This is a genomic window from Marinomonas sp. S3726 (assembly GCF_000967665.1).
Taxonomy (GTDB): domain Bacteria; phylum Pseudomonadota; class Gammaproteobacteria; order Pseudomonadales; family Marinomonadaceae; genus Marinomonas.
This window is the reverse complement of record NZ_JXYC01000047.1, coordinates 1-57,671: the sequence shown is the minus strand read 5'-3', so window position 1 is coordinate 57,671 and position 57,671 is coordinate 1. Positions and strand designations below refer to the sequence as shown.

Sequence of the window (57,671 nt, the reverse complement as noted above, 5' to 3'; positions counted from 1 at the left end):
TTCAAATTCAGCGGGCAATCGACTTTCATCAGTAAATGAAGCCAATTCACCACATAAAGAAGTTAGACTTTCATAAAGACGCTCAGGATGAAGGCTTCTCAAAAATGACAAGTGACGTAAATGAGGTTGCATGCGATTCAATGCTTGTAACAACATAAAATCAGATACATCAGCAACACCACCTTGGCCAGGTGCGCCGATACGTTGTGCAATATTTTTTGCTCGTTCACGCATTAAGCCTGACATTTCACCAATAAAGCGATGCAAGATTGGCACAGCACTGACATTAAGATGACAAGGAATAAAGTTGGCATCCAACATCACACTGCCGTCAGGCCGCTTTTCTAAGATACGAGCAATAGCAATAGAGGCATAAGCACTGCGATCTTCTTTTTCCAGCATTAAACGAATACGCACTGGGCTAACATCAATGGATGTCGTGTCCCCTTGCACCGTATGAATATCTCGAATCTCTTCTTTACTGGCTTGGTAACGCCCAGCGCCTGTGCTATCTGGCCAAGTAATCTCAGTAATAGAGTCACTTCTTAAAGGAATAGCGAGATAAATAACCTGGCCAGCTAAAGCACCATCTGCAATTTCCAATGCATCTGGTTGAACATCTTCTTGAGGGATTCTAAAGATGGTGCCATCAGGCATTACCCCGACCGCTCTTTCGATAGCAATACGGCCAAAACTCAAATACTCAGGATTTAATGCAATATCAGTCACACCATATAGGTAACGGCTCATTGACCCAACACGCTCGTCAACCATGTATTCGATATAGCGCAATTGCTGCTGGAAGTGTTGTGGCTTGATAAATAGCCCTTCATTCCACACCACTCTATTTCTGGATGACATCTTATTCCACCTTTTCCAAAATCACTTCATTTTCCTTAAAAAGTGTCAGTAGATGATAATCTCTACCTAACGGCTTAACCTTCACAACTTTCTTCCATTGACTTGTGTCTGGATCCGAGTAACTGACCATGATCCCGATATAATTTGTGTCTTCATCTACCTCAATTGCTTCAATAAACTTGAACTGGCTTGGTAAAAGCACATAGTCATAGTTATCGATATAGTTACTGCTTAACGCCTTCTTATAATCTTCGATTAACTGCTCATAATCGGCAGACATAAACATGGAGTCGTCTTCTAGTTCGAACACAGTAAACTCAATCGGTGTTGCCTCTCCGCTTGAATTAGGGTTTACCTTTTCATCCGCTAACATACTGATCGTCACGCGTGTCGGTTCCAACGTAGGATCATAAGTAACAGGACTAGATGAACACCCAACTAAAAAGGCCAGCATGAAAAACACCCACACTAGACGAGTATTCACGCTTAGTTCTCCCTTTGAATATCGCGTAGTTTTTTATCGTAAAATTGATCAAAAATTTCCCAGAAAAGCTTTTCAAACCCTTGCTGGCGATTTGAAGCTAACTCTTTGAAATAGCTTTCATACATGTTCCAAGCCCACTCTTCTTGAGATTCTTGGGTCAATTGACCTGGGCGTCTGTAATTCATAAAACGGCGCATCAGAACATCAGGAGAAAAAGCATTTAAGATATGAGTCAAAGCCTCAGAAATAGCTGTTTCAACGGCCGTATTATGGTGTTGCACAAGCTTTAGACTTTCATCAATAGCAGCAGGAGCAGACAAATGAACTGGACTACGATTAGAATCAAACATGGTTAATACCGTTTGTTCATAAGTCATACCAAGACGTAAAGGATTATCTTCTATTGGTTGAAGGTTTTTATTCATACCACCATAACGGCTTGTTTCTACTTGCTTATGGATATCAAGCACACCAGCGATAGCGGCTTTTAAAGAGGCGCCCATTTCTTCAGATAACAACTGCAAATCAGCCGCGTTATCATTACTGGCAGCATTGACACCTAGCCCACGAAAAATAGGCCCTGTAACCATGTGGTTAGCGTCTTGGGAAGGCACCTCTTGGCTAAAATCCATGCCCATTTCTTTTTCTAATAAATCCAGTACTTCTTCATCCATTTGACTTTCCTTAGTGACTACATTCCAATTCGTTGGCGTATTTTTAGTGAGATTAGTAAGCGTTTTTTGCGATTGTTTTTTTAAGGTTTCTGCCTTAGCTTTCGCCTTAGACAAGAATCCTCTCTCTACTTTTTTCAAACTATTCTGTGAACTCGCTACTTTTGTTGAAGCATGGGGTTTTAAAAAAATTGCAGAATCAAAGCCTCTTTCAGAATCCGCCTGAACTAATAACTCTTGACCCTGCCATATTTGATCTTTTGCTAATAAATAACCCGCTAGCTCCGCTTTTTTCACTTCCTCTTGGTCGGGTTTTACTTCTTCAATTAGGCTCTCAACAACGTCCTTTTGCTCTTCCTCTAACTCGTCTAGCGCTAATAACGGGTCGTAAGCAATTTCTTTATGTATTTCTAATGGGGTTTCAATTAAATCAAACCGATTCAAGTTCAATTCATCTTCATCAACACTAAAGAGTCTATCGATTGTCTGAGGGCCATCAGCCATCTCCTCAGCACTCATCTCAAATGACACACGAATTTTATAAGGGCCGATATGAAGCACATCTTTTTCATTAAGTCTGGCCAAGGTTTTTCTACCAATCGCCATGGATGAACCATTGATATAGGTCGAATTGCTCACATCAGATAAACAAAAGAATCCATCCACATAAGTAATACGACAGTGGCTTTCTCTTACTTTGCCGGCACCGTCTTTCAGGCACCAGTCATCCATTAGTCCTGACCCGATAGAGCCACCACTGGCAGTAAACACAGTTGAAGCAGTAAGCCCTGCTTCAAGCAGTTGTGCATTTGTCACAACAAACGAAATCACATCATGATCTGACATAAGTGTCCGCTTAGCCCCTTATTTGTATCCGTACTTTTCTGTTTTGATTCGTACTTCCCATAAAGGAAGTCCAACCCAGTGAAAATCCATTTTTGCCACCCAAACTTAACGAAGGGGCTTCTACATGCTTTAATTCAAGTTCTAAATCAAATGCCATTTGTTCGCGCAAGATAAACTCAATCAACTTACAAAAAGGCTGATACTCTTTGCCAGATGGCAAAAAGTCAGCAAAGCGCTCCTGCGTTAACCCCTTAACACAGATAATAAATTTGCCTGTACAGTCATTTACCTCATCCCCTATGATGGTATCTTCACCTAAGCTTGCATTAGCAAGCCCTAAGCACATGGCTTGCTCTACTGGAATCTGTACTTTTCTCACAACCCACTGCTCAATACTCACATCTTCAAGGTCAAAACAATGGGCCACAATCCCAGAGACAACTTGTGGAGAGCGGCTACGACCCGCCAACATGCCCGCATAAGAAAGCATCTTGCACCAGTTAATAGGGGTTTCGCCGCGCAAGTTCTCATCAGCCAAGCCAACAAGAGCAAAAAGTTGCGCAGAAAAAGCATCACTCGCATCCTCTTTAAACCTCACGTAATAGCGATATTTACGCCATACTCGATAAACAAGTGATATCAACCTGTGGTTGAAGAAGTCTAAAAAAGGCCGTCTTACTCCCCCCTCTTCCTCGGATGCGATTTGCTCCAAAAAGAAACCAGGTAAAGGTGATTGAGAACCAGACAACCCCATAAAAGTTGTCTGCAATTGCACCTGACCTGAGTCAGCAGCGTTTAAATCAGTCACATCACTGGCAGGAAACCCCATACTTGGGTTTGCAGTAAAAAGCATTCTGCAAGCAAGCTCCCACTCTTCACTTTCTGGATCCTCTTCTAACAAGCGATGAAGAAGCTCAACCAATTGGAAAAAGTTATAGTTTTCAGCGTCTTGGGGTAAATTTGAAATCATAATACAGTCACCTAAATTAGCGGTTGCACACCAATTTTTGCGCCCCAGGTATAACGCTCATTGTTGCTCGAATTAATCACCACCAATTCATGGAAAGAATTAATACTTGCGTATAGGGTAAAAAAGCGACTTAACACAGTGCCAAACAAATACAGGTCACCTTCTGAACCAAACGCAGACTGATCTAAGGTGATCTCAGATTGCAATCCACGAACAGGCAAACCTCGCATGATTTTTTCAATCGGCTTAGAGGTCACCTTAGTAATACCTTGCAAACGTTGTTGGGCAACAATCTCTGCCTGTCTATCAACTAAGGCTCTAAAGTCGTAAGCACGCAATACGGCACTTAATGCGTCTTTAGATAGTAATGATAAATAGTTCAAAGACAGATTAGAGATCAGAGTCCACAACAAGCTTCCATCCAAAACAGGTCTTAAAGCCTGGGTTGGTTCAGTAATGTTTTCAAAGGTCGCAAAGGTAGGCGAACTGGCTGTAGGTTGGCAGATATCACCACATCCCAACTCAAGCGGAAGTTGACGATTACTACAGGTAATACGTAACGAAATCGCCTCGCTCATGCCAACAGCGGTTGTCTCATCACTGCGTACAAATGACATAAAATGGTCAAAGCCGTCATTACGAATGCTGTCTTTTACACGAACACGATAATAAAGTGCTTTTCTATGACGAGTTCGCTCTATCTCATGCTGAAAACTTTCAAATGGCGTGTAAACTCTAGGCTTACCCCTTTCTCTTCCATTTTGTGTTTCTTGCCAACCTTCAACTTTATCAACACTGAAAATTTCATAATTTGCAGAGTGTCGGCTTGAAGGTGTTATTCGGTATTCGCTGCTTTTACCATTTAAATCAATCGGATCAGCATCATGTTCAAAAAGATTTATTGCAGGAGCACAATAAAGTTGAAAACACTCTTGGCGCACTCTCACATCAGCAGGAATCATTTTGGAAAAACTAAATCGAATGGTTAAATCACCGTTCATAGATGCATTAACAAATTCGCCTATCGATTTTAAGTCAAAGAATAAAAAAGCCTCTTGAAAGCTCAGATACTCTTGTAAAATACGGTAGCCTTCATAGACATTTTTGGGATAACTCAACAATGCATCTTGGCTTTCAAAACCCGCTAATTTAAAGCAAGATTTTGGAATGGATACCGTCTTACCATTGCTAACAATATCAATACGAGTCAGGTAATGGCTAAGCCATAGATAGAGCATTTGCGCACTATAGGACTGGCCACCGATATAAAAGCGTAGATCGGTTAAATCAATATCCACTAACCTTTGATCACCCAAAACTTTAAGGTCTAAATCAATTTCAGATGAGTCTCTAAAATTAGTAGTTTCTACAGATCGACACTCAAGAGGATATACATCCATATCGCGGCAAGTGCGAAACTGGCAAACCGTATCTAAAACAGGCTTACTATCTAGGTAAGTACCTTTTTTAATTTGCTGACGCGCGCTAATAGATTTTTCCGTCGGAAAAAACTTAACGATAGTCATGCTCGGAACAGGCCTTAAGTAGTTAGGCCATAACATACCTATGATGGAGTGAGTAAGTTCAGGAAATTCATCCTCAACCTTAGCGCGTAAGCGCCCAGTTAAAAATGCAAAACCTTCTAATAAACGCTCGACATCTGGATCAGTTGAGCCACCATTTAAGAAGCGTGACAACTGAGGATGTACTTGTGTAAATTCCGCACCTTGCTCTTTTAAAAAGGCAAGTTCTTCCCTGAAATATTTATCCTGCGACACAACTAAAATACTCTGTATTTTCTACTATTATCTAGCAACAACTGAATCTGAACGTTTTCATGTAAAGCTTTACTGCTAATTTTTGCCTCAATTTGAAACCTTAAATTCAAAGGACTATTGAGATCCGAAACTACCCGTATTTCCATACAATTTAAACGCGGCTCATATTTTTCAAGACAATGACGTATGGCAAACTTGATTTGGACAGCAAGATCATTGCTGCCCAAAGTCGCATCATTAAAATCAATCAAACCTAAGCCAGGAGCACTTTGTGCCTCTCCCAAGCGTGTGTTCAACAAATTACTAACATTACGTTTTATTGACTCAAGCACATCACTAGGATCTGGCCCCTTAGTTACAGACCTTAGTGATGATCCAGCTTCTAAGCGTTCAAAGAAGCTGACACCATACGCACTCTCTTCAAGTGCGATATACGACATAAATTACTGATCCAAACGTCCAACAAGCGATAGTTCGAAGTTTGCACCCATGTATTTAAAATGAGGACGGACAGAAAGTGACACTTGATACCAACCTGGATCACCCTCAACATCATGCACTTCAATTTTTGCAGCACGAAGAGGTCGACGACTACGAACATCAGCTGGCGGGTTTTCTTGGTCAGCAACGTACTGCTTGATCCAACCATTCAATTCGCGCTCTAGGTCTTGTCTTTCTTTCCAAGAACCAATTTGCTCACGCTGTAATACTTTAATGTAATGAGCTAAACGGTTAATAATCATCATGTAAGGTAACTGAGTACCTAACTTATAATTCGTTTCTGCTTCTTTACCTTCTTTAGTATTTGGGAAGATTTTTGGCTTTTGGATAGAGTTCGCAGCAAAGAATGCTGCATTATCACTGCCTTTACGCATTGTTAAGCCGATGAATCCTTCTTCAGACAACTCAAAGTCTTTACGGTCAGTGATTAGCACTTCTGTAGGGATTTTAGAGTGTAAAGCTCCCATAGACTCAAAGACATGCACAGGCAGATCTTCAACAGCACCACCGCTTTGTGGTCCAATCACATTTGGACACCAGCGATATTTTGCAAAGCTATCAGTCAGACGGGTGGCAAAAGCAAACGCAGTATTCCCCCACAAATAACTTTCATGCGAGTCACTTACACTTTCACTGTAGTTAAACTCTTTAATTGGGTTCTCAACAGGATCATAAGGTACACGAAGTAAGAAGCGAGGCGCTGTAAGGCCGATATAACGAGCATCTTCAGTTTCACGCAATGAACGCCACTTCGTATATTTAGGGCTTTCAAAGGTAGATTTTAGATCTTTGATGTTTGAAATTTCTTCGAAAGAATCAACACCGAAAAACTCTGGCGCTACACCAGAAATGAAAGGAGCATGTGCCATAGCACCAACACTACCCACATATTGTAATAACTTCATGTCAGGCGTTGAAGGCGTAAAAGCATAATGACCAATAATTGCACCAACTGGTTCACCACCAAACTGACCATAACCAGCAGAATAAACATGCTTATAAAGGCCTGATTGCGTTGTTTCTGGTGCAAATTCAAAATCTTCTAACAACTCATCCTTGGTTGCGTGAAGTAGCTCTATTTTAATATTTTCTTTAAAATCAGTACGATCGATCAACAATTTCAATCCACGCCAAGCAGACTCCATTTGTTGAACTGATTCATTGTGTAAAATCGCATCGACTTGAGTACCAATCTTTTTATCCAACTCAACAAGCATTTGATCTACCAAAGACTTATTGACGATATCGATTGCTTGGCCTGAGCCGAGTAGATTTTCAATAAAGGCAGTTACACCTTTCTTAGCAACACCATAACCTTCTTCATCTGGCGCCATCTTAGTTTGGGCCATGATTTCATCTAGCAAACCCACTTGAGCTTGGCTTTGCTGTTCTACTACCTGTTCTTGTTCAGACATAACGCTTTACCTTTAACAATCCTTATTAAAACCGCCCAAAATTACTCAGTAACTTCAGGTTCTTCCGCTTCATTTAACAGCTCAAGCTCTGCCAAAAGCTTTTCTCTAGACTCATCCGATGTTAACAAGTCTTGCATGCGTGAACGGAACGCAGGCACATTTCCAAGAGGTCCTTTAAGTGCAACCAAGGCTTCCCTTAGCTCAATTAACTTATTTAACTCAGGAACTTGTTTAACAATTGAATCAGGCGAGAAATCAGCAAGTGATTTAAATTCTAGGTTTACAGCAAGATCTTGCCCTTCTTCATCAACCAATTTATTTGGCACTGAAGCGCTTACAGACAATTCACTTTCACGCATAACAGATGTGAAATTATTTTTATCTATTGAGATTGCTTCCCTATCTTCAATAGGTGCATCTTCTGTATGACCTTTAAAATCGCCTATTACTAACGTCTTTAATGGCAGCTCGATTTCTGATTGAACATCACCAGTATTTGGAACATATTTAATATTAATACGTTCTTTTGGCGCAACACTTTGTTCCTTTGACATACCTTCCCTTTAACTCCAATTTTTAAAAACATAATTCAAAATAAACAATTACATTTGAATTACATTTAAACTCCATTTAGACATTCCATTATGCATCTGAAAAATGCAGGGGGGAGATTACCAACTAACAATTTGTTTTCAATAGCCAATTTCCTACAAGATAAAATTGAAATAAATTATTTTTCAAAAATAAGAAAGTCACAACAAAACGCTACATAAAGACTAAAATGTGATAAAAACATCAAAAAAACCACTTAAAATCATATTTTAAGTGATTATATTGCACTTTATATAATTCCTACTTATCTCTTACAATTTTAAATTGTTATTAAAACATTTCTCATTGAAATATAAACTTACAATAAAACTGAATTTTATGCTTATTTCATTTAAAATGAATTATCACTCACTTTAATAATTAATAAAAAATTACATTTATATTTTTTAATTAATACATCAATAATCATTAAATATATCGAAATGTGCAATTTACTACACATTTCAATATTAAATGGGATCAATCACTATTAAAAAAAACGCTAAAAAATGAAACTTTAGAATTAGATCGAGCACAAAAAAAAGCCACACAACAAAAATTGTTGTGTGGCTTTCCTAAAAAACAGCGTTTAAACTTGTGTTTTTTATAAGCTTATAACTTTTGTTATAAACTAAGCTTCAACTGGCGCTCTCCAGTCATCAGAACCAGATGTTCCAGCAACTGTGTGTTCCCAATCAACTTTACGGTACGCTAAAGAAACTTCTACTAGCTGAGTAAACTCAGATTTAGATGAATCTTGGCAATGAGGCATTTTGCAATCGATATTAACGATAGTTGCATCAGTTAATTTAGTTGAGAAGAAATGCTCTTGCTTACCTTCAACTGAAGTGCGGTACCACTTCAATTCAACGGTTGGCAATGCTTCACCAGAAGCTAATGCGTTGTACATTAGAGGCACTGATTTATTTAGCGCTACTGTGAATTTGAAAGGCTTGTGTACACGTTGACCAGCAGGTTGGCCTGATTGTGGGTCAGTAGGTACAGTAACGATGTGGTCAAATTGCTGAACAAGCATTTCGTCTTCGTGACCTTCAACATAAATGTTACCGACAGAATCTGCAGTAAATGAACCTGCTGTGATGTTACCCTGTGTGTTACCTTCAATCGCAATGTAGCATGGAGTTGGCATAATATAATCCTTATAAATGTGAACCGCAGTTCCTTAAATAAAACGTCGTACTCATGTAGACACCTGTATAAAAGCAACCGATATGCCAACTTTTTAAAAATGCTAAAACAAAAACACAAAGCATTGTTTTATATGTATTTTTTTATTTTATAGAAACCTAAAAACCACCCAATCAAACTCCTAAGATCAGTCTAAGCAATTAATTGCTTAAGCTATAAGCCATTAATTGCTTAAGAGTAAAATCTTGCTTAACTAAGACTTTTATAGATGGCATAAAAAAAGCCGCATTAAGCGGCTTTCTATTATTCAATAGCTCTCTGGTAAACAATCAGTTCAACTAACCCACATTTACGGTTCCACCACCAGTAAGAGCACCACCACAATCAACAGGGTCGCCACTTCTTGCTACAGGCATACCATCCGCAAAAACACTCCCAGAACCACCAGCTATAGATCTACCATGGGGCGGATGCTTTGGCTTAGAGTGCATTTCTAACGGATCACCCATTCTCGCTATTGCCGCACCATCTGCTTTTACCGTGCCAGAACCCGCTGTAATGGCGGTTGGAGGAAAGCCATCATGATCAAGCCCTTTATCACCTACTTTTGCAGCATTTCCCATTTTAACTTCCCTTTAAACGTTCATTTATTATTAGTTTAGGTTTATTGCTGCACCAGAAACATGAACACCTGCCGCATCCACTTTTACAAAGCTACCACCTGCCGACAAAGTAATCTCATTCCCTGCATCAAGAACGACATTCGCACTACCACTTAATTGAATATCTAAACCTGCATCTATCGCGAGAGCTTTAGCTTGCTTTCTTTGTAAGCTTTCAAGCGTTTCACTATTTTTATCGCCTTTTACTTTGACTCGACACTCACCCATCACACTAAGGTGATCATTAGCACTGATAGTTTGAGCTCGGTTATTTTGAACATCTATGTGCACATCATTTTCAATCGTATCAATTCGATCATTAAGCACTTTAAGGTTTAAATCCTTTTGTGCGATTAAAGCGATTCTTTCCTGTTCTGCCTGATCTTCAAAAGCCAACTCGTTATAGCCCTCACCTTGATGACTTTGTGTTCTTAAGACAGTTTTACTTTCATGTTCTGGTAGAGCATATGGAGGAAGACTCATACTGTTAAACACCCTACCTGTAATAATGGGCTGGTCAGGGTCACCTTCTAAATATTCTACAATCACTTCATGCCCTATCCTTGGTAATGCCATAACACCATATTGAGACCCAGCCCAACCATTTGAAACTCGTATCCAGCAACTAGATAAATCATCGCCACTTGCATACCTATCCCAAGGAAACTGAACCTTTACACGGCCATGCTCATCACAAAAAATCTCTTCTCCTTCAGGCCCAACGACGATAGCTATTTGAGCGCCATCTATTCTTGGCTTGGCATTGATATCTGCTCGCCAAACAACATCGTGAGTAACCAGCTCAAACTCATTACCATAACGAGTCATACCCTCTCCACCCATCTCTTCCAAAGCTTGTGGCTGTTCGCCCTCGTGAACAACCTGTGTTACTAACCATTCTTGATTACACATATCATCAGGATGATTTTCGAGAAGCATTTTATATCCAGCAGATAAACTCGCTAAATTACTTCCACCTAAGGCTTGAACTGACTTTTTACGCAATGACTGTAGGCGATATTGAGAAAAGGCAGCGCCAGAAGTATCAGATTTGTACCGACCAGGCGCATCAAAATGCTCATAATTAGCGTTAATTTCACCTTCAGCATTGGCCAGCTGTAAAAATGAATAGTCAGGTTGTTTAAAGCTGTAATCTTTTAACGTAACTAAGTTTGGTACCAATTCATTCACTCGTTTAAAGGATTGAATAAATGGTTCCCCTTTACCACCAGCCGCGGTTGCATTATATGAACAAGTGTCGTGAATTTGAGGTAAGGCCTGATTGTTATCACTAAATATTAGGGTATGCTTTTCATCCGCTTGGCTAAAGAAATAAAACAAACCTTCCTCAGCTGTGATTCGCTCAATAAAAGCTAAATCTGTTTCCCTGTATTGCACACAGTATTCACGTTGCTCACTCTCTCTTAATGTCGAAAAGGCATAATCATTGATCCCCATTTCCTGCAAAAGAATAGAGATAATTTCTGGTACAGTTTGTAATTGGAAGATACGACTATTTTGACGCAACTCACTACGACTTAACGCGGGCACCATCACTAGGTGGTAATAGGTATGGTGATGGCCTGTGTCCCCTTGAGAGAACTGCTTCACTATGCCATGCCAAGACTGCTGTTCAACCCCATCTAAGCTCACACACAGGCTCACATTCTTATCTAGAATCGCTTCAGGTGTATGGTTTTCAACTCTACTCGCCAAATCAACCGAAAATTCATAAGTGCTAGAGATTGCTTCTATCCCTTTAAATCGTGTAACCACGAAATCTTTCTCTTCAAAGCCTTCAATGACTAAGCTAAAACGCAATCCAGTTTGTAATTCCATTTACCTATTCCATCTTAAAACACTGATAACACGAATATCCGACTGCCTTTAAGCAAATAACCAGCCAATATCACAAAGCTATGTTTTAACAGTGTTTTTCTTTAAATTTCGCCAAGCCACGCAATAACTTGCTCAAATTGAGCAAGTTATTGCCCAAAACCTGATTCCAAACCTCCCTAAGCAGCTTTTTACCTAGAGAACCTGCGAACAAGGTTTAAATTAAATTCATACTTATTAATTTAACTTCTTGCTTCTATTAGAATTTTTATAAAAAATCATCTTTGTGGCGAAAAGCAAACAAGGCAGGCACTTTGATAACAAGCAAATTTTAAATGCGGCCTGTTAAACTTCGTCCAGATTCAATCACTTAAATAAAATGGATTTTATATGCTCACCATCTATGACTTAAAACCTAAGTTTCAAAACTTACTCAGACCTATTGTGCAATGGCTTGCTGACAAGCACATAAGACCAAATCAAGTAACTTGGTTTGCACTTTTTTTATCAGGTCTTTTGGGTGCTTTTATCTACTTCAGTAATGGAGCGGCATGGTCTTTGCTTTTATTGCCCGTTGGCCTTTTCATACGAATGGGGCTTAATGCCATAGATGGTATGCTGGCCCGCGAACATGACATGCAAACCAAAGAAGGCGCAATGCTAAATGAGATGACAGATGTAATTGCTGATAGCTTTATCTATCTTGCGTTTGTCAGTATTCCTTTAGTTGAGTCTAGCCTTATCGTGCTGTTTGTTATTATCAGTATTTTCACTGAAATGGCTGGCATTGTAGGGCAAGCGATAAACAATGACAGGCGATATGATGGCCCTATGGGTAAAAGCGATAGAGCATTTGCTATTGGTCTTGCAGGTGTATTAATCGCATTAGAGTTAATCAATGAAGAATGGCTTTTATATTATTTACTTTTAGCTATTTTACTCAGCATCGTGACCCTTTATAACCGTATGAAAAAAGGCACTCAATAAAACAAGAAACAAGCTAAACACTCATTGGACGAAACGAATATCAGGACGATAAATATGGATATGCAAACAGGTACATTTACCAGCTTTGATAGGCAATCCCTCTTTTACAGAAAGTGGCAACAGACTGAAACGAAAGCAAAAGTGCTGTTGTTGCTTCACAGGGGACATGAGCACTCAGCTCGCCTTCAAGAAATTGCCGAGAACAAAGCCTTTTCTGATTACACCATCTACTCTTTTGACAACAGAGGCCATGGCAATACAGCAGTAAAAGCCACCGTTGAATTTATGCACCTTGTCAGAGATTTAAATGCTTTTGTCTCTTTTGTTTGTGATCAAGAAAACATAAACGAAGAAGATATTTTTGTAATAGCAAACTCGGTAGCAGGTGTTGTAAGCGCTACTTGGGTACATGATTATGCGCCAAAAATTGCTGGCATGGCACTTATTGCCCCTGCATTTAAGATCAAGCTATACGCGCCTTTTGCCAAACCAGCCTTAAAGCTCGCCATTCAATTTAAGCCAGAACTTAATATCACCTCATATGTAAAATCTAAGTTTTTGACTCACAATAAAGCAGAGCAAATAAAATATGATAATGATGGGCTTATTACGCCAAATATCCCAGCAAGTCAGCTCACCAGCCTTTTAGATACAGGCGAACGAATTGTCGCTGATGCAGCCATGATAACAACGCCGACGTTAGTACTTTCAGCAGGTAAAGACTATGTGGTGGACTCTAAAGTTCAAGGTGACTTTTATGCCAACCTTTCATCGCCTTTGAAAAAGTTTGTTCCTCTGGAAAACTTTTATCACGGCGTACTCTATGAAGATAATGCCGAAATAGCCATTGATGAAATCGCAGCGTTTGCCAAACAAGCCTATGCCAACAAAGCCTCAGATTTAAGCCATAAACTCATTAATATCACAGAGCAAGAGTGCGATAAAATAAGCTATGGTTCTATGCCAAAACTCACCAGAGTTAACTTCGCATTACAGCGTATTGCAATGAAATACCTTGGCTTTATCAGTAAAGGGATGAAAATTGGCCTGAAATACGGTTTTGATTCTGGCGTGACTTTAGACCATGTTTATAAAAATCAGCCAGAGGGCAAAACATTAGCCGGTAAACTTGTTGATAAAGGCTATCTCAATAGCATTGGTTGGAAAGGCATAAGACAGCGTAAAGTACATAGTATCCAAGCAATTAAAGACAAGATCGAACAACTAAAAGCGCAAAACAAACCAGTTAGAATCTTAGACATCGCAGGTGGGCCCGCCAGATACCTAGTTGAAATCGCTGCAGAATATAAAGATGTCACAATACAAGTTAGGGATTATCAAACTCAAAACATTGAGCAAGGGCAGGCCTTAGCCAAAGAAAGAAACCTGACTAACATACATTATCAACAGAGCGATGCCTTTAGTCCTGACTCCTACCTAAATGATGAATTTAAGCCAAACATTGTGATTATCTCTGGCGTATTTGAACTCTTCCCTGATAATAATCTGATAAAAAATGCCATCCAAGGGGTGACTTCAATTATAGAAGATGAAGGCTTTCTTATTTACACAGGTCAGCCTTGGCACCCTCAACTTAAACAGATTGCCCATGTATTAGGAAACCACCAACAAAGTCGCTGGGTAATGCGTCGTCGTAGCCAATATGAATTAGACAATCTATTTGCTCAGCATGGGTTTGAAAAGGATAAAATGCATATCGACAATTGGGGGATATTCACCGTGTCCTCTGCTTTGTTTAAGGGGGAGCAATGCTAACGTTTCAAGCCGAAATGCATGCTCAAGCAAAGCTGAAAGAACGCATCATCTGGCTACTCTATCTGGGCACTGTGTTCTTTTTACTTTATGGCGCAGCCAATGAGTTTGCTAGCCTGACAGCACCACACTTCTCATTTTATTTTGAATGGGAGAAGCAGATAGACTTTATTCCAGCATTCATTGTGCCTTATATGTCATCAGATCTCATATTCGTTATTGCCTTTTTGCTCCCTCAAACACGCCTTGAACTTAGGGTATTAGCACTGAGAGTACTCTTTATTGTGCTTATTTCTGTGATGATATTTATTGCCTTTCCTTTAGAGTTTTCATTTTCTAAACCCTCAACCGAAAGTTATGCTTTTCTCTTTAAATTACTCGAAGCAGATAAACCCTTTAATCAGCTCCCTTCTTTACATGTGAGCTTTGCCATCGTTTTTTGGTTTAGCATGAAAGAGACCATCAACAACCACCTCATCAAGGCTGTTCTACTCTCTTGGTTACTACTTGTGATCGCTTCAACCTTGTTAGTTTATCAGCATCACTTTATTGATTTACCAACGGGTGCATTGGTTGGCATGCTTGCTATTTTATTCATTCGGGAGAACCAAAGTAAGGTATTAATCACCAAGTTTATGACACCAAGACACCTTAAAATGGCGTCTTACTTCCTAGCATTAAGCATAGGTTTAATGGTTATGAGCTTTGCCCTCACCCCTATCTTTCTCTACTTTTTCCTTTGCTGCTTTAGTGTCAGTATCATTTATGCTTTTGGTCTAAATCATTTACTAGATATCAGTTATAAAAAGGCAAGGTTAATACGCTGGTTTATCCTCTTCCCCTATTACTTAGGGTGTAAACTTTCTTGGATGCGTTATAAAAAGTCACTTCCTCTTGTTTCTAAGGTCGACAGTGGGGTTTATCTTGGCAGACACCCTAGCATTGGCGAATATTCTAAAATCAATGCATTAGGGGTAAAACGTGTCATTAATTTAGCGACCGAACTACCGCTTAACAAAACCGCCTTGATACAACACAGATTTAATTTCTTGGATCAAACCATTCAATGCCCTAAAGCCATTCACAAAGCCGTTGTCTTGATAGAAAAGCATAAGTCAGATGGCATATATGTACATTGTGCTCTAGGGCTTTCTCGTTCCGTGATTGTGATATGGGCTTGGATGCTATTTAACGGAAAAACTAATGAAGAGATAACAGAGCACCTAAACGAAATTCGACCAGATTATGTCAAATCTAAGTACATGGAAGTGAATATATCCCTGTATCAAAAGTACTTAAACAGCCAATTAAATTAACAATTACAGCTCCCTCCCCCTCAAGAAGTTAATACTAAAAGAGAGCCAAGCATTTAAAAATTGGCTCTCTTTATTCTTGCTCCCCATCTATTAACTGCTTAGTAATACATTGCTCAGCCAGGCGTTCGAAACAAGAATCTAACTGGTTAATAAACTCAGTCGCGTTATCTACCGACCCTATAGGCTCATCAATAATCACATCACAATTAAAAGGCACCAAAATCGCTTCACCTTTAGGTAAAGAGCGCCCTAACCCATGAATCATAACAGGCGTTGCTTGAGTATCATTTCTTTCACTCAATAAATAATAAACCCCTTTTTTAAGCTGGCTTAATTGCTCAGGTTTGCCTCGACTTCCTTCTGGAAAGAGAATCAGAATATCTTCTTGATCTAACGCTTGATGACAGGCTGAGAATAAGTTCGCCTTATCACCCTCCCCTTTTCGCTTCATTGGCACTATGTTAATACAGTTAAGAGAGAGCCAAGACAAAAATCCTTTTTTACTTAAAAAATAATCCACTGCGGCAACAGGCCTGACTTTATGAATCATAGATAAAGGGTATAAACTCATTAACACCAGAGCATCGAGATGACTGTTATGATTGGCAACAATGACCGCTGGCCCCTTAATGGGCAAGCTCTTACGGCCTCTTAAATTCAGACCAAGGATAACTAAAACCACTGGCTTAACCAAAAAAGCGAAGAAAATTACTTTAAGAATACGTCCCACGCTAATAACTCACATAATAAATAAGATGGAAAAACAAAGGCGAGGTATAAGTTAAACTATCCATTCTATCTAGAATTCCCCCATGCCCTGGAATCAAGCTACCACTATCCTTAATTTGCAAATCTCGCTTCACTGATGAAATAACCACATCACCCACAAAGCCACTGGTAGCAACCAGTAAACCAGCAAATGCACCTTGGTAAAAATTTAAAGGGGTTAATAAAGGCCCAATGATAGCGGAACACAAAGTCACCGTTGCAACACCACCAATAAAGCCTTCCCAGGTTTTATTTGGACTCACCTTAGGAATAATCTTATGACGACCAAACAGCTTGCCCCAGACATATTGGCCTACATCATTAAACTGGGTCATAAAGAGCAAAAACAAAACTAACCCTAATGCTTCATATTCATGACTAGTCTCATTAGTAGATCCGGGCAAAACTAACAGATAAGCAATATGGCTAATGCTGAAAACGGTCAGCATACAAGCCCAATGAACAACACCAGCCGAGCGAATAAACCCCTTAGTATCACCTGTTAGCACCATACGCATGGGCAAAAATAAAAAGACATAAACAGGAATAAACACAATAAACATGCCGTACCACTCAATAGACACCCAGTAGTATTGCAGTGGAATAGATAGATACGCCCAGAAAATCACCTTACGATCAACAGGTCGCATAGGCACGATAGAAAGAAACTCTTTTAACGCCAAGAAGCTTAAAAATGCAAAAAAGATAATTGATATAGTCGTACCACTTAACAGCACAGCAAATAAAAGCCCGATAATCACCCACCAAGACTTAATCCTTTGCTTTAGCTCCTCATAGCTATCTTGTTCCATTCTGCTCCTCATAAAACCACACGCCAAAGTGGCAAGAATCAAAATAGATAAAACGATACCCATGATATAGGCCACACTTCCTGTAAAACTAAAAATAACCACTCTCCCTATATATGGTTCAAATAAACGTCTGTATTTTGACAATAAAAAAGCCGCTATGGAAGCGGCTTTTAGGCATCTCAATTAAGCTATTAAATTTTTTCAGGAGGTAAGGTGACTACACCATAGCTCGTTGAAATTGGAGCTTGATCAAGCTGAAAGCGCCAGTAAGGTATTTCATTTTTCTCAAGAAACTCTTTGTTCTTATTATGAAATTCATTAATCCCATACTGGTCTTCAAGAGCATAAGATTTGTCATATTCTGTTTCCACTTCTTTAGCGAAAGCTCGACTGACTAAAACACTTTCATCCCAACAACCATTAAATAGATACACTTCCACATAACCATTTGGTGCAAGCCCAAATACAAGGCCTTTAGGAATAAACAAATTCTGACAATTTGAAGCTGAAGTTTTATCCATCATCATTTCAGGTAGTTCTTTAGGTAAATCAAGAACGATGCCATAGCGTTTTTTTGATATATAACTCACCCATTCAACAAATGCACCTACAGGTACTCCATCTTTAACAGTTCGCTTACTTTTATGCTGAAATTTAAACTCTCCTTTTAAAATCATACTCTTACGGAAGTCAGATACGGCACCAACCTCTAAACCCTGTATAAGTTTTTTATCCTCGAAAAAAAAACCTAGTCCAGTATTATGTATTTCATCAGTTGTAGGACCAACTAAGTAGCTCCACTCTTTTGGACTATTAGTGCAAGCAACAAGTAACAATGAAGATAAAAATATAAAAACTTTTTTCAAGATTCCTCTCCTGGAGTATTTGCAAAATATTCCCTTACAGGTAGATCATTTACGATATTTGCACTATTTACTATACCATCAATAAAGCCATTATTTTTAGAGCTATGATGACAATAATATCGTCTAATTAATTTATACTTTTTATTGTCTATTTGGTTCCTTAAATCCAAAACACCACTTTTACAAGCACTCTTAAGAAGCTGGCTATCAACATCCTTTAGTTCTATAGGTAAAGACCTATCTTTTAAATTTATTTTCAAATCAGGATTTGACTCTTTCCATTCTTTAAATGGCACTCCAACATGGCAACCCGCCTCAAACATCATATGCAAAGGGATACGAGAGAGCTCACCTTCAACCATTCTTTTTAACATAACATCAACATGAATAAATTTACGGGTAGACCTTCCTTGCCTCCTAAAACGGTATTTCACTTTTAGCCCTATTTCACCAAAAGCAAAATCATCATCATAGGATTTATCTCCTTTGACTTTAGTAACGATTTTGTCACCCCAGCCTTCGGATAACTTTAGTTGAGCATATTTTAAAGCATCTTGATAAGCTCGATTATCTGTATGAAGTTTCCCTGTGATTTCACGCTCAGAACAAACAAAATAGCGCAATCGACTTCCTTCGATCATGGCAGCATCTGCATTGGCAGAATATGTGTGTCGGCTTCTATAACCGCCACCTACATCAGAATGGGCTCCAGGTAACATTACCTCAGTAAATTGTGACGCTATCTTTCTTCCTTCAATATCTGAGGTAATACGGGTCAAGGGAAAGTTTTTTCGATATTCATCACCCGCACATAAGTGTACAACCCTTTCAGCACAATCATCAGACAAGCCAAGCAAGGTGTCCTGCACAGCGGACTCAACCGTATCAAAAATACCAACAAAGCCAATGCGGCTATCTTCGCGCTTTGTCCAATCATAACCAATCTTAAAGCCAAATCCACTAATAGTCGGTAGTGACTTAACTAAACCATGATCATCTTTAGTATCAATAGTATTTACAAAATGACGCGCAGCGGCAGCGCCTCGACTAAACCCAAAAACATCAAACTTAATACTTAAAACACCGTCATATTCACTAAAATCTTGAATTAAAGCCAGCCTGTCTTTAATCAAAGTATCGCACACCTGCTCCACTCTTGATTTGATTGAAGTGTCACCCAAACTAAAAGCAGAGCCCATAACATTGTCACTCTCACCTTCAGTAGTACCTATACCTTCTACATAAACCCCAGCTGCCAATTGGCTACTCGTTTCATCAAGTTGAGTTAGATACAAAGCATAAAGCTTCTCAACATTCGTTTTATCATTAGCATAGCTACCTTCTACTGGTAATTGGCCTTCACGACAGAGCTCTAAATTTTCTTCTAGCTCAGTAGGATCATTACAAACCTGCGCTAACCACTCTTCAATTTCTTGCTGTCCATTTAAGGCATTCTCTGTATTGTTTCCTGTGCCATCAAAAAACACACCAATCCTCAAAGACAGATAATTAAAACCCGCCACTTTAATCACATAACTATTATCAGCGATAAGGCTCAGACAGCTGGTTGCTAAATGCTTTTCAGGTAGTTTTTGTTCACCTTCAAGGACAATTAAATCCCCTGTGGTGACTGACTGGAGCTCTTTAACACTGACTTTATTACCTGGCTTGGTTAGGTTTTCATCCAAGCTTTTAGCAATTTCTGGATCACTACCATCATCAGGTTTACGGGTTTGTGCTTCTGCTAGCCAAGTTTCATTATCAAGCACTAAGGTAACAGGCCCTGCTGCTAATTTCTTAACTAGTATGGGGCCATCTTTTAGGGTGATTTCATGTTCAGTACCCGCGCCATCGGTTAACAAGCCTTTAATGCCAGCAAAGCCTTTATTGTACTCATCAATAATTTGAAGCTCGACCCAATGAGTCAAAGCCTCACATTCAATACAGGTACCATCACCCGCTAAAGCTGCCATGCACTATTCTCCATCCATTCTTGTACATATTCTTGTTGCTTAGTATCCAATTTCAAACTAGAAACAAGTTCATCCAATTCCGTTTGTGTACCATGGGCAATATGAGCTAAAACCCAAAGCTCGGCCTCATCTTTCGCTAACTTTTGCTCTTTAGCTTTCTCAAAGCCTGTTTCCAAGGTGACTAATGGTGTTTTTAGCTTACTCATCAACTGAGGTAGTACTTCCCATAACCGACGAGATACTGCGTAAGCATGATGCTTAATATTGTATAAGCCTGCTAGGTGTTCTGGGGCGATTATCCACCAAGGTTCGGTGCGCACTTCATATTCTGTTGCTTTATCGTTTTCAAGCACAATAAAGCCTGTCTCAGCACCTTCTTCCTCAGCACCTTTTTCTGTTGCTTCATTATCAGCAAGGCTTTCTTCTAAGCTCTCTTCAAAAGCAGGCTGAATCAAGATAGCATCAATATTCCCCATAAACTCTGACTGTTCAGCCAAGCTCATCATGGGTAACATCTGTGTTAGCACCTTAGTATCGTAAAACCGAAACAGGACTTGCTCTTCCGCTAATTCAGCATTTAATAAACTACGTAAGTGCCTTGCGACAAGCGCCTTCTCTGCATGAGAATGTAACAAAATCCCTTGAGATAAAATTGACTCAGGCAAGGATAGAGCAGTATCTGATACTGGAATAAGCCAAGGGGTTTGCGCTTTTAAAGTATCAAAAGGTGGGTCAACAAATAGAGGTTCTGCAGAGGTCATAAAGCCCTGTACAGCCTGCTCTAAAAAGTAATTTTTAGCCTTTTCACAGGTGCCATGATCCAGTAACCAATAACAGCTTTTCTGGTCATACTTTGCAAGCCAAGTATCACGCATCATGCACCCCCTTCAGCTAAAGGGCAAAGCTTAACAGCCACAACATTCGCTTCTTCTGCCTTTAGAAATCCTGCTAGTGAGATACGCCTTGCTTCCGCTAATGGTTCAGGCTCTTCCAAAGAGTTTGGCAATTCTGCCATGAGGCCTTTGTAGCCAGAGCCTTTGCCTGCGGCGCCGCCGGCATTAAGGTTGATACCCCCACCGACAAGGTGAACACCACCGCCATCGATTTGCATAAAGCTGCCACCCGCTTTGATTGTGATAGCACTGCTTGCATTAATCGCGACTTTGGAACCACTTTTAAGATGTATCTCGTTACCTGCTTCATTAACCAGAGCTTTGCCTTGCTTTAAGGTTAGAGAACCTTCAATCACTAGGCTTTGGCTGGCGGTAACATACTCACGTTTTTCACCTTCTACGGTTAAGGTGTCATCCAGCTTCACATGGCTAAATCGGTTATTAGTGACCTTAATATGTTGGTCATTTTGAATATCATCAGTACGATCATTTTGTACTAAAAGACTCAAATCCTTTTGCGCATGCAGATAAATTTCTTCTTGTTCCGCTTGGTCTTCAAACCTTAATTCATTATGACCATCCCCTTGATGGGATTCGGTACGTAATACCGTTTTAGTCTTGTGCTCTGGTAACGCATAAGGCGCTTGATTCGCTATGTGGTAAGTTCGACCAGTAATGATTGGCTGATCAGGGTCACCCTCTAAAAAGCTTACAATCACTTCATGCCCAATACGCGGCAGGGTCACCATTCCATATTGTGCCCCTGCCCACGCCTGAGATACCCGCACCCATGCACTGGAAAATTCATCCCCTTGGCTATATCTGTCCCAAGGAAACTGAATTTTTACCCGCCCAAACTCATCGCAGTAGACCTCTTCCCCTTCCGGTCCGACTACGATGGCGATTTGTGGCCCAGTCACTCTCGGCCTAGCACCCAAATTAGGGCGCCACTGCCGATGTGCGGGTATCACTTCAAATTGATTTGAATAACGCGTAGCTCCTTCACCACCCATTTCCTCCAACGCTTGAGGTTGTGAGCCTTTATGCTTAATTTTCACCAACAACCAAGCTTGATTACAAACCTCTTGCGGGTGATCCATCAAGGTCACCTTATAACCCGTCGTTAAGGCTGCAAAATTACTTTCGCCTTGTGCGTAAATAGCATCATTACGTAATGCTTGAATGCGATACTGAGCAAATGCTTTGCCGCTCTCATCGTCTTTATAACGCCCTGGATAATCAAAGTGATCGTAAGTCTCTTGTTGAGACTCCAATTCAGTACCAACCGCATCCTGTAAAAAGCTATAGGAAGGCTGCTTAAAGCTATAGTCTTTAAGTTGTACACTCGCAGGCTTTATTTGTGTATGTCGAACAAAATGTTGCGCAAAAGGTAGGCTAGCTTGCCCGCCAGACAATGGGTTATACATCATAGCTTTAGCAACATTGGGTACAGCTTGGGTGTCATCACTAAACACTAAGGTGTGCTTACCATCTAAATGGGTGAAGAAATAAAACAACCCCTCTTCTGCAGCAAGTCTAGAGACAAAGTCAAAATCAGTCTCACGATACTGAACACAGTATTCTCGTTGGAGGCACTCACGGCTGAAAGAAAAGGCGTAATCATTAATGCCCATTTCCGTAAGTAGAATAGAGATAATCTCTGGCACACTTTGTAACTGAAAGATTCGGCTATTATGCCTTAGAGATAAACGACTCAGTGCTGGCACCATTACCAGGCGATAAAAAGTATGATGATGCCCTGTGTCACCCTGCTCAAATCCCTTTACTATGCCATGCCAAACTTGCTGAGGCAGTCCATCTTGATAAACGCTTAAGCAAACAGGCTTATCCACTATTTGCTGCGGCATAAGGTTTTCTACTCGGCTTGCCAGCGTGACATTAAAATAAAAAGGATGAGATAAAGATTCTTCACCGCTAAATTCTGTTACAACAAAAGCGCTTTGAGCCAAGCCTTCAACAGTAAGGGTAAATTGTAATCCAGTTAGCTGTGCCATGAGGTTAGTCCATTAATTCTGTCATAGATGATAAGCCTATCTTCCTGAGGCTTATTATTTATTGAGTCTTTACTCAGTTATTTGATGAAGCCCCATTAAAAAGAGGGCTAAGCAGGCGTGAAGAGCAATTATTAGGCCAGCAAGGCTAAAAGCTTGAAATGATTAGTTTTTTGGTGATCTAGCATGAAAACAGGCAAAGTATTGCTAAAACCTGAGTAAGAAGTTGCCTGATTGGCAAAAAATAGTTTTTAAACAGTAACTTAAAAAACAAAAAGCCAACTAAACATGGTTTAGTTGGCTTGCATTAAAAAAGTGACTACTGAATTAAGGCAGTAGATGATTAACTGAGGCTCTCTCTTCCATCAATTCATCTTGTGTTGCTAACATACGTGCTTTACTAAAATCAGTTAAAGCTAGCCCTTGTTCAATCTCACACACACCGTTTTGACAACGCATGGGGAATGAGTAAAACAAACCTTTTTCAATACCATAACTGCCATCACTAAAGGTCGCCATACTGACAATGTCATCATTTTCTGTACCTAATGCCCAATCATGCATATGATCCAAAATAGCCTGTGCAGCGGATGCCGCAGATGAATGTCCTCGCGCTTTAATAATCTCACTACCACGCTGCTGAATACGTGGAATTAACTCATTATGATAGTAAGTTTCGTCTATTTGTTTGAGTACAGCCTCACCTTCAACTTGCGCCTGAGTTAAATCTGGGTACTGAGTTGATGAGTGGTTTCCCCAAATAATGACATTCTCAACGGCTTCTGCGTTCACACCAAGGTGCTTAGCGACTAAGCCTTTCGCGCGGTTATGATCAAGGCGAGTCAAAGCACTAAATTGTTTTGGATCCAAATCAGGCGCATTACGAGAGGCAATCAAGGCATTAGTATTAGCAGGGTTACCCACCACCAGCACTTTTACTTCAGAATTAGCATAATCATTTAACGCTTTACCTTGGCGCTCAAATATTTGTGCATTAGCCGTTAAGAGATCATTACGCTCCATACCTGCACTTCTAGGCCTTGCACCAATTAATATCGCGTAATTTGCTCCGGCAAAACCTTCCTCAGGATTATCAAAAATACGAATATCCTGTAAAAGCGGCAAGGCACAATCTTCTAATTCAAGTGCTAATCCAGATAGAGATGTCATTGCCTGAGGCACTTCGACCAGTTGCAGTATGACAGGTTGATCTAATCCCAGCATTTCACCTGCTGCCAAGCGAAATAATAGCGAACTACTAATACCTCCAGACGCACCAGTTATAGCAATACATACGGGCTTTTTCATCATACTTCCCCTAATCAAATCTCTTATAGCTAAATCAATGAGAGGTTACCCTCCCCCATTCAATAAAATGAGATTACAGGAAAAAATCACAAAGTGAAACATACGTTTCACAATGTGAATCGAAGAAATTCAATTAACAAAAATAGACTAGTTTTATCGAATTAATCCATCATATCGACTAACAACATAGAGCTTTACCCATAAAAAAACCTGCCACATAAACTATGGCAGGTTTTCTAATTAACCTGATTTAGCTAAAAAGCCTATAGCAGACGATTTGTCTCTAATACCGCTGATCCAGACTTCAACAAACCATCACCAACCAAGGTTTTGCCTGAGCGAAGACAGATTGTAAGATTAGAGTGAGACTCTTCTGTTTCTTTAGGTAGTAGATGATTAACCGATGCTTTTTCTTCTAATAGCTCAGCTTCTGTTAATTTCATACGCTCTTGACTGAAGTCAGACAATTCAAGGCCTGTCACAATTTGATAACGGCCATAACGGCAGCGAACAGGGAAAGAGTAGAAAATTCCTTTTTCGATTCCATAACTACCGTCACTTACAATCGCCATGCTCACAAGTTCATCTTCAGCAGTACCTAAAGCCCAATCCCTCATATGATCGATAATCGCTTGTGCGGCAGACGCAGCAGAAGAGTGGCCTCTTGCCTTAATAATCTCACCGCCCCTTTGCTGGATACGTGGGATTAATTCATTCTTATAATAGGTTTCATCTAACTGGCCAATCACCTTATCGCCAAATATTTTAGCGTGGTTCAGATCAGGGTATTGTGTTGAAGAGTGGTTACCCCAAATAATTACCTTGTGTATCTCTTCCGCGTTTACACCTAAAGAGTTAGCAACCATTCCCTTAGTTCTGTTGTGATCCAAACGAGTCATGGCGGTAAACTGTGTTGGGCTTAAATCCGGCGCATTACGGCTGGCAATTAAGGCATTCGTGTTTGCAGGGTTACCTACAACGAGCACCTTAACATCACGAGCGGCCGTTTCATTCAAAGCACGACCTTGACGCTCAAAAATCTCAGCATTCGCCGTTAAAAGATCGTTACGTTCCATACCAGCAGAACGCGGACGAGCACCGATTAGAATTGCATAATGGGCATTTTCAAAGCCTGCTTCTGGGTTGTCAAAAATACGAATTGTGTGCAACAAAGGTAATGCACAGTCTTCCAACTCCATGGCTAAACCACGCAATTGCTCCATCGCTTGCGGCACTTCAATCAGTTGTAAAATAACTGGTTGGTCCGTGCCAAACATTTCTCCAGCAGCGACACGAAACAGTAAAGAACTACTTATTGCACCAGCAGCACCAGTCACAGCAATACGTACGGGTTTTTTCATTATTTTGCCCTTTTTAAGAGTTAAAATTGCCTAAAGATGATGATTTATATCGCACCACTTTATGTGAGCGATTTAACTTAAAACCATTAAAACATTCGTCATAAAACACTTTTATCTTAAGGCGACCCTAAACAAGCTCTATCAACCTTTTGATTAATCAATAACACCTAAATAGAAACACTCACTTCATTAAAGCAAGCGTTTTTATAACGTCTTAAAATTGTCTTATGCTCTTTATCTACTAGCAAAAATTAACGCATTTATTAGGACAACTAAAATGAATTTTCATCCCATTTTATTGAGCAAAATAAATATAAAAAATATTCAACATAATTAAACTGTATGGCGGTATTTTTAAAGATAAAAACACTTTAAAACCAAATAATTATAAGTATAAATCACTATTCAGCTAAAGCATTAACGGCACAGATAGACCGACTTTTACGGGATCCATCACCACATTCGTCTCAAAATGGCGGATATTTAAATTCTCAAAAAAGACTTGTCGTGTGAAAGCTTCATAGTCAGACATATCTTTCGCGGTGACCACTAAAATGAAATCCGCACTTCCGGTTACGTAATAACATTGTTGAACATAAGTATGGCGCTTCATTTCTTTTTTGAAGGTATCTAATAAGTCCAATCTCTCTCTTTCTAACGTCACTTGTACTATTAAAGTCACATTACGGTCGACTGCTTTTGGATTTACCACGGCGACATCTGCACTAATAATATTTTGTTCACGCATACGTTTCATGCGCCTTTGTACGGCGGCAGCAGATAACCCGATTTGGTCGGCAATTTGCTCTGATGTTGCACGGTTAGACTGTTGAATAATATCGAGAATTTTGGCATCGAAATTATCATAGTTACTGGATTGAAGATCACTCATAGAAGGCTTACCTACTTACTTTGTACGAGCTAATAAACAAAAGCGCGTATTTTAAAATTTAAAGACTGCTTTCATAGTGAAGAATTCTTACGTGAGTTTTTACGCATATTTACTTAAATTTTGCGGCGGTTCTTCATCCTGCCCTTGTTATTGCATGAATTTCCGCATTTCAAAGGCGTAGCATGGATACATGACTTAGCCACGTAGCAAAACTAAGACATACCTAGATTGAACACAGGACAAGTTAAACAGTCCGACACAGATAAGAGAGCATGATGAAAATAATAAACGTACAACATCAGCAACCTTTAGAACGTCTCGCTCCAGCAGGACGTATTGGTGTTATTTCTTTAGCGACAGATTTCAATATAGAAACGGATCTGTCGCGCATGTATCCAGATGATGTGCAGTTTTTTACCAGTCGAGTCAAAAACGTAAATCCTTTGACGATTGAGAACCTACGTACCATGGCGCCAGGTATCACAGATACGGCAGCAACTCTTTTACCAGGTACCCGACTTGATGCCGTCATGTATGCATGCACCTCAGGCACAATTGCCATTGGTGTAGAGCGTATCACTGAGTTAATTCAGCAAGCTAAACCCGGTGTACCAGTGACAAACCCTGTTACTTCAGCTTTAACAGCATTTAATCATTTCAAAGCCAAAAAAATCTCGATTCTTACCCCTTATACAGAAACTGTTAACCAAGAAGTTGCCGATTTCTTCAGCAATCAAGGATACGAAGTGCTCAGTATTGCAGGATTTGGTTTTGAAGATGATACAGCTATGACTTACATCACACCTCAAGATATCCAAGATGCCGCTCTTGCTACTTGCGATGAGAAAGCAGACCTCATGTTTATTTCCTGTACCGCATTACGCGCTTCTTTAGTGCTAGACACTTTGGAAGCAAAACTAAAAATCCCAGTGATTAGCAGCAATCAGGCCTTAGCTTGGCACAGCTTGCAATTGCTTCAATACCCTAAGCAAGTCACTGGATTTGGTAGCTTACTTTCACAAAAACACCTTTAAGCAGCCTTCACACCATTCATAAAAGAGAAGTTTAGATATGTCATTAGATCCACAATTGATAAAACAAATGACCCAATGGCGTCGTCATATGCATAGCTTTCCTGAGTGCGGTTTCGACCTACCACTAACAGCAGACTTTATTGCGGAAAAGTTAGAAAGTTTTGGCCTTGAAGTCATTCGTAATATTGGCAAACAAGGCATAGTGGCCGTGTTAAGAAGCGGTGATGGCCAAAAAAGTATTGGCCTTCGTGCCGATATGGATGCCCTCTTTATTAATGAAGAAAACACCTTCGCTCACTGTTCAAAACACCAAGGTCAAATGCATGCCTGTGGCCATGATGGTCACTCTGCCATGCTTTTAGGCGCTGCGAGTTATCTTGCTCAAACCAAAGACTTTAACGGTACGGTTTACTTTATCTTTCAACCAGATGAAGAGCATGGTGAAGGTGCACAAGCCATGATAGATGATGGTCTATTTGAGCGTTTTAAAATTGATGCAGTTTATGGACTACACAATATGCCGGGGCTCGCTGAAGGCAAATATATTGTGAGACCCGGTTCTCTAATGGCCAGCGAAACCAGTTTTGAAATTGTTGTAAATGGCATTGGTGGCCATGCGGCTATGCCACATAAAGGCGTTGACCCAATTGTTGTCGGCTCTCAAATCATTCTTGGATTACAAACTATCGTCTCTCGTAATCTCAATGCCATTGAAGAGACGGCCGTTGTTTCTGCCACAGAGTTTCTAACTAATGGCACAGTGAACGTTATCCCTTCACAAGTCACCATTAAAGGCGACTGTCGCTGCTTTAGTGAGGCAAGCCTTGCAAAAATTGAAGAGAGCATGGAACGCATTGTTTCTGGTATTTGCCATGCTGCGGGCGCGGAATATGAATTCACATTTACCAATGCATTTTACCCTACAGTGAACAACCCAATTCAAACGGAACATGCTATTGCAGCAGCGAACAAAGTTTTTGGAAAAGACAACGTTGATCCAGATTGCTTGCCTCTTACAATTTCGGAAGATTTCTCCAGCATGCTAAGGGTGAAACCAGGCTGTTACGCCCTTATTGGCAATGGGGTGGAATCTGTTGGTGGCTGTGCACTTCATAACCCTAATTACGACTTTAACGACAATATTCTTGGCTATGGCGCTCAATACTGGGTGCAACTAGTCACTGATCAATTGACCTAATTAATAGGCAATCAACCAAGCAAACCTTAACTCTAAAAATAAAATCTAAGGATATTCACATGAAAAAACTATTAACCACACTACTCGCAATGGGCATTAGCATGGGTGCTAGCGCAGAAACTTGGAAGTTTGCCTCAGAAGAAGATAAAAAAGATGTGCAAGATATCTTTGCACAAACCTTTGCTAAAACGATCAAAAAAGAATCCGATGGTGATATCCGTGTCAAAGTTTATTACTACGGCCAGCTTGGCACAGAGAATGACATTGTTGAGCTCACTGCCAAAGGCACAGTGCAATTTGTGTCTGTGGGTACTGGGCACCTAGGCTCATACGTACCTGAAGTACAAGCTCTGAGCGTACCTTACGTAATGGGCACAGAAACAGACGTTGTACGTGAAGTATTAACAGGAAGTAAAACCATTTATGAAGACCTTGCTGATAAGTTTGAGCGCGTAAACTTGAAGCTACTTACCATGATCTCAGAAGGTGAGATGGTATGGGGTGCTAATAAGCCTATCCGTAGTCCAGAAGATTTTGCTGGTCAGAAAATTCGTACTTTCACATCAACTATCCCAGTTGAAACTTATAAAGCTTTTGGTGCGACACCAACACCTTTATCTTGGGGCGAAGTCTATGGTGCACTTCAACTTAAAACCGTTGATGGCATGGTTAACCCTATCTACTTCGTGTACAACGCAAAATGGCATGAAGTACAAGATTACCTAATGCTACCTGGCCAACAGCCTTACGTAGGCACAGTGTCAACTAACAGCAAATGGTTCAACGGTCTTTCAAGTGAAAAACAAGCTATGGTTCGTAAAGCCATTAAGGTAGCTGAACAAGCCGCACATGATTACCAGTTAAAAATCAATGCTGAGAACATGAAGAAAATCATGGCTGAACGCCCTGACATGCAGGTTGTTACCCTAAACGCAGATGAACGTGCTCGTTTCAAAGCGTTAAGCACAAACCTACACGAGACCTACTACAATGTGGTTGAAAATGCTTATCAAGGTAGTGATAAAGCAGAAGCTCGTGCCGGTGCGAAGAAAATTCTTCAAAGCTTAATTCAAGAAGTTAACGACGCCTCTATGTAATACCTCAAGACTTAGACCTAACCCTATACGCAAGGACAGAGGTTAGGTCTAAGCATTTGTTTTAGTCTGCTTTATTAAGGTGTGTTCTTATGAAAAAAATCCTCTTTCACATCAGTCGTATTACTGAAACGATCGAAAAAACCATTGTTTTTTCGTCTATTCTGCTGATGATGGCCAATTCCACTGCAAACGCGATAGGTCGTTATGCTTTTGGCAAGAGCCTCTTCTTTTCGGAAGAACTCAACCAGTTTTTAATAGTTGCGGTTACCTTTATTGGTTTTGCTTACGCGGTTAGAAAAGGCCGTAACATTCGCATGACAGCGCTTTATGACTCACTTAATTTTCCGGCAAGAAAGTTCATTGCGACATTAATCGCCATTACAACAGGTCTTTTGATGTTTTACCTTTCTTATAAAGCCTATATCTATGTCATGGAAGTTAAAGACCTAAACCGTTTAAGCCCTGCATTACAGTTTCCTGTTTATTTGGTTTTCTCAATCATCCCTATTGGTTTAGCGATGGCAGGACTCCAGTACATTATTGCCTTCTTTATGAACCTTACCCATAAGGAGATTTACTTATCTCACGACACAGTTGATATCTAACATTGTGAGTCAGCATCAGGTTATCAGCTTCTTTAAGGTTTAATGAGTACCCTTTTATGAGTTCATTTATTGAGTTTTTTTCAGACATTATTGCCGGTGAATTAGACATTTATGTTGTCACTTTCACGCTTGTGGCAAGCATGGTTATTTTATTATTCTTAAGTTTCCCTATGGTGGTGCCATTAGCCGTTGGCGCTTTGATTGGCTTAATCCACTTTTCAGGCATAGATACAGGTGTTGTCATTCAACAAATGATCACTGGTATTTCCCCTAATGCTTTAATTGCCGTACCTATGTTTATTTTGGCGGCCGACATCATGACACGCGGCCATACGGCGAATAACTTATTAGGCTTAATTCAGGCTTTTATTGGCCATTTACGCGGCGGCCTGCCTATTACTGCTTGCATAAGCTGCACTCTATTTGGCTCTGTTTCAGGCTCGACACAGGCAACGGTTGTGTCTGTTGGCCAGATAATGCGCCCAAGATTATTACAAGCAGGTTATAAAGACAGTTTTGTCATGGCGCTAATTATCAATGCCAGTGACATAGCTTTCTTAATTCCCCCTAGCATAGGTTTAATTCTTTATGGCACATTGGCTAACACCAGTGTGGGTGAGCTCTTTATTGCCGGGATTGGACCGGGCATTCTGCTGGCTATCATGTTCTCAGCTTACTGCTACTTTTATAGCGTATTACAAGGCGACAGCATTACCTTAGTCGAAAAAGCGTCACTTAAAGAGAGAGTCACAGCGTTTAAAAAAGCACTGATTCCATTGGGTTTTCCTGCTTTAATTGTCGGTGGTATCTACTCTGGCGCGGTAACGCCAACCGAAGCGGCGTCCTTTTCAGTGCTTTATGCCATCATAGTTGAGTGCTTTGTTTATCGTCAGCTTAGCTTAAAAGATGTAATAGATGCGGCCCTAAGTACAGGCTTGATTACTGCCGTTGTTTTCATCCTTGTGGGTATGGGCCAAGCGTTCTCTTGGTACATTTCATTCGAACAAATTCCACAAGACTTACTTGCACCACTGAACCTTGAAGATGCTTCTAAAGAGTACATTCTCTTTGTAATTGCCTTAAGCTTTTTTGTGGGCTGCATGTTTGTAGATTCACTTGTCGTACTCGTGATTCTCACACCAATTTTTGTCCCTATCGTGGATGCTGCGGGCTTAGACCCAGTACTGGTGGGTGTCATGATTACACTACAAATGGCTATTGGGTCCGCCACACCTCCCTTTGGTTGTGATATTTTCACGGCAATCGCTATTTTCAATAAACCTTATATGGAAGTCATTAGAGGGACATTACCCTTCATACTTATTTTATTTACCATGTCGGCGTTATTGATCTATTTCCCTGATATTGCCCTATTACTTCGCGATCTGGCATTTTCTGGCTGACACTTAACTAAAACTTGCTAAGCATGATCTTATGATCATGCTTAGCACATTAAATACAGAGAATAAAAATAATCATGAATACAGAATTAATTGCACCACCACGTGGCTTTGATCAAGCTGAATTTGAACAAAGAACCGAAAGACTTCAAGCCTTAATGGGTCAACAAAATATTGATGCCCTATTTTTAACAACTGAGCCAGAATTTCGTTACTTCAGCGGTTTTAAATCCCAATTTTGGGAAAGCCCAACAAGGCCTTGGTTTTTAGTGATTCCTATTATGGGTAAACCGATTGCGATTGTGCCAGAAATAGGTAAAGCAGGCTTTGATGAAACTTGGATAGAAGATGTCAGGTGCTGGCCATCTCCTAGACCAGAAGATGACGGTATTAGCTTATTGAGAGATACCTTGATAGAGGTATCAACAACCAGTTTTAAAATTGGTGCCATGCTTGGTCCAGAAACACATTTACGTATGCCTGCTGATAACTACCAGTCTTTAAAGCGTGCATTAAATCAAAGTGTTGGACGCCACCAAATACAAGATATCAGTGGCTTAATTAGACAAGTGCGCAGTGTTAAATCTCCTGCTGAAGTTGCCAAAACCCGTTTTGCTTGTGAAGTTACGGCAGCAGGCTTTGATTATCTACTTGAAAACCTAAAAGCAGGCATGACAGAAAGACAAGCCTGTAAAGCCATGCAATTAGAAATGCTTCGCCTTGGTGCTGATACTTGCCCTTACCTTATTTCCGCATCCGGTAAAGATGGCTACGACAATATCATCATGGGGCCAACGGATCGCATTCTCACCCAAGGGGATGTATTAATCATAGATACAGGTGCGAATTTTGATGGTTACTTTAGTGACTTTGACCGTAACTATGCCTTTGGCCAAGTCGATAAACAAACCCATTATGCTTACGAGGCTGTTTACGCTTCCACAGAAGCAGGGCTAGAAACGGCGAGTGCAGGTAAAACCACAGGAGATGTCTGGAAAGCCATGTGGAATGTACTCGAAAATGCCGGTGCATTGGGTAACGATGTGGGCCGTATGGGTCACGGATTAGGCATGCAGCTCACTGAATGGCCTTCAAATGTCGAAAATGGTGACGTGACTTTAGAAGCTGGCATGATACTAACACTTGAGCCTGGGATGACCTTCGCACCAGGGAAAATGATGGTACATGAAGAGAACATTCTCATCACTGAAACAGGCTGCGAGTTATTACACAAACGTGCTTGGCCAAAGCTGCCTGTGATAAATAGGTAATTCAAACTCAATAAAGAAAAACAAAAATAGATAAACGGGTTATTACTAATACCCGTTTATCTGTAAGTACTTCAAATAAATATTGAATTGAAAAATATGTAATTAAAAACACGCTAATTTCAGGCAAGAAATTGCCCAGAAAACAGTTATTTATTACTTTTTTGTAAATTTTCTAACAAAGTGGCCTTAATACTTCTTCACACCTAGAATCGCATTTATACTTGCCTCATTACTAGAGTAAAGCACTCTCAAAATAGACAAATGATTCAAGGAAGAAAAAGTGTTTAAGACAAAATTAGCGACATTATCTGTTGCATTTTCATTACTAACGGCATGTGGTGGGAACGCCTTACAAGTTAAAAGCGAACATGTCTCCAATGAGAAAATTACTGAAATAATAGCCAATATTGAAAGTCTCTATCCTGATGCAGATAAAGAACTCAAACAGCATATTCTGTCTGTTGCAGTTAAGTCCATGGACGACATGGTTTTTGTAGAAGGTGGCAGCTTTATGATGGGAGATTTTAAAGCGCCATGTGAAATTGCAGACTTAGACAAAATAGTTTGGACTCCCTTTGCTGATTGCCCATCAAGCTACACTTCATACGAAACGGGTGCGATCAACCTTCACAAGGTAACCTTATCAAGCTACTCCCTATCCAAATACGAAACTACCTATTATGAATTTGATGCTTTCAAAATAGCAAATAACCTTCCTGTTCTTAGAGCAAAAGAAAGGGTCGAGTACCCTGTCATTGTTAAAGCAATTATGAATAAACCCACGCCCATAAAAAAATGGCAAGAAGCCAAGGACTACTGTACTTGGATAGCAAAATTAACTGATTTACCCTTTGATTTGCCTACAGAAGCGCAATGGGAATACGCAGCCCGAAGCCGTGGATATCTTCAGTATTATGCAACCAATGATGGCTATATTCGCTATGAAGAAGGTGCTTTAGAAGGTACAAATGGTAATTACCATGAATATACAAAAGATGAGATCAATTACGAAAGTGATTATCAAGAAGTAGGGTTATTACCCCCCAATCCTTTAGGTTTATATGATATGACAGGTAATGCATCTGAATTAGTCAATGATTGGTATTCTCCTGATTACTATCAAAACTCACCAGAGCATAACCCTCAAGGTCCTAAAACTGGGCAATATAAATCTATGAGGGACCTCTATGGAAGCAAGAGATTTGTTACGACTCGTGGTAAATTTGAAGATCAAGAAGATTACTATGTCACCTTTGGCTTTCGTTGTGCTCTCCAACAAGCAACAGCAGCTTGGTAGTGTCTAGCACTAATTAATAAAGCTCAAATACAAACTTCCATATTTGAGCTTTATTAAAATACAATATATTTAGAGTATTACTGACAAGGAAACATTTTTTCTAAACGTAAAGCTCATCTAATTGATTATAAGCATGTAGTTTTACAGCTTGTTCTTTAATTAGCTGGTGCTTTTGTATTTTCTGCTTATTACTCAGAAATGCGATATTAAATGCCCTTTTCACAGGTGTTGACTGGTTAGGCATTTTACTTGAAAGTTCATGCACCCAAATATTAAAACTATCTTGCTCTGCATTATCCAATATCGCATTGATGCGTGCCATATTATTAAAGATTGCTTTATCCCCACCGTTTTTTGCTTCTGGATTCATTCTACAAAGCACTTCTTCAAATTTACGCCAAGTCTTAACTCCTGTTGATAGAAGTAGCATAATAGCTCTTTGCTGCTTTTCTTCTTGTCGATAATCATCCATATCAAAGCTAATAACAAAAGTAGTTACCAAAATATCAAGCATCATAGCAATTGCCTCAGGAGGCAATTGGCTCATAGGGAGCCCTGAAATAGTTTTGTTATCTAAAATCGATTTACTTATTTGCTTGGCCTCTTCAATTTTGTATTTCTTTGATTCCCATTTTTCATTTCTTTCTGCCCACCAATTTTTAAGTTTAGTTTCACCAGCAATTATCACAGATGAAAGCACTACTTTTGGCAATGCAAACCCCATATATGCTGCACGATAAAAGTAACTAAAAGCATCTGCATCGACATTTTTCAGTTCACGGTTATCAGCCACTTCAAGTGCTAAAAAGACAACTTTAGCGAGATCCCACAGTTTATCTAACCCAACCTCTGTTGCAAAACTACCAGCAGCACCCGGGCCAAAAACTAGCCGTGCAGAGCATGAAAATTTAAATTTGCTTCCTTCAAGCCCAATAGTGAAGTCCATTCCAGCGCCAACACCACCTGAAAGTGCTAAACCTGCTCCTACTTTTGCCAATACTGCAAAGTTTTTTGTACCAACATCTTTAGGTGGTTGCCATTCCAATGCACCATATAACTCACCGCCAGCTTGTGCGCCTGCAAAGGCATCTCCTTTTAAACTCACTCCCCTTTTTTTCTTATTGAACTCCATACCAATTTTTGGTGATAAGAGCACGCTTGCTCCAGAACTTGCTCCCACAAAGCATACCAAGCTAATACCAGCATTTACTCTAAAACAACCCAGCGGTACTTTTGCTATTTTTTTATTGGCATCACGATAATTAATTCCTATTGAGTAGCCTTTTTCATAAGGAACATAGACTTTTGCTTCTACCTTACCTTCTGCTAAAGCAAAATTGGCTTGAGCACCGATATTCAGGTCAATTTTACCTTCTGTTAAATTAATATCCGTCTGGGCAGAGGCTTGTGCAGAAAAACGTAATAATTGCGCTTCCGCATTAGCAGCAAAACTCACTGTTCCATCATCATTCTTAATTGACTTTTCTGATTTCCATTTATCAAAAAAAGCATAATCAAACAGCTTCCATTCTTTAATCTTTAGCTCAACTTTTGCTATAACTTTTTCTTGATCCGCATCTTTTACACTGCTCTTAATATCATCAAGGATAGCTTTACCTATACGGGCTGGATCGCGGGATATAAACGCATCCTTTAAAGCAGAAGTTACCGTCCGTTTAGACAAATAGTTTTCAATTTCGCGGGTAATAAATTCTTGTCTGACATAAACAAAACGATCTCGGCTGACGGTAAGCACTTCTACCACTCCATATCTAGCCACCGCTCTTTGTTTTAAAGTGGTTTCTTTGCCTGCCATTTTTGATTGATCAACAGGTTTATAATCACTTTTTTGATAAGCAGGCTCTTTTTGCAACTGTTTATTCAGTAATGCCAGCTCACTGTCTATCTGCTCTAACTTTTTACGTTTTAAGGCAGTGTCTGATTGCTGAGAGAAAAAAGGATGATACTCATGAATAAGCTCTCTTTGTCTTCCAAGCTCTTTGATACTTGCTTTAATAAAATCCTGACTTGGTAAGTTCTCATCTTTTGTTGAAGGCACTGTATTTGCTTTAATGGCACCTGCTTGATCAGCTTTTTTTACCCAAGTTTCTTTCTTTTTAGCATGCTCAATTAAATCTTGCTTCACTGCTGTCGCACTATCTGGCGCGGATGCGACTATGTCACGATAGTCCTGCATCAAACTATCGACAAAAGCGATTTCTTTTTCAAGTTCTTGGCTGGCTGATTCATCTAGAGGGTAATAATATTTTTTATCTTGGGTAAGAAAGAGCACATCTTCAAAAGGTGTTACAACACAAGCAGGCTTACCTTCGATACAACCTTCTTCGTTAGCAGGTCTTTTAAGCTCGACTGGCGCTAGAGGCTCCGCTTCCTCTTCTTCTGTTTCTTCCAGTGTAACTGGCAAAAGAACAATTTGCCCCGGTTGAATTAAGTCAGGATTTAGATGGTACTGAGGGTTAAGCGCTAATAGCTCAAAATAATCAACATCTTGCTCATACGCAATTGCCATTAACTGATCATCGGGCTGCACAACATATTCACGGGTATAATTCGATTGGCTCATGTGTTTTGTTTCATCCTTGAAAACGAGCGTCTTGTAACGCTACTTGAAGTCTTTGCATGGTTTCTTTTAATGTTTGCGTCAAAGTCAGATGGTAATCAGTCACCTCATCTGAAGGATCTTGTTTCAAGCTATGCCATCCATGATGAAACCATTGAATTCCCTCTAAATATCCCATCCATAAACTACGATCAATTTCACTTAAAGCGCCTAAAAAAACGGCTAAGTTTCTTGGATCATAAAAGCGTAGAAGAGCCTGATTTGCATCTTCCCCCGAAGAAACAATGAGTTTACTTTGACAATGCTGATATAGGTCTTCAAAACTAGCCTGAGAAGAGACAAGACAACCTGCTGGCGTTGACGTTAGCACATCATTTAATTGCTCAATAAGAGTACCTTCTGGGTGCAAATTCATAAAAAAAGGACCTTGATCTGCATTGTCGTTAAACAAGGTATTTTTAAACAAAGGCTGAATTTCAACCTCATGTAAAATCTGATCTTGGTAAGCCCACTCTTTTATTGTTGGCACCAATAAAGAGTCGATAATGGCATAATGGTTTAGCTCATGATTAAAGCTGGCTGTCTCTGTTTTTTGCCATGGCATTGACGCTAGGATTTGTGAATCGGACATGTACCACCCTCACCACAATTACACAGCTCAGTCACTAACGCGCCGCTTTGAACTAGCTCTGGATACTCAACCTCAACTGCTTCAAACGCCACTTCTTGTACATTGGCTTCCCCTGCGACTGCCGTGCCTTTTTCTAGGGCTATCATGCTTGGGTCGATAACTTCGGCTAGTTCTAAGAACTTAGGTAACTCAGCAAGCTGGCCTGCATAAGCTGCACCGCTGCCTGCGCCACCGCCTGAGTTAAGATTAATAGCCGCACCTGACATGCTTACTCCAGCAGCATCTATTTTGACGGTACTACCGCCCGCACTTAATAACATTTCAGCACCCGCTTCGATAACCACCTTGGTACCGGCTTTTAGGGTGACATCGGTACCCGTTTGGATAATGTGCTTGTCTGTAATTTTGATATGAAGTGAATCGTCTGTTTGCTGGCTATGATCACCCGTGATGGTCTCAGTTTGATTTCCTTCTACTGTCAGGTTGTCATTAAGACCAACTTGTTCGAACCTATCATGTCCGACAGCTTGAGTAAGGTCGTTCGCAATCGTTTCCGTTCTATCGTTTTGCACCTTAAGGTTTAAATCCTTCTGAGCATGAAGGTAGATTTCTTCTTGCTCTGCTTGGTCTTCAAAACTTAATTCGTTAAAGCCTTCCCCCTGGTGAGATTGGGTGCGAATCACTGTCTTACTTTTATGCTCAGGCAAAGCATAAGGAGGTTGATTATTCGCGTTATAAGTTCGTCCTGTCACGATCGGTTGATCAGGGTCTCCTTCTAAAAAGCTGACAATGACTTCATGACCCACTCTAGGCAAAGCTTGCATGCCATATTGGCCACCAGCCCAACCTTGGGAAACACGCATCCAACAGCTAGAAAACTCGTCTGCTAACCCTAATCTATCCCAACTAAATTGCACCTTTACTCGGCCAAATTCGTCACAATAGATTTCTTCTCCAGCAGGACCAACGACCGTCGCTATTTGCGGGCCATCAACACAGGGCTTGCTATTAACATAAGGACGCCATTGGCGCGTGGCGGGAATGACATCAAACTGGTTGTTATAAGTGGTTGCACCCTCTCCACCCATTTCTTCAAGTGCTTGAGGCTGAGTACCTGTGTGTTCAACACTAACGATTAACCAATCCTGATTACATTCCTCTTGCGGATGCTCAAGTAAGCTAACTTTATGGCCAGACATTAAACTAGCAAGGTTACTCTCACCTTTAGCGGTAATAGCTTCTTTTCTTATGGCATTCAGACGGTACTGTGAAAACGCTTTACCACTGTCATCTGACTTATAGCGCCCAGGGTAATCATAATGCTCATAAGTAGCTTGCTGAGAGTCGAGGTCTGTCGCAATCGTTTCATGTAAAAAGCTGTATTCAGGGCGCTTAAAGCTATAATCTTTAAGCTGAACACTGGACACATCCGCTTCTGTATAACGTTTAAACGTACGCACATAAGGGTGATCTGCCAAACTCCCACCTAAGGTATTATAAACAGCTGGCAAGGCTAAACTTGGCGCATTTTGGGTATCGTCACAGAAGACTAAAGTATGTTTCTCTTCTAGGTGACTAAAGTAATAAGTCAGACCCTCTTCTGCCGCTAAGCGACTGATGAAATCCAAGTCAGTTTCACGGTACTGTACGCAATACTCTCTTTGCTCACATACCCTAGCAGTGGAAAAAGCATAATCTGTGATTCCCATTTCTTCGAGCAAAGAAGCCATAATTTCAGGCGCTGATAGCAGCTGAAAAATACGGCTATTATGTCTCAAGCTTGACCGTTTAAATGCGGGTACCATTTCGAGACGATAAAAACTGTGATGCAGGCCGGTATCCCCTCTTTCAAAGGTTTGCGCTATACCTTGCCATGATTGAGTGATTAAACCATTCTGCCAAACTTTTAAGCTAATATTCTTATCTAAAACCTGCTCTGGTGTGATTCTTTCATCACGGCTCGCCAGCGACACATCAAACTGAAATAAACGTGAAAGAGACTCTTGTCCTTTAAATTGAGTCACGACAAATGCCGTCTCAGGTAGGCCCTCTACCGTGAGGGTAAATTGCAGTCCACTATTTAGTGCCATGGGGTAATATCCATATAAATCAAAAAAGTAAAAAGCGCCCAATCCATACGCCTATCAAAAGTTGCTCATTCTCTTTCATCATGGAGTTGACCCCACAATGTGAGCAAAAGCAGCCACTAAAGGAGCAAAATTTATACCAAGGAAGAATAAAGCAGGAATCAGCGCTAATTAAGCTTCAAAGGCCCCATATCTAGGCAAGTTGTTGCTAATTTTCGAGTAATTAATTGCCCGGAAAACAAAAAAGCCGATAACGAGTTTTCGTTATCGGCTTTTTAAAAAGAATTTATAAAAGCAATTCAGGCTTAGAACTCCAAGCCTTTTTGCGCTTTGATCCCGCGCTTAAAAGCATGTTTTACTTCTTTAATTTCACTGACAGTATCTGCAATCTCAATTAGAGAGTCAGATGCACCACGGCCTGTAATCACAAGATGCTGAGTGTCTGGCCGCTGCATTATTGCATCCAACACGTGATCCTCTTCTAGATAATCGTAATGCAAAAGATAAGTCAGCTCATCCAGCACAACAAGGTCATAGCTGGCATCTTCTAACAAGGTTTTTGCTGAGGCCCAAGCCGCTTTTGACGAAGCGATATCTTGTTCTCTATTTTGGGTTTCCCAAGTAAAACCTGAATCCATAATAAACCAGTCTACATTAGGCTGAGCCTTGAAAAAACTGATTTCACCAGTATCCCAATCTCCCTTTAAAAGCTGCACCACGCCTACCTTCATACCATGGCCTAATGCTCTTGCTACCATACCTAACGCAGAACTAGATTTACCTTTGCCATTACCCGTTAGTAAGACAAAGGTTCCTTTATCCTGTTGAGCATTAGCAATACGCTTGTCCACATGCATTTTGATTTTTTGCATCCGTTTAGCATGTTGTTCAGGATCTTTTATTACTTTAGACATGGTCAAACACCGGTATTTAAAATCTTAAATGGAGAGTTAATACTTTTGCTTTTATCTAGATACTTTTTTTTAGATACTTTTGTCTAGACACTTTTAACTCGATTAGATAGTTAGACGTTATCAAAGTCATCTAAAGTATCATCGTCATTCGCAAGGGTTTCGAGCTTTTCCTTCAATGCCAGAAGATGAGCTTCTAGCAAGGCTTTAGTCAATAAATGCTCATTATTATAAGCACTCGTTTTCATCCAACCTTTATATTCCAGCGTCATTTCCACATAAGTATGGCCCTTATCATTTAACGATAAGTGAGTCGTCCATCTCTCTTCTAACCACCAAGCATAAGCACGCTGAAAATGAATTGACAAAAGATTAGGTGAAGACAACTGACTGACAATGCCCTTTCGAACTTGACGGCCACTTAAGGTATTGAGGGTAAATTTAACCGGGCCAGATAATAATGTAGAAGCGCTATCTAGCACCTCTACATGCATAACAGAAGGCGACCAAAGGCCATAAATTTCGATATTAACTAATTGCAGCCACACTTCATCAATGTCAGCTGCAATTTCGATATCAAGGGAGCAAGTAAACAAGCTTATACCTTATCGTCTTCAGGGTCATAACCTAAGTTAGGTGCTAACCAACGCTCAGCATCATCTTTAGACATGCCTTTACGCTCTGCATAGTCTTCAACCTGATCAGGGCCAATCTTACCAACACCAAAGTAACCACATTCTGGGTTCGCAAAGTACCAACCACTTACCGCTGCTGTCGGCAACATTGCATAGTTTTCGGTAATGCTAATGCCAGTATTTTCTTCGATGTCCATCAAGGCCCATAACTTATCTTTCTCAGTATGATCAGGACAAGCAGGATAACCAGGCGCAGGACGCATACCTTGGTATTTCTCTTTAATAAGCTCTTCGTTAGTTAAAGATTCATTTGGTACATAGGCCCAAATTTCCTTACGTACTTTTTCATGTAGGTATTCAGCACAAGCTTCGGCTAGACGATCAGCCATCGCTTTGATCATGATGCTGTTATAGTCATCATGGTCCGCTTCATAAGCGGCAACTATCGGATCAATTCCAAAACCTGTTGCGCAGGCAAAGGCTCCCATGTAATCCGCCATACCCGTTTCTTTAGGGGCGACAAAGTCTGCTAAACAGTTATTGTATTTACCAGGGGCTGTTAACTCGTTTTGCAAACGCAAGAAAGACAAGGTCTCTTTTACTTCTGTACGGGTTTCATCGGTATAGATTTCAATATCATCATGATTAACTTGGTTAGCAGGGAAAACACCCACGATTGCTCTCGCATCAAGCAGTTTCTCATCAATGACTTTATCTAACATGACCAAAGCATCGTTATAAAGCTTAGTCGCTTCAACGCCAACCACTTCGTCTGTCAGTATACGAGGGAAAGCACCAGCAAGCTCCCATGTCATAAAGAATGGAGTCCAATCGATGTAGTTTTTAAGCTCTGCCAAATCGATGTCTTTTTCAGTGAAGACGGTAACACCTAATTTCTTAGGTTTAGGAATTGGAAGAGTCCAATCAATTGGCGCTTTATTTTGGCGCGCTTTATCAAGTGAAACTCGACGTCCAGCTTTACTACGCTCTTTATAACGCTTACGAGTTTTCTCGTAATCTAGCTTAATTTCATCAATAAACTTCTGACGCTTTTCAGTATCTTGGCTCAATAAACTCGATGCGACACCCACACTACGAGAGGCGTTAGTTACATGCACCACCTGACTACGTTTGTAGTTTTGCTCAATTTTTACCGATGTGTGAGCTTTTGAGGTAGTCGCTCCACCAATCAAAACAGGAATATCAAACTCTTGACGCTCCATTTCTTTGGCAACATGTACCATTTCGTCAAGAGATGGTGTGATCAAACCAGACAAACCAATAAGATCAGCATTTTCTTCTCTGGCGGTACGCAAAATTTTCTCAGCAGGCACCATGACACCTAGGTCAATTACTTCATAGTTATTACACTGAAGCACAACACCTACGATGTTTTTACCGATATCGTGTACATCCCCTTTCACTGTCGCCATGACAATTTTGCCATTACTTGAAGAGGCCTGATCTTGGTTCCGGGCTTTTTCTTCTTCAATGTAAGGCATGAGATAAGCTACCGCTTTTTTCATTACTCGGGCAGATTTTACTACCTGAGGTAAGAACATCTTACCTGAACCAAATAAGTCACCAACGATTCCCATACCATCCATCAATGGACCTTCAATGACTTCTAGAGGGCGAGTATGAGAAAGACGTGCTTCCTCTGTATCTTCATCAATAAATTCAGTAATACCCTTAACCAGAGCATGACTTAGTCTTTCGTTTACTGGCAGAGAGCGCCACTCTTGCACCTGTACTTCGTTGTCGTTAGACCCTGTACCAAGAAACTCTGTCGCTATTTCTAATAAGGCATCAGTCGCATCGTCTGTACGATTCAGAACAGCATCTTCAACTGCATCACGTAATTTAGCTGGAATATCATCATACAAGGCCAATTGCCCTGCATTCACAATACCCATTGTCATACCTTGCTGAATCGCATGGTATAAGAAGACGGCATGGATAGCTTCACGAACAGGGTTATTACCCCTGAATGAGAAAGAAACGTTGGAAACGCCACCAGAAATTAGCGCATGGGGTAGTTCACGCTTTATATCGCCTGTTGCTTCAATAAAATCCAAAGCATAACGGTTGTGCTCTTCAATACCTGTTGCTATCGCAAAGATGTTAGGGTCAAAAATAATGTCTTCTGGTGGGAAGCCAACTTCTTCTGTCAGAATTTTATAAGAGCGTCGGCAAATTTCGATTTTACGTTCACGAGTATCAGCTTGGCCAACTTCGTCAAAGGCCATCACTATTACAGCCGCGCCATATTTACGTAATTGACGCGCTTGTTGGATAAATTTCTCTTCGCCTTCTTTGATACTGATAGAGTTAACTACACCCTTACCTTGAATCCATTTAAGGCCCGCTTCAAGAATCTCCCACTTTGAAGAGTCCAACATAATTGGCACTCGAGAGATATCAGGTTCAGAAGCTATTAGTTTCAGGAAACGCACCATAGCCGCTTCCGAATCCAACATACCTTCATCCATGTTGATATCGATAATTTGAGCGCCATTTTCTACTTGCTGGCGTGCAACATCCAATGCAGAGTCAAAATCACCTTCTTTGATAAGACGCTTAAATTTTGCCGAACCTGTGACATTGGTTCGCTCACCTACGTTTACAAACAAGGTGTTCTCATCAATATTAAAAGGTTCTAAGCCTGAAAGACGACACGCTTTTGGAATAACAGGAATGGCTCTTGGTTTCGCATTCGCAACGGCATCAGCAAAAGCTTTTATATGAGCTGGTTCTGTACCACAACAACCACCAATAATGTTAAGGAAGCCAGAGTTAACCCACTCTTGCATCTCTTCTAACATTTCTTCTGGAGTTTCGTCGTATTCACCAAAGGCGTTTGGTAATCCCGCATTTGGGTGAGCAGATACATTCACATCAGCAACGCGTGAAATCTCTTCCACATATTGACGTAGATCTTTAGGTCCAAGTGCGCAGTTAAGACCAACAGAAATAGGGTTAGCATGAGCAACAGAGTTCCAAAAAGCTTCTGTTGTTTGGCCAGAAAGCGTACGGCCAGAAGCATCTGTGATGGTACCTGAGATCATAATTGGATAATTCACACCTGTGGTTTCAAAATACTCAAGCACAGCATAGATAGCCGCTTTAGCATTCAAGGTGTCAAAAATTGTTTCTATCAGAATGAGGTCTGATCCACCTTTAATAAGACCATCAACGGCTTCTGTATAAGCAACGACGAGTTCATCAAATTCGATATTTCGATAACCTGGATCATTCACATCAGGCGAAATAGAACAAGTACGGCTTGTAGGGCCTACCGCACCAGCGACAAATCTTGGCTTATTTGGGTTTTGTTTTGTGAACTCATCACAAGCTTCACGCGCTAATCTTGCCGATTCAAAGTTTAATTCATAACTTAAGGCTTCCATCCCATAATCAAGCATGGAAATAGCGTTTGCGTTGAAGGTGTTTGTCTCAACAATATCCGAACCAGCTTCTAAATAGGCTCTATGGATATCCTTAATAATTTTAGGTTGAGTTAGAGATAAGAGGTCATTGTTACCTTGAACATCACTAGGCCAATCAGCAAAACGATCACCACGAAAATCACTCTCAGTGAGCTTATATGCTTGGATCATGGTCCCCATGGCACCATCTAATACCAAGATATTTTGTGCTAAACGCTGTTCGACTAATGAATATGACTTTGATTTAACCACAGAACTTACCTCAAAAAACAAAATGCAAGGCTACTATACCCAAATGCAGGAAACTTGTTAGTGAAAATTAATAATAGCTAAATGAAAAAAATCGGAATAAAAAATAGCTACTAAGAAATGAAAAAAAGCAGAGACTCACATCTCTGCTTTAAATTTATAAAAAGTCTTTAAAAACGGTGATTAAGCCATCTCTTTTCAAACAAATCAATCAAGCAAATGCTAAGTGACACCGCCTAAACATTATCGGGTTGAGACTTGTTTAATTTGCCAATTAAGAAACCACCCATTAAGCCAGCAAAAATAGCGATAATCCAAAAGCCATATTTCTCTAACAAATTATCATTTACCAAACTTAGCACCTGTTGATCACGGTAGATTTCTTTCAAAATTCTATCTTCTTGATATTGAATATCTTGATGAATAAACAAATTTACATGGGCAACTTGGCTTTCACTTACCCCTTTTGCTCGCCAGCGCCATTGCAATTGGCCATCCGCCGCTTGTGCTTCAGCAGATACAGAACTGACCAACTCTAATGAGCTGTCACCTATTAATTCAGCAATGAAAACCTGCCCAGCAATTGAGTCATTCACATTAGCTGTAAGGATAATTTCAAATGAAGCACCTAACTCAACTTGCTTGGGAATCTGCCAACGCACATTACTCAAATTTGTCGCCAGATGACTTTTAAATCCAGCACTGATCGCTTCAAGCTCAATCAAGTCAGATAATTGTGCTTCAAGGCTTTGGCGAGTTTCTTTAGCGGACTCAAGTGCTAACAAGCTTTCTTCATATCTAGCCTGTAAGCTAACTAACTCTTCTTTTGCCAAGGTTAATTCATTTGTTAAGCTTTGCTTTTGCTGTGTTAACTCTTCAACACTTGCTTGTGCTGCTTCAAGATCTTGTCTTAGTAATGCTTGTTGCTCACGGCTAACAGCTTGGGCTAACTCTAATTGCTCAAATTGATAATTCCGGGCTTTATGATCAGCATTTAAATCCGATAAGGCTTGACCTAATCGTGCAATTTCAATGTTTTTTAAGTCAGATTTATCATCGCTTTGTTCAAGGTTAGCAAGCTTATCCTGATACTCATTTAATAACTTTTGCTGAGCAGAGATTTCGCTCTCTAATACTAAAATTTTGGCATTGAGAGTACCTAACTCTAATGAGTTATCGGCAACAGGCAGTGCCGTTGTTAACTGACCAGAAGTCAGTTTATCTAAACTCGAGGATTTCTCTCTTAAAGCACTATTATCAGCTTCAAGGCTGGCAATTACTTTATCTTTTACTTGAATTTGATCCCAAAGAGTTTGTTGCTGCGCTCTCGCATCAGAGATAGCACCACCTAAATCTAAGTTCTTTTGCCTCAATTCAGCGTAATTAGACGCAAGAGTTTGATTCGTTTGCTTTAAAGTTTGATGTTCATCATCAAGCTGATTTAAAGTTTTTTTCTGTGCTAGATGCTCTTTATCTAATGCTTGGTAATCGGCATCTAACAAGCTGTATTTATGCAATAACGTGTGATGAGTACTATTGAGTAAATCATAATCTCTTTGCAACCCGATAATACTCAAATCTTGCTTAACATCTGCCACACTCTCTTCCGCTGATATTAGATTATCACCCTCATCAGCTAACTTATTTTCCATTTCGATATTGTGGGCAATAATTTGCTCTTTATATAAACGGTTTTGAATTTTAAGCGAGCTGATAGCATCACTAAGCTTTTCGTTTTCAAGCTTTAAGTTTATATAGTTAGCTTCTAGCTCACTTAGGCTTTGTTTTTCAGATTCAATTTCAACTAACTTTGCAGTATTCGTATTATTTTGAGCATTTTCTAGACGGGAAATTTTAGCTTCTTGCTGATCCAACTGACGCGTTAAATTCGTAATTTTTGTTTGATTATTACTGATGATTTTTTCAAGTCGATTAATTTCTTGATCTTTAGCTGTCACACTTTGAAGCAATGCTTGATTCTCACCTTGATCAAGCTGCTGAACCTGATTCACAACCTCAGTTTCTAAAACCTCAGCTTTAGCTACTTCAACAACTGTGGGCGACTGACTTTGATCTGTGTTTTGAGTTGCTGTACTACAAGCAGAAAGGATACTCGCTAACGAGAATACCAAGCAATATTGCTTTTTCAATTTCATTCCTCACTCCATCAACAGCTGTTAAAACAATGACCTAGATAAAATATGAACAAGTAATCATATGCCAAAATCAGGCTTAAATGCAAAAATAAGCCTGTTTAGTCAACCATACGTCAAATCAAAGTATCTTAGGATTCGTTTTTTTGGGATTAGTACTCAATGAAACCACGTTAGGGTGATCCAATGTTTCAGCAAGGTTTCCCATTAACAATTGGTAAAAGTCCTGTTGTTTAATTGGTTTAGAGAACAAGTAACCTTGGTACATCATCTTATGTTGTTTCAACCAATCAAGTTGAGCTTGCCACTCAACACCTTCGGCAACGATATCCAACTCTAAATGCTGGCCAATTGAGATAATGGCAGTAACTAGAGCCTGATCATTATGGTCAATAATCAGATCCTGAATAAAACTGCGATCTATCTTAATCTTATTCACTGGTAAGCGTTTCAAATAGCTTAATGAACTGTAACCTGTACCAAAATCATCAAGAGAGAAATTTACACCAATTAGTGCCAGTTTTTTCATTTTAGCAACGGATTCTTCAATATCTTGAATCGCAGAAGATTCAGTAATCTCTAATTCAAACAAGTCTGCCGGCATAGAGAAGTCACGTAATGTTGCTTTAAAGGTTTCAATAAAGTTTTTGGAGTGGAGCTCTATCGCGCTAACATTAAGGGAAATTCTAAACCCCTCAGGTAATACTGAAAGTAAGTCCTTCTCGTTAATAAAGGCGCATAAATCACGCAACAAGCCATCACTTATGTCGCAGATAAGCCCAGATGACTCTAAGAAGTCGATAAACTCATTCGGACCAATTAGGCCTTTCTCTGGATGATTCCAGCGAATCAAGGCTTCTGCACCGAGCACTTGGTTAGATCCGACACAAACAATAGGCTGTAAGTAGAATTCAAATTCTTTGTTTTCAATGGCGCTCTTAAGGTCATTTTCTAAGCGCACATAACTAGCAACCTCTTGCGTCATTTCCATCTTAAACATGGATATACGATTGCGACCAGCTGATTTAGCGTTATACATTGCAGTATCACCAAACTTAAACAGCTCTTCGGCGTCCGAATCTTCTTCAGAGAAAATAACAACGCCAATACTGGCGGTAATACGGAACTCATTTCCCTTGATATGCAAAGGCTGCCTAATATCACATAAAATAAGCTCGGCTGTGCTGACTATCTTGTTAATCGCCGTTTCTTTATCTTCATCAACACCACTTAAAATAATACAGAACTCATCACCACCAATACGCGCCAAAGTGTTGCTGCTATTTATCTTTGAAGCCAGCCTATCGGATAAAGCCAATATAATTGAGTCGCCAACTGAGTGACCTTTGGAATCGTTTATCAGTCTGAATTCGTCTAAATCTATATATAAAAGCGCACCAAACTGTTTATGACTGGCTGTATAGGTGATGGCCATGCCTAAACGGTCTAAGAAGAGTTCACGGTTAGGCAATCCTGTGAGTTGATCCTGATAAGCAACTTGTATCAGCTGTTTCTCACGGGTAATTTTTTCCGTCATGTCACTTGCGACTAACAAGAGACTAGCATGGCCTTCATACACTATGGCGGTATAGCTAATTTGCAAAACACGCTTACGAGCCATGCCATCTGTAAGCTCACGTTCAACTTCATAGGACTCTTCAAGATTATGAATAACTTGAATGAGTTCGTGAGCAAATCTGTCTGCTTCTTGAGAGTTCACGCCGCGATGCAAATCTAAAAAGTTAGCCCCTAATATTTGCTCTGTTTTAACACCATAAAATAAGTTTGCAGAATTGTTCGCAAACAACACGGTTAAATCACGATCTAACGCCATCACCATATTAGGGTTAACATCGATTAAGGCTTTTAATTGGTCGCGGTTTTCTCTTAATGCACTTTGGTTTATTTCTAATTGATTCAATAAGGAGTTGGTTGTATCAACAATGTCGGATATTTCACCACTATCGTGATGGCGCATATGCTCAAGTCGATATCCCGCTGGCTGTTTGGGATCTATTTTCATTAATTGATCCCTTAGCTTCATAAGAGGAATTGCTAAGATATTTTGGAAAACAACGGCCAACAAGAGGCCAAGCAATAAGTTTCTTAATACACCTGATACAAGCACATACCAAGCACGCTGGAAAAACGGTGCCATAGCAGCATCGCCATTGACTTCAAGAATCAACTCCCCTTCACTCACTTGCGAGTCATTAATCAAATCGAAAAGGTGTGTTTCCGTGGAGTAACCAAATAAGTTTGATAGCCAATAAGTATTAGACTGCACAGGTTGACGAACAAAAGAGGCCAAAATATTTTTACGATCGTCGACTAATTTAACCTGATTTAAAAAGTCGAAATGAGACAAGCCATTTACTAATTCTGAAGCAAGGCCAGGATCAAGCTGATGTACAGCACGCTGAGCAGCAGGCGCTGTAATTGAGAAGATCTCTTCTACCTTGTCATCTATCAACTTAGCTTGATTATCAAAATCACTATAAAGCTGAAGCAAGCTAACTAATAAGCCAAGAATAAAGGCAATGGATACCGTTGACCGAGTCAACTTAAAGGATAAACCAGTTAAAAATTTATTATTCATAAAATAAAAAACAAGCACTTATCATGAGAATATGTTGCAACTATTTAGATAAGATTATAGTTACTTGTTTAATTACCTCCAGCTAAACGAAAAATAGCAAGTGACTTAGGAAGCTACGAATGAGTCACCAGTTCTTAGTCTTATCAGAAAAAAGTCAATCAAGGCGTTACTTTAAAGTAATTCAGCTACCTTTCTAGAAGAGACAACGCAGATTAACATTTTTTCTGTAAAGACCCTTAGGGTGTGACCTAAAAGCCCTACCTTTATGTTGAAGCTCTTATCAATATAATAACGATTAAGTTGTGCACTTCGCCATAAACCTAAATGCTTTTATCCTCTCGCTGAGGCGGGAAGACTTATTCGCAGTTTCCTTATTAACCCATTCAGTTCAACTTTCAGCATGTCAGACTCGGAATTTAAATCAAGGGTAAAAGCATCATATTGCAAAAATATGAAGTCATCTCTATAAAAAGCAAAAAACCTAAGAGCGTTAACTCTTAGGTTTTTACAGTAATCTAAAATGTCACTTCGTTAAAGTTATTTAATAACCTAAGCAAAACAATTAGTTCAGGCTAAAGATTTAGAAATAACCTCATAGACATCTTTAGAAAGTTCTTGTGCTTGCACTCTTTCTAATTCTGTTTTCATTAGGCTTGATAAACCTTCTTCCATTTTACGCCAGCGAGTAAGCGGCGTACAAAGTCGTGAAGCAAGCTGCGGATTACGCTTATCAAGTTCAATGATTAAATTTGCCAAAAAGGCATAACCGCTACCATCTTCATTATGGAAACAAGGCACATTTTGCGTTAAACCACCTAATAAAGCTCTCACCTTATTTGGGTTTTTAAGGTCAAATGCATCATGTTCCATTAATGCTTTAATTCGATCTAGACTATCTTCACCTTCTTGAGAGGCGCTCAACATAAGCCATTTATTTACGACTAATGACTCATTTGACCACTTGTCATAGAAGCCTGCCAATAAACTTTGAGCATCTGGATGCTCACTATTCACAGAGATAGAAAGTGCTGAGAACTCATCTGTCATATTGTCTGAGGTTAAGCATTGTTCAGCAATAACAGGCACAACCTTAGCATCCTGACTATCAGCCCAATAACTCAAGACTACATTCTTAAGCTGTCGCTTCGCCATTTGCTCTGAATTAGGCAAATATGCTTCAGCAATTTTATTACGCTCATAACAAGCCATCAGTTCAGCAGTTAATTCGGTTGCTATCATTTGCTTCAAGAACTTACGCGCTTTAGCAATAGCTTTCGGGTCAATGCTCTCGGCAAGCTCGGCTAAATAAGAGGCACTTGGCAGTGTCAAAATCAAAGCAACCATAGCAGGATCTAAGCTTTCATCTTTTAAAATGCTAGCAAATCCTTCAATCAAGTTTGATTCAATCGCCAGTTCTTCACCGGCCTTTGCCTGCTCAATCAAAGTAGATAGCTCATTTACCGCCAGTTGCTGAGCTGCACTCCAACGATTAAACCCATCAGTATCGCTAGACAACAGCAACAATAAGTCTTGCGCATCTAAATCTTGCTTCAACTTAACCGGCGCTGAGAATCCTCTTAACAATGAAGGAACCGCAGCTTGAGAAACACCCTTAAACTCAAAGCTCTGTTTCAATTGGTTTAGATGCAGAACGTGCTCTTTCGCCGCCACACCTTGATACTGAGTCGTTAACTCTTGCCCATCCTTACCGACAAGGCCCATTCTGATTGGCATGTGCAATGGTAGTTTGGTCGGTTGACCAGGTGTAGCAGGTGTCATTTGCTCAACATTCAGAACCAGGCTTGATTCAGCTTGGTTATACTCAGAAGTGACAGTCAATACAGGTGTACCTGCTTGAGAGTACCAACGGCTAAACTGTTTAAGGTCTACACCACTAGCATCTTCCATCGCTTTAACAAAGTCATCACAGGTAACCGCTTGGCCATCATGACGTTCAAAATAGAGATCTGAACCCTTACGGAATGATTCTTCACCTAACAAGGTATGAATCATGCGAACTATTTCAGCGCCTTTCTCATAAATTGTCAGAGTATAAAAGTTTGATATCTCGATAAATGACGCTGGACGCACTGGGTGCGCCATAGGCCCAGCATCTTCAGCAAACTGAGCAGTACGCAAAAAAGAAACGTCTTCAACACGTTTTACCGTCGGAGAGTTCATGTCAGCTGAGAACATTTGATCGCGGAATACAGTAAAGCCTTCTTTCAGACTTAACTGGAACCAATCACGACAAGTGACACGGTTACCAGACCAGTTATGGAAGTACTCATGAGCAACAACAGCTTCTACACGTAAAAAGCCATCATCTGTCGTCGTTTCAGGGGTAGCTAATAAACAAGATGAGTTAAATATGTTTAACCCTTTGTTTTCCATTGCTCCCATATTGAAGTCATCAACGGCGACAACCATAAAGATATCAAGGTCATATTCACGACCATAAACCTCTTCGTCCCACTTCATAGAACGTTTTAGCGAGTCCATCGCGTAATCGACTTTATCGATATTATGGCTTTCTGTGAAAATCTCTAACGCAACCTCTTTACCTGACATAGTGGTAAAAGTGTCTTGGATTTTTTCTAGATTACCAGCAACAAGTGCAAACAAATAAGCAGGTTTTGGGAAAGGGTCATGCCAAACAACGAAACGTTTACCTTCTTCTGTCTCGCCCTCTTCAATCTGATTACCATTAGCAAGCATGGTTGGATACTTTTCCGCATCAGCTTCAATTCGAGTCGTAAACACAGACATCACATCTGGACGATCTAGGTAATAGGTAATATGCCTAAAGCCTTCCGCTTCACACTGGGTACAAAACATAGAAGAAGAACGATACAAGCCCTCAAGACGAGTATTGTTTTGCGGCTCAATTAAGGTTTCGCAAGTTAAAACAAATTTATCCGGTGTCGCCGTAATAATTAGCTGTTTGTTATGCAAACGATATTCAGCTTCTGGTAACTGATAATCGTCAATTGCAATAGCAACCAACTTCACATCTTCACCACCATCTAAAACCAAAGGCGCATTGCCTTCTTTAGAGGCAGGATTACGACGCATGTGTAAATGAGACGTTACTATGGTGACAGAATCATCAAGGTCAAAGATAAGCTCTGTTTTATCAATTAAAAACGGGGGAACTTTATAGTCTTTTAAGTGAATCGCCGCAGGCTGAGCTTCTTTCATAATTATTATTTCCTATGCGCTGATGCTAATGGCTAAACGTAACCTGATAGCCAGTATATTTACGTATATTAATTACCCCAGTATCCAGTAACCAATATTGACCTTTTATGCCTAACAATGTGCCTTCTACCAAAGGGGTTTTCTCAGCATTAATGCTCACCACTTTTGTTGGAAAGCTCAAAACTGGGTATTCAAATTTATGGGTAAAATTTTCTTCTGATAAGTCAGTAATTGACTGTATGCCAAATTCATACTGTAGGCTATCTAAACCCTCACCTAGCAAGGAAATTAATCTCTCTTGCTCAAACTCTAAATCAAGGTCGTCGGCATTTCCTTTAAGCATGTTACGCCAATTAGTTTTATCAGCGACTTCTTGCTTAAAAAGCGTTTCAACGAGTCCTGACAAACGGCGGTTTTGCACACTAAAAATGGCGCGCCCTTGGGTCGCACCTTGATCAATCCAACGGGTTGGCAATTGATCGCCACGGGTAATACCGACTTTTAAGCCTGAGGAGTTAGCCAAATAAACATAATGGCTCTGCATACAGTACTTTTCCGCCCATTCGGGTTCACGGCAAGTACCTAAATGATGATGACATTTTTCAGGGCTCATTATGCAGGTATCACACGCTGCTAATTTCTTAAAACATGGGTAACAAAAGCCCTGACTAAATGACTTTTTAGTCGGTCTTGAGCAATTAATACAGGCAATACTACCATCAAAATTCAAGCTAACTTTTTGTCCCAGCAAATCATTCATATTGATGCTGGTATCAGCTAGGTTCAACTGATAGCTGACTTTGCCATCGCTTGAAACCTGACTCGTCATTTTTCTTATACTACCTGAAATCATGACTTCTTAGACTCTTTGTCTGCAAATGGCTGATCGACCCATTTCACTGTTTCATGCTCTAAGGTATCCGTTTTTGAAGAACACCCTAGGTGCGCATTACGATCAATAAAACCAACGCGCTCATCTTCACCTTTATTAGTGTAGTCATAGGTAATGACAGCTTGTAAACAAAGTTCTTTCTGCTCATCGGTTAAACGCACACCATTGGGCCATTTGCCCAGTTCCACCGCAAGCTTGATGCTTTCGTAAACTTCTGGCGACATATTGTCGATCATTTCTTTAAAATTCATAATTTTCTCTTTGTTACAACTCAGCGAATTAGCGTCTCTTCTGACAACTCGCATAAAGGTGATATAAATAAGCACAAACAAGGCCGCTAACTAAGCCGCTTAAATGGGCTGTATTTGCTATTTTGCCAACACCTATCTGCTCAAAAAAGCTGGTATAGCCCAATGCCAACCAAAGCAATAAAAAGACCATAATAGGCTTAGATATCAAATCAGGGCAATTGGGAATCAGTTTTGGCGCTAACCAAGCAAAACCAATAATGGCATACACCACACCAGACATCCCCCCGAATAAAGGAGACTCCGACGCTAGGTATTGCAAATAGTTACTCGCCAAAGCCGTAATCAAAACCAATAACAGGTAAAAAACCGAGCCAATTACCTTTTCAATCTTTCGGCCAATATCCCATACCCACAGCAAGTTAAAAGCTATGTGTATCATTGAGAAATGGATAAAGATGGGAGTAATAAGTCGCCAGTATTGATGGTTTTCAAACAAATAAGAAAGATGTGTCGTCGTTAAATAGTTACCACTAACCTGAATAGGTAAAAAACTAAACCAAGACAGTGATGAGTATTGACTGCCTAACCCTGTTAAAAATGCGACTAAAACACTGATTAAAACCAGCCCTACATTCACTGGGTAAAGACTAATTAGCTTAATTGCTTGAGCCTGATTGAAACCAGAGGCTTTTTTAGATGCCGGTGGAATTTGCGCGAGTTTATCGGGCTCGCCTAGGTACATATTAAGAATTTGCTGCACCATAAGCACATGACGTTCATCAAGTAGCCAGAGCTGATTGACCCCGTCTTTATGTATTATCCGATGAGGAATGCTCTGCTGCCATAAGGTTTTGCTCAAAGCAGCAGGATCTTGATCTAAAGTAAACTGATAAACAAAAATCATGTTAGAAAAGGTTGCGTACCTAATATATAAACGCTTAATCCATGCTTAATTAAGAAGTATATCCCGTTTGCCAGCCTAACTTACTTCGGCAAACATCATAGAAGTCGTGGTTTTTAGGGTGTATCAGCCTAATACCACCTTCTTTACGAGCTATGTGAATCTCATCACCTGGTGCGGCAGTTATATGCAATTGACCATCACAGCTCACACTTGGATAAGTTAAGTTAGAATCACATACAACAATTCTGATCTTAGCATTGGCATCTATCACAATTGGTCGATTACTTAATGTATGTGGGTGCATAGGCACTAATACAATCGCATCCAATTTTGGCAGCATGATAGGACCACCTGCTGATAAAGCATAAGCCGTTGAGCCAGTTGGTGTCGCTACAATAAGACCATCAGACTTTTGGTTCATGACAAATTGATCGTCAATGAACATATCAAAACGAATCATTCGCGCCGACTTACCCGGGTGCAGAACAATATCGTTCAGAGCATTACCTTCACCGCTAGGCTTATTGTTGCGGGTAATTTTAGCATCAATCATGAAGCGTCTTTCTTCAAAGTACTCGCCTGCAAAAATAGGATCGAGCTCTTCTTTTAAAGCCGTTGGAGAAATATCTGTTAAAAAGCCTAAAGTACCTCGGTTAATACCCAGTACAGGAATGTCATAATTACAAATAGCGCGGGCAGCACCTAAAAAACTACCATCTCCACCGACTACCATCGCCAGGTCACAGTTATCACCTAACTCTTTAATTGGCGCAATATCTACCTTCACACCCGGTAGCATTGCACTTAAATTTTCTTCAAGAACTGGCTGTATGCCTTTCTTGATTAAGTAATCCAGTAGTTTTTTTACCGTTTCTAATACTTTGGGGTTATCCAGTCTGGCAATAATGCCTACCCTTGCAAACTGACTCATGTACGTCACTCTTTGATAATCAATACTAAAAACAAAAGGATAAAATCATTGCTGTTTTTCAACAGATGACAATGAATTTGCTGCGAACTTTACCACGTCATAGAAAAGAACACTAAAAGCTTAGCTATTTTTGTCAGATATTATTGATATCCACTCCATCCTTGCAAGCCACCTGTATGAATAAGCAGCAAGTTTCTATTATCTAGATGCCCTTTGATTATTTCTTGTTCAAGACCATACACAACTTTTGCCGTATAAACCGGATCCAGCTTTAACTCTGGATTGAGTAAATGTAGCTTCTCAATGTAGTCTTTTAACTCTTGAGGCAGTTTAGCGTAACCACCATGATGATAATCACCTATGATTTTTAATCGTTCAATATCTGTCTGAGGGTTTTGGGTTAAAGCAAAGCGCTGAATATCATCCAAAAGACCTTCTCCACCCTTAAGAGCAGGAAACACCAATACGTCAGGCGAATTGTTTTCGTTTTTTGTTTCGTAGGCTAAAAAACCTGCACTTGTTGCTCCCGTGCCAGCACTGACAACCCAAGTATCAAACTCTCCTAATGCTTGAGCTTGAGCATGGATTTCCTGAGCCCAGTCACAGCACCCTTTCACACCTAGGGAATTAGAACCACCTTCTGGCACCCAATACGCTTTTGGATAGTATGCTTTAAGATCTGCGACTAACTCAGACTCCATTCCGGCACGATAATCAATGCGCTTACTCGGCCATAAAATACCGCCAGCCTTCACAAAGTCTCTCAATGTTGGTGTCAGCTGAGGGTGTAACTCCCCCCTCACAATCGCAATGGGCGTAATCGCGTAGGATAACGCAATATTACCCAAGGCATGCAGATGGTTCGAGTAAGGCCCGCCAAAGCTAATGAGTTGTTTCGCTCCCTGCGCTTTTGCCGCTTCTAGATTAAACTTTAACTTATGCCACTTATTTCCTGGGGCTTGCTTGTGCTCTAGATCACCACGATAGATAGCAATACGAATATTTTTCGATTTTAAAAGCGGGTTATCTAGGGTAAGAGTTAAGGGATGTATCATGCGTGTTCCATGTTACTTATGATCATTGGAAAAATTTGAGGCAAAAAAAAGCCCCGTTTCAAACGAGGCGAATACTAACATACTAAGGAATCTATAAATCTGAGCAAGCTCAAACATTAAAATATCTGACATGCATAAAAATGATAAGTTCAATATTTTTTTTCATTTTAGATATTCCCCAAAACGACCCTTTATTTGTTAAAATCTCCTCGCCATTCCAGTAGAGACAAAAAACATGATCCCTAAGCTGTCAGATATCACCCCAACTCAATCCCTCTATTTAAGCTTTATCGAGCATTTAAAAGCCGATGGCTTTAGTGGTGATACTAACCCTGACTATGCCAACCGCGTTGTACTCGCCACGGACAACTCTATTTATCAAGTCCTGCCACAAGGGGTTATTTATCCCAAGTCTGTGGCTGATATTCAATTACTGACTCGCCTTGCCCACCTTGAAGAATTTCAATCCATTGTACTAAGCCCGAGAGGCGGCGGTACGGGCCCTAACGGCCAGC

The 57,671-nt window shown here is 40.1% G+C and carries 45 protein-coding genes (1 of these 45 running past the window's edge); 11 read left to right on the top strand and 34 right to left on the bottom strand.

Translation table 11 applies throughout. From position 1 onward, the window contains the following. The 11 genes from tssK to tssI (TW85_RS24310) form a co-directional block, all read right to left on the bottom strand. On the bottom strand, positions 1-861 hold the 5' portion of the coding sequence (tssK, locus tag TW85_RS24360) for a type VI secretion system baseplate subunit TssK (protein ID WP_046019741.1). Its footprint begins 477 nt before the window's first position; only the first 861 of its 1,338 coding nucleotides appear in the window; it begins with the start codon at positions 859-861; its stop codon lies off the left edge, out of view. 1 nt (position 862) lies between these two features. Beyond that, positions 863-1,345: a type VI secretion system lipoprotein TssJ gene (gene tssJ / locus TW85_RS24355; protein WP_084616492.1), complete on the bottom strand. Its 483-nt coding sequence runs from the start codon at positions 1,343-1,345 to the stop codon at positions 863-865. Between the two features lie 2 nt (positions 1,346-1,347). Continuing rightward, positions 1,348-2,862, bottom strand: coding sequence for a type VI secretion system-associated FHA domain protein TagH (gene tagH, locus TW85_RS24350; RefSeq protein ID WP_046019740.1), 1,515 nt, complete (start codon positions 2,860-2,862; stop codon positions 1,348-1,350). A gap of 10 nt (positions 2,863-2,872) precedes the next feature. Further along, positions 2,873-3,832 carry a type VI secretion system baseplate subunit TssG gene (gene tssG, locus TW85_RS24345; RefSeq protein WP_046019739.1) on the bottom strand — a complete coding sequence of 320 codons (960 nt, stop codon included), beginning with the start codon at positions 3,830-3,832 and terminating at the stop codon, positions 2,873-2,875. Between the two features lie 11 nt (positions 3,833-3,843). After that, a complete protein-coding gene (gene tssF, locus TW85_RS24340) occupies positions 3,844-5,610 on the bottom strand; it encodes a type VI secretion system baseplate subunit TssF (protein WP_046019738.1) in 1,767 nt (588 codons plus the stop codon). A 2-nt stretch (positions 5,611-5,612) separates the two neighbouring features. Continuing rightward, on the bottom strand, positions 5,613-6,050 hold the full coding sequence (gene tssE / locus TW85_RS24335; protein ID WP_046019737.1) for a type VI secretion system baseplate subunit TssE: 438 nt from the start codon (positions 6,048-6,050) through the stop codon (positions 5,613-5,615). A 3-nt stretch (positions 6,051-6,053) separates the two neighbouring features. Then, entirely contained in the window at positions 6,054-7,526 is a 1,473-nt protein-coding gene (tssC, locus tag TW85_RS24330) for a type VI secretion system contractile sheath large subunit (RefSeq protein WP_046019736.1), read from the bottom strand. Positions 7,527-7,567: 41 nt separating this feature from the next. Continuing rightward, positions 7,568-8,080 carry a type VI secretion system contractile sheath small subunit gene (gene tssB / locus TW85_RS24325; protein ID WP_046019735.1) on the bottom strand — a complete coding sequence of 171 codons (513 nt, stop codon included), beginning with the start codon at positions 8,078-8,080 and terminating at the stop codon, positions 7,568-7,570. A gap of 668 nt (positions 8,081-8,748) precedes the next feature. Then, positions 8,749-9,267: an Hcp family type VI secretion system effector gene (locus TW85_RS24320; protein ID WP_046019734.1), complete on the bottom strand. Its 519-nt coding sequence runs from the start codon at positions 9,265-9,267 to the stop codon at positions 8,749-8,751. Positions 9,268-9,604: 337 nt separating this feature from the next. Further along, complete coding sequence (locus TW85_RS24315) at positions 9,605-9,889, bottom strand: type VI secretion system PAAR protein (RefSeq protein ID WP_046019733.1); 285 nt, start codon at positions 9,887-9,889, stop codon at positions 9,605-9,607. A 30-nt stretch (positions 9,890-9,919) separates the two neighbouring features. Next, a complete protein-coding gene (tssI, locus tag TW85_RS24310) occupies positions 9,920-11,767 on the bottom strand; it encodes a type VI secretion system tip protein TssI/VgrG (RefSeq protein ID WP_046019732.1) in 1,848 nt (615 codons plus the stop codon). A 387-nt stretch (positions 11,768-12,154) separates the two neighbouring features. On the opposite strand from tssI (TW85_RS24310), the gene TW85_RS24305 reads away from it, so the two are divergent. From TW85_RS24305 to TW85_RS24295, 3 genes are read left to right on the top strand one after another with little or no spacing between them, the layout of a single operon-like run. Then, a complete protein-coding gene (locus TW85_RS24305) occupies positions 12,155-12,751 on the top strand; it encodes a CDP-alcohol phosphatidyltransferase family protein (RefSeq protein WP_046019731.1) in 597 nt (198 codons plus the stop codon). 54 nt (positions 12,752-12,805) lie between these two features. After that, a complete protein-coding gene (locus TW85_RS24300; RefSeq protein ID WP_202904905.1) occupies positions 12,806-14,527 on the top strand; it encodes a bifunctional alpha/beta hydrolase/class I SAM-dependent methyltransferase in 1,722 nt (573 codons plus the stop codon). Continuing rightward, positions 14,521-15,840 carry a dual specificity protein phosphatase family protein gene (locus tag TW85_RS24295; protein WP_046019730.1) on the top strand — a complete coding sequence of 440 codons (1,320 nt, stop codon included), beginning with the start codon at positions 14,521-14,523 and terminating at the stop codon, positions 15,838-15,840. The genes TW85_RS24300 and TW85_RS24295 overlap by 7 nt, the downstream gene beginning before the upstream one ends. A 70-nt stretch (positions 15,841-15,910) precedes the next feature. On the opposite strand, the gene TW85_RS24290 is transcribed toward TW85_RS24295, so the two are convergent. From TW85_RS24290 to TW85_RS24250, 9 genes are all read right to left on the bottom strand, one after another. Beyond that, the gene (locus tag TW85_RS24290) at positions 15,911-16,570 is read right to left on the bottom strand and encodes a lysophospholipid acyltransferase family protein (protein ID WP_046019729.1); all 660 of its coding nucleotides are present in this window, start codon (positions 16,568-16,570) and stop codon (positions 15,911-15,913) included. 1 nt (position 16,571) lies between these two features. Beyond that, positions 16,572-17,420 carry a phosphatidate cytidylyltransferase gene (locus tag TW85_RS24285; protein WP_238326291.1) on the bottom strand — a complete coding sequence of 283 codons (849 nt, stop codon included), beginning with the start codon at positions 17,418-17,420 and terminating at the stop codon, positions 16,572-16,574. A gap of 191 nt (positions 17,421-17,611) precedes the next feature. Next, positions 17,612-18,286, bottom strand: a complete 675-nt coding sequence (locus TW85_RS25780; protein WP_052702404.1) for a DUF2931 family protein — start codon at positions 18,284-18,286, stop codon at positions 17,612-17,614. Further along, positions 18,283-20,259: a DUF2235 domain-containing protein gene (locus TW85_RS24275; RefSeq protein WP_046019727.1), complete on the bottom strand. Its 1,977-nt coding sequence runs from the start codon at positions 20,257-20,259 to the stop codon at positions 18,283-18,285. The genes TW85_RS25780 and TW85_RS24275 overlap by 4 nt, the downstream gene beginning before the upstream one ends. Beyond that, on the bottom strand, positions 20,247-21,134 hold the full coding sequence (locus tag TW85_RS24270; protein WP_046019726.1) for a DUF4123 domain-containing protein: 888 nt from the start codon (positions 21,132-21,134) through the stop codon (positions 20,247-20,249). The genes TW85_RS24275 and TW85_RS24270 overlap by 13 nt, the downstream gene beginning before the upstream one ends. Beyond that, a complete protein-coding gene (locus tag TW85_RS24265; protein ID WP_046019725.1) occupies positions 21,134-23,167 on the bottom strand; it encodes a type VI secretion system tip protein VgrG in 2,034 nt (677 codons plus the stop codon). The genes TW85_RS24270 and TW85_RS24265 overlap by 1 nt, the downstream gene beginning before the upstream one ends. Positions 23,168-23,491: 324 nt before the next feature. After that, positions 23,492-24,472, bottom strand: a complete 981-nt coding sequence (locus TW85_RS24260) for a malate dehydrogenase (RefSeq protein ID WP_046019724.1) — start codon at positions 24,470-24,472, stop codon at positions 23,492-23,494. Between the two features lie 263 nt (positions 24,473-24,735). Next, positions 24,736-25,833, bottom strand: coding sequence for a malate dehydrogenase (locus tag TW85_RS24255; protein ID WP_046019723.1), 1,098 nt, complete (start codon positions 25,831-25,833; stop codon positions 24,736-24,738). 409 nt (positions 25,834-26,242) lie between these two features. Beyond that, complete coding sequence (locus TW85_RS24250) at positions 26,243-26,725, bottom strand: Lrp/AsnC family transcriptional regulator (RefSeq protein WP_046019722.1); 483 nt, start codon at positions 26,723-26,725, stop codon at positions 26,243-26,245. A 275-nt stretch (positions 26,726-27,000) separates the two neighbouring features. Here TW85_RS24250 and TW85_RS24245 point away from each other — a divergent pair, with 275 nt between their 5' ends. The 7 genes from TW85_RS24245 (at position 27,001) to TW85_RS24215 (ending at position 34,627) form a co-directional block, all read left to right on the top strand. Then, complete coding sequence (locus TW85_RS24245; RefSeq protein ID WP_046019721.1) at positions 27,001-27,759, top strand: aspartate/glutamate racemase family protein; 759 nt, start codon at positions 27,001-27,003, stop codon at positions 27,757-27,759. Positions 27,760-27,796: 37 nt separating this feature from the next. Further along, entirely contained in the window at positions 27,797-28,957 is a 1,161-nt protein-coding gene (locus TW85_RS24240; RefSeq protein WP_046019720.1) for a M20 aminoacylase family protein, read from the top strand. Positions 28,958-29,016: 59 nt separating this feature from the next. Then, entirely contained in the window at positions 29,017-30,054 is a 1,038-nt protein-coding gene (gene dctP / locus TW85_RS24235; protein ID WP_046019719.1) for a TRAP transporter substrate-binding protein DctP, read from the top strand. Positions 30,055-30,143: 89 nt separating this feature from the next. Continuing rightward, positions 30,144-30,659, top strand: a complete 516-nt coding sequence (locus tag TW85_RS24230) for a TRAP transporter small permease (RefSeq protein ID WP_046019718.1) — start codon at positions 30,144-30,146, stop codon at positions 30,657-30,659. A gap of 56 nt (positions 30,660-30,715) precedes the next feature. Continuing rightward, the gene (locus TW85_RS24225; RefSeq protein WP_046019717.1) at positions 30,716-32,062 is read left to right on the top strand and encodes a TRAP transporter large permease; all 1,347 of its coding nucleotides are present in this window, start codon (positions 30,716-30,718) and stop codon (positions 32,060-32,062) included. A 74-nt stretch (positions 32,063-32,136) separates the two neighbouring features. After that, complete coding sequence (locus TW85_RS24220) at positions 32,137-33,330, top strand: Xaa-Pro peptidase family protein (RefSeq protein ID WP_046019716.1); 1,194 nt, start codon at positions 32,137-32,139, stop codon at positions 33,328-33,330. Between the two features lie 280 nt (positions 33,331-33,610). Then, positions 33,611-34,627: an SUMF1/EgtB/PvdO family nonheme iron enzyme gene (locus TW85_RS24215; RefSeq protein ID WP_046019715.1), complete on the top strand. Its 1,017-nt coding sequence runs from the start codon at positions 33,611-33,613 to the stop codon at positions 34,625-34,627. Between the two features lie 100 nt (positions 34,628-34,727). Here TW85_RS24215 and TW85_RS24210 read toward each other — a convergent pair whose 3' ends face one another. From TW85_RS24210 to TW85_RS24145, 14 genes are all read right to left on the bottom strand, one after another. Further along, positions 34,728-37,211 carry a LysM peptidoglycan-binding domain-containing protein gene (locus TW85_RS24210; RefSeq protein ID WP_046019714.1) on the bottom strand — a complete coding sequence of 828 codons (2,484 nt, stop codon included), beginning with the start codon at positions 37,209-37,211 and terminating at the stop codon, positions 34,728-34,730. A 10-nt stretch (positions 37,212-37,221) separates the two neighbouring features. After that, positions 37,222-37,839 carry a DUF4123 domain-containing protein gene (locus TW85_RS24205; RefSeq protein WP_046019713.1) on the bottom strand — a complete coding sequence of 206 codons (618 nt, stop codon included), beginning with the start codon at positions 37,837-37,839 and terminating at the stop codon, positions 37,222-37,224. Further along, complete coding sequence (gene tssI, locus TW85_RS24200) at positions 37,818-39,929, bottom strand: type VI secretion system tip protein VgrG (protein ID WP_046019712.1); 2,112 nt, start codon at positions 39,927-39,929, stop codon at positions 37,818-37,820. Before tssI (TW85_RS24200) ends, TW85_RS24205 begins: the two co-directional genes overlap by 22 nt. Before the next feature lie 302 nt (positions 39,930-40,231). Further along, positions 40,232-40,840: a cob(I)yrinic acid a,c-diamide adenosyltransferase gene (gene cobO, locus TW85_RS24195; RefSeq protein ID WP_046019711.1), complete on the bottom strand. Its 609-nt coding sequence runs from the start codon at positions 40,838-40,840 to the stop codon at positions 40,232-40,234. Between the two features lie 110 nt (positions 40,841-40,950). Further along, positions 40,951-41,433 (bottom strand): SRPBCC family protein, encoded by a 483-nt coding sequence (locus TW85_RS24190; RefSeq protein ID WP_046019710.1) that lies wholly within the window; start codon positions 41,431-41,433, stop codon positions 40,951-40,953. Positions 41,434-41,435: 2 nt separating this feature from the next. Continuing rightward, positions 41,436-45,173: a methionine synthase gene (metH, locus tag TW85_RS24185; protein ID WP_046019709.1), complete on the bottom strand. Its 3,738-nt coding sequence runs from the start codon at positions 45,171-45,173 to the stop codon at positions 41,436-41,438. Positions 45,174-45,406: 233 nt separating this feature from the next. Beyond that, positions 45,407-47,326, bottom strand: coding sequence for a hypothetical protein (locus tag TW85_RS24180; protein ID WP_046019708.1), 1,920 nt, complete (start codon positions 47,324-47,326; stop codon positions 45,407-45,409). Positions 47,327-47,444: 118 nt separating this feature from the next. After that, positions 47,445-49,922 (bottom strand): EAL domain-containing protein, encoded by a 2,478-nt coding sequence (locus TW85_RS24175; RefSeq protein ID WP_046019707.1) that lies wholly within the window; start codon positions 49,920-49,922, stop codon positions 47,445-47,447. A 567-nt stretch (positions 49,923-50,489) separates the two neighbouring features. Beyond that, the gene (gene pepN / locus TW85_RS24170; RefSeq protein WP_046019706.1) at positions 50,490-53,123 is read right to left on the bottom strand and encodes an aminopeptidase N; all 2,634 of its coding nucleotides are present in this window, start codon (positions 53,121-53,123) and stop codon (positions 50,490-50,492) included. Positions 53,124-53,148: 25 nt separating this feature from the next. Beyond that, positions 53,149-53,976 carry a DUF2797 domain-containing protein gene (locus tag TW85_RS24165; protein WP_046019705.1) on the bottom strand — a complete coding sequence of 276 codons (828 nt, stop codon included), beginning with the start codon at positions 53,974-53,976 and terminating at the stop codon, positions 53,149-53,151. After that, entirely contained in the window at positions 53,973-54,266 is a 294-nt protein-coding gene (locus TW85_RS24160) for a DUF1315 family protein (RefSeq protein ID WP_046019704.1), read from the bottom strand. Before TW85_RS24160 ends, TW85_RS24165 begins: the two co-directional genes overlap by 4 nt. A 28-nt stretch (positions 54,267-54,294) precedes the next feature. Then, a complete protein-coding gene (locus TW85_RS24155; RefSeq protein WP_046019703.1) occupies positions 54,295-55,170 on the bottom strand; it encodes a rhomboid family intramembrane serine protease in 876 nt (291 codons plus the stop codon). A 49-nt stretch (positions 55,171-55,219) separates the two neighbouring features. Continuing rightward, positions 55,220-56,101: an NAD(+) kinase gene (locus TW85_RS24150; RefSeq protein WP_046019702.1), complete on the bottom strand. Its 882-nt coding sequence runs from the start codon at positions 56,099-56,101 to the stop codon at positions 55,220-55,222. 140 nt (positions 56,102-56,241) lie between these two features. Beyond that, positions 56,242-57,156: a pyridoxal-phosphate dependent enzyme gene (locus tag TW85_RS24145; protein ID WP_046019701.1), complete on the bottom strand. Its 915-nt coding sequence runs from the start codon at positions 57,154-57,156 to the stop codon at positions 56,242-56,244. Between the two features lie 235 nt (positions 57,157-57,391). Here TW85_RS24145 and TW85_RS24140 point away from each other — a divergent pair. Continuing rightward, the coding region (locus TW85_RS24140) for an FAD-binding oxidoreductase (protein WP_046019700.1) at positions 57,392-57,671 on the top strand (280 nt) is incomplete at its 3' end.

Bases quoted from the DNA above. Each gene is read 5' to 3' on its own strand.
- TW85_RS24225 (WP_046019717.1), top strand. From the start codon at position 30,716: ATGAGTTCATTTATTGAGTTTTTTTCAGACATTATTGCCGGTGAATTA.
- TW85_RS24180 (WP_046019708.1), bottom strand. From the start codon at position 47,326: ATGAAATTGAAAAAGCAATATTGCTTGGTATTCTCGTTAGCGAGTATC.
- tagH (WP_046019740.1), bottom strand. From the start codon at position 2,862: ATGTCAGATCATGATGTGATTTCGTTTGTTGTGACAAATGCACAACTG.
- TW85_RS24230 (WP_046019718.1), top strand. From the start codon at position 30,144: ATGAAAAAAATCCTCTTTCACATCAGTCGTATTACTGAAACGATCGAA.
- TW85_RS24265 (WP_046019725.1), bottom strand. From the start codon at position 23,167: ATGGCACAGCTAACTGGATTACAATTTACCCTTACTGTTGAAGGCTTG.
- tssI (WP_046019732.1), bottom strand. From the start codon at position 11,767: ATGGAATTACAAACTGGATTGCGTTTTAGCTTAGTCATTGAAGGCTTT.
- TW85_RS24300 (WP_202904905.1), top strand. From the start codon at position 12,806: ATGGATATGCAAACAGGTACATTTACCAGCTTTGATAGGCAATCCCTC.
- TW85_RS24165 (WP_046019705.1), bottom strand. From the start codon at position 53,976: ATGATTTCAGGTAGTATAAGAAAAATGACGAGTCAGGTTTCAAGCGAT.
- TW85_RS24255 (WP_046019723.1), bottom strand. From the start codon at position 25,833: ATGAAAAAACCCGTACGTATTGCTGTGACTGGTGCTGCTGGTGCAATA.
- TW85_RS24320 (WP_046019734.1), bottom strand. From the start codon at position 9,267: ATGCCAACTCCATGCTACATTGCGATTGAAGGTAACACACAGGGTAAC.
- TW85_RS24250 (WP_046019722.1), bottom strand. From the start codon at position 26,725: ATGAGTGATCTTCAATCCAGTAACTATGATAATTTCGATGCCAAAATT.
- pepN (WP_046019706.1), bottom strand. From the start codon at position 53,123: ATGAAAGAAGCTCAGCCTGCGGCGATTCACTTAAAAGACTATAAAGTT.
- TW85_RS24295 (WP_046019730.1), top strand. From the start codon at position 14,521: ATGCTAACGTTTCAAGCCGAAATGCATGCTCAAGCAAAGCTGAAAGAA.
- TW85_RS24270 (WP_046019726.1), bottom strand. From the start codon at position 21,134: ATGCGTGATACTTGGCTTGCAAAGTATGACCAGAAAAGCTGTTATTGG.
- TW85_RS24150 (WP_046019702.1), bottom strand. From the start codon at position 56,101: ATGAGTCAGTTTGCAAGGGTAGGCATTATTGCCAGACTGGATAACCCC.
- TW85_RS24210 (WP_046019714.1), bottom strand. From the start codon at position 37,211: ATGAGCCAATCGAATTATACCCGTGAATATGTTGTGCAGCCCGATGAT.
- TW85_RS24145 (WP_046019701.1), bottom strand. From the start codon at position 57,156: ATGATACATCCCTTAACTCTTACCCTAGATAACCCGCTTTTAAAATCG.
- TW85_RS24275 (WP_046019727.1), bottom strand. From the start codon at position 20,259: ATGGCAGCTTTAGCGGGTGATGGTACCTGTATTGAATGTGAGGCTTTG.
- dctP (WP_046019719.1), top strand. From the start codon at position 29,017: ATGAAAAAACTATTAACCACACTACTCGCAATGGGCATTAGCATGGGT.
- TW85_RS24175 (WP_046019707.1), bottom strand. From the start codon at position 49,922: ATGAATAATAAATTTTTAACTGGTTTATCCTTTAAGTTGACTCGGTCA.
- tssB (WP_046019735.1), bottom strand. From the start codon at position 8,080: ATGTCAAAGGAACAAAGTGTTGCGCCAAAAGAACGTATTAATATTAAA.
- TW85_RS24155 (WP_046019703.1), bottom strand. From the start codon at position 55,170: ATGATTTTTGTTTATCAGTTTACTTTAGATCAAGATCCTGCTGCTTTG.
- TW85_RS24315 (WP_046019733.1), bottom strand. From the start codon at position 9,889: ATGGGAAATGCTGCAAAAGTAGGTGATAAAGGGCTTGATCATGATGGC.
- TW85_RS24245 (WP_046019721.1), top strand. From the start codon at position 27,001: ATGAAAATAATAAACGTACAACATCAGCAACCTTTAGAACGTCTCGCT.
- TW85_RS24205 (WP_046019713.1), bottom strand. From the start codon at position 37,839: ATGTCCGATTCACAAATCCTAGCGTCAATGCCATGGCAAAAAACAGAG.
- TW85_RS24305 (WP_046019731.1), top strand. From the start codon at position 12,155: ATGCTCACCATCTATGACTTAAAACCTAAGTTTCAAAACTTACTCAGA.
- TW85_RS24260 (WP_046019724.1), bottom strand. From the start codon at position 24,472: ATGAAAAAGCCCGTATGTATTGCTATAACTGGTGCGTCTGGAGGTATT.
- tssE (WP_046019737.1), bottom strand. From the start codon at position 6,050: ATGTCGTATATCGCACTTGAAGAGAGTGCGTATGGTGTCAGCTTCTTT.
- tssC (WP_046019736.1), bottom strand. From the start codon at position 7,526: ATGTCTGAACAAGAACAGGTAGTAGAACAGCAAAGCCAAGCTCAAGTG.
- tssG (WP_046019739.1), bottom strand. From the start codon at position 3,832: ATGATTTCAAATTTACCCCAAGACGCTGAAAACTATAACTTTTTCCAA.
- tssI (WP_046019712.1), bottom strand. From the start codon at position 39,929: ATGGCACTAAATAGTGGACTGCAATTTACCCTCACGGTAGAGGGCCTA.
- cobO (WP_046019711.1), bottom strand. From the start codon at position 40,840: ATGTCTAAAGTAATAAAAGATCCTGAACAACATGCTAAACGGATGCAA.
- TW85_RS24285 (WP_238326291.1), bottom strand. From the start codon at position 17,420: ATGGAACAAGATAGCTATGAGGAGCTAAAGCAAAGGATTAAGTCTTGG.
- TW85_RS24220 (WP_046019716.1), top strand. From the start codon at position 32,137: ATGAATACAGAATTAATTGCACCACCACGTGGCTTTGATCAAGCTGAA.
- TW85_RS24240 (WP_046019720.1), top strand. From the start codon at position 27,797: ATGTCATTAGATCCACAATTGATAAAACAAATGACCCAATGGCGTCGT.
- TW85_RS24160 (WP_046019704.1), bottom strand. From the start codon at position 54,266: ATGAATTTTAAAGAAATGATCGACAATATGTCGCCAGAAGTTTACGAA.